Origin of the sequence: Klebsiella sp. 141240, assembly GCF_050600805.1 — a bacterium.
Lineage (GTDB): Bacteria > Pseudomonadota > Gammaproteobacteria > Enterobacterales > Enterobacteriaceae > Klebsiella > Klebsiella aerogenes.
On record NZ_JAQIRK010000012.1, the window covers coordinates 1 to 56,407 of the forward strand.

The 56,407-nt window shown below is 55.8% G+C and carries 58 protein-coding genes (1 of these 58 cut by a window edge); 40 read left to right on the forward strand and 18 right to left on the reverse strand.

Annotated elements, in window-relative coordinates:
• Positions 1–521, reverse strand: a 521-nt coding sequence (locus PGQ95_RS19020; protein WP_430919034.1) for a hypothetical protein, incomplete at its 3' end; no start/stop codon positions are given.
• A 71-nt stretch (positions 522–592) separates the two neighbouring features.
• Here PGQ95_RS19020 and PGQ95_RS19025 point away from each other — a divergent pair.
• On the forward strand, positions 593–1,891 hold the full coding sequence (locus tag PGQ95_RS19025; protein WP_113374507.1) for an MFS transporter: 1,299 nt from the start codon (positions 593–595) through the stop codon (positions 1,889–1,891).
• A gap of 2 nt (positions 1,892–1,893) precedes the next feature.
• Here PGQ95_RS19025 and PGQ95_RS19030 read toward each other — a convergent pair whose 3' ends face one another.
• From PGQ95_RS19030 to trxC, 5 genes are all read right to left on the reverse strand, one after another.
• Entirely contained in the window at positions 1,894–2,217 is a 324-nt protein-coding gene (locus tag PGQ95_RS19030) for a YfiM family lipoprotein (RefSeq protein ID WP_087858385.1), read from the reverse strand.
• 41 nt (positions 2,218–2,258) lie between these two features.
• Complete coding sequence (gene pssA, locus PGQ95_RS19035) at positions 2,259–3,614, reverse strand: CDP-diacylglycerol--serine O-phosphatidyltransferase (RefSeq protein ID WP_430919093.1); 1,356 nt, start codon at positions 3,612–3,614, stop codon at positions 2,259–2,261.
• A 96-nt stretch (positions 3,615–3,710) separates the two neighbouring features.
• Positions 3,711–6,386 (reverse strand): bifunctional acetate--CoA ligase family protein/GNAT family N-acetyltransferase, encoded by a 2,676-nt coding sequence (locus PGQ95_RS19040; RefSeq protein WP_087858387.1) that lies wholly within the window; start codon positions 6,384–6,386, stop codon positions 3,711–3,713.
• 35 nt (positions 6,387–6,421) lie between these two features.
• Positions 6,422–7,120, reverse strand: a complete 699-nt coding sequence (locus PGQ95_RS19045) for a tRNA-uridine aminocarboxypropyltransferase (protein ID WP_430919037.1) — start codon at positions 7,118–7,120, stop codon at positions 6,422–6,424.
• A 69-nt stretch (positions 7,121–7,189) separates the two neighbouring features.
• Positions 7,190–7,615 (reverse strand): thioredoxin TrxC, encoded by a 426-nt coding sequence (gene trxC / locus PGQ95_RS19050; RefSeq protein WP_015370277.1) that lies wholly within the window; start codon positions 7,613–7,615, stop codon positions 7,190–7,192.
• Positions 7,616–7,819: 204 nt separating this feature from the next.
• Here trxC and PGQ95_RS19055 point away from each other — a divergent pair, with 204 nt between their 5' ends.
• Entirely contained in the window at positions 7,820–8,890 is a 1,071-nt protein-coding gene (locus PGQ95_RS19055; protein WP_015703188.1) for a tRNA/rRNA methyltransferase, read from the forward strand.
• A gap of 55 nt (positions 8,891–8,945) precedes the next feature.
• Here the strand turns inward: PGQ95_RS19055 and ung are convergent, their stop codons facing one another.
• Complete coding sequence (ung, locus tag PGQ95_RS19060) at positions 8,946–9,635, reverse strand: uracil-DNA glycosylase (RefSeq protein ID WP_020078167.1); 690 nt, start codon at positions 9,633–9,635, stop codon at positions 8,946–8,948.
• A gap of 312 nt (positions 9,636–9,947) precedes the next feature.
• On the opposite strand from ung, the gene grcA reads away from it, so the two are divergent.
• Complete coding sequence (grcA, locus tag PGQ95_RS19065; RefSeq protein WP_002914084.1) at positions 9,948–10,331, forward strand: autonomous glycyl radical cofactor GrcA; 384 nt, start codon at positions 9,948–9,950, stop codon at positions 10,329–10,331.
• A 45-nt stretch (positions 10,332–10,376) separates the two neighbouring features.
• Here grcA and srmB read toward each other — a convergent pair whose 3' ends face one another.
• Positions 10,377–11,708 (reverse strand): ATP-dependent RNA helicase SrmB, encoded by a 1,332-nt coding sequence (srmB, locus tag PGQ95_RS19070; protein WP_087858389.1) that lies wholly within the window; start codon positions 11,706–11,708, stop codon positions 10,377–10,379.
• 130 nt (positions 11,709–11,838) lie between these two features.
• Between srmB and trmN the strand changes: the two genes are divergently transcribed.
• On the forward strand, positions 11,839–12,576 hold the full coding sequence (gene trmN, locus PGQ95_RS19075; RefSeq protein ID WP_087858390.1) for a tRNA(1)(Val) (adenine(37)-N(6))-methyltransferase TrmN: 738 nt from the start codon (positions 11,839–11,841) through the stop codon (positions 12,574–12,576).
• On the opposite strand, the gene nadB is transcribed toward trmN, so the two are convergent.
• On the reverse strand, positions 12,561–14,180 hold the full coding sequence (nadB, locus tag PGQ95_RS19080) for an L-aspartate oxidase (RefSeq protein ID WP_015703185.1): 1,620 nt from the start codon (positions 14,178–14,180) through the stop codon (positions 12,561–12,563). The genes trmN and nadB overlap by 16 nt on opposite strands.
• A 363-nt stretch (positions 14,181–14,543) precedes the next feature.
• Between nadB and rseD the strand changes: the two genes are divergently transcribed.
• The 12 genes from rseD (at position 14,544) to acpS (ending at position 23,974) form a co-directional block, all read left to right on the forward strand.
• Entirely contained in the window at positions 14,544–14,606 is a 63-nt protein-coding gene (gene rseD, locus PGQ95_RS19085; RefSeq protein WP_350425049.1) for a rpoE leader peptide RseD, read from the forward strand.
• On the forward strand, positions 14,603–15,178 hold the full coding sequence (rpoE, locus tag PGQ95_RS19090) for an RNA polymerase sigma factor RpoE (protein WP_002914074.1): 576 nt from the start codon (positions 14,603–14,605) through the stop codon (positions 15,176–15,178). Before rseD ends, rpoE begins: the two co-directional genes overlap by 4 nt.
• Before the next feature lie 32 nt (positions 15,179–15,210).
• The gene (rseA, locus tag PGQ95_RS19095; RefSeq protein WP_015370285.1) at positions 15,211–15,861 is read left to right on the forward strand and encodes an anti-sigma-E factor RseA; all 651 of its coding nucleotides are present in this window, start codon (positions 15,211–15,213) and stop codon (positions 15,859–15,861) included.
• Positions 15,861–16,817: a sigma-E factor regulatory protein RseB gene (gene rseB / locus PGQ95_RS19100; RefSeq protein ID WP_045392783.1), complete on the forward strand. Its 957-nt coding sequence runs from the start codon at positions 15,861–15,863 to the stop codon at positions 16,815–16,817. The genes rseA and rseB overlap by 1 nt, the downstream gene beginning before the upstream one ends.
• Positions 16,814–17,293 (forward strand): SoxR-reducing system protein RseC, encoded by a 480-nt coding sequence (rseC, locus tag PGQ95_RS19105; RefSeq protein WP_032712292.1) that lies wholly within the window; start codon positions 16,814–16,816, stop codon positions 17,291–17,293. The genes rseB and rseC overlap by 4 nt, the downstream gene beginning before the upstream one ends.
• 184 nt (positions 17,294–17,477) lie before the next feature.
• Positions 17,478–19,277 (forward strand): translation elongation factor 4, encoded by a 1,800-nt coding sequence (gene lepA / locus PGQ95_RS19110; protein ID WP_008803765.1) that lies wholly within the window; start codon positions 17,478–17,480, stop codon positions 19,275–19,277.
• A 14-nt stretch (positions 19,278–19,291) separates the two neighbouring features.
• Complete coding sequence (lepB, locus tag PGQ95_RS19115) at positions 19,292–20,266, forward strand: signal peptidase I (protein WP_045392778.1); 975 nt, start codon at positions 19,292–19,294, stop codon at positions 20,264–20,266.
• Between the two features lie 253 nt (positions 20,267–20,519).
• Positions 20,520–21,200, forward strand: a complete 681-nt coding sequence (gene rnc / locus PGQ95_RS19120; protein WP_020078171.1) for a ribonuclease III — start codon at positions 20,520–20,522, stop codon at positions 21,198–21,200.
• Positions 21,197–22,102, forward strand: a complete 906-nt coding sequence (era, locus tag PGQ95_RS19125; RefSeq protein WP_015370290.1) for a GTPase Era — start codon at positions 21,197–21,199, stop codon at positions 22,100–22,102. Before rnc ends, era begins: the two co-directional genes overlap by 4 nt.
• A gap of 11 nt (positions 22,103–22,113) precedes the next feature.
• Positions 22,114–22,851, forward strand: coding sequence for a DNA repair protein RecO (recO, locus tag PGQ95_RS19130; RefSeq protein WP_032712187.1), 738 nt, complete (start codon positions 22,114–22,116; stop codon positions 22,849–22,851).
• Between the two features lie 11 nt (positions 22,852–22,862).
• Positions 22,863–23,594 (forward strand): pyridoxine 5'-phosphate synthase, encoded by a 732-nt coding sequence (gene pdxJ, locus PGQ95_RS19135; RefSeq protein ID WP_042893102.1) that lies wholly within the window; start codon positions 22,863–22,865, stop codon positions 23,592–23,594.
• Positions 23,594–23,974 carry a holo-ACP synthase gene (acpS, locus tag PGQ95_RS19140; protein WP_271031818.1) on the forward strand — a complete coding sequence of 127 codons (381 nt, stop codon included), beginning with the start codon at positions 23,594–23,596 and terminating at the stop codon, positions 23,972–23,974. Before pdxJ ends, acpS begins: the two co-directional genes overlap by 1 nt.
• Positions 23,975–23,982: 8 nt before the next feature.
• On the opposite strand, the gene PGQ95_RS19145 is transcribed toward acpS, so the two are convergent.
• The gene (locus PGQ95_RS19145; protein ID WP_015370294.1) at positions 23,983–24,243 is read right to left on the reverse strand and encodes a YfhL family 4Fe-4S dicluster ferredoxin; all 261 of its coding nucleotides are present in this window, start codon (positions 24,241–24,243) and stop codon (positions 23,983–23,985) included.
• Between the two features lie 203 nt (positions 24,244–24,446).
• Here PGQ95_RS19145 and PGQ95_RS19150 point away from each other — a divergent pair, with 203 nt between their 5' ends.
• Positions 24,447–24,770 carry a type II toxin-antitoxin system RelE/ParE family toxin gene (locus PGQ95_RS19150; RefSeq protein WP_203034259.1) on the forward strand — a complete coding sequence of 108 codons (324 nt, stop codon included), beginning with the start codon at positions 24,447–24,449 and terminating at the stop codon, positions 24,768–24,770.
• Between the two features lie 61 nt (positions 24,771–24,831).
• On the forward strand, positions 24,832–25,128 hold the full coding sequence (gene nadS / locus PGQ95_RS19155; protein ID WP_045392770.1) for a NadS family protein: 297 nt from the start codon (positions 24,832–24,834) through the stop codon (positions 25,126–25,128).
• Positions 25,129–25,162: 34 nt separating this feature from the next.
• Here nadS and PGQ95_RS19160 read toward each other — a convergent pair whose 3' ends face one another.
• Entirely contained in the window at positions 25,163–26,011 is an 849-nt protein-coding gene (locus PGQ95_RS19160; protein WP_047043382.1) for a MurR/RpiR family transcriptional regulator, read from the reverse strand.
• A gap of 214 nt (positions 26,012–26,225) precedes the next feature.
• On the opposite strand from PGQ95_RS19160, the gene yfhb reads away from it, so the two are divergent.
• Both yfhb and tadA read left to right on the forward strand, forming a co-directional pair.
• Positions 26,226–26,861: a phosphatidylglycerophosphatase C gene (gene yfhb, locus PGQ95_RS19165; protein WP_045377600.1), complete on the forward strand. Its 636-nt coding sequence runs from the start codon at positions 26,226–26,228 to the stop codon at positions 26,859–26,861.
• 79 nt (positions 26,862–26,940) lie between these two features.
• A complete protein-coding gene (tadA, locus tag PGQ95_RS19170) occupies positions 26,941–27,444 on the forward strand; it encodes a tRNA adenosine(34) deaminase TadA (protein ID WP_430919040.1) in 504 nt (167 codons plus the stop codon).
• Here the strand turns inward: tadA and mltF are convergent.
• Positions 27,441–29,060, reverse strand: a complete 1,620-nt coding sequence (mltF, locus tag PGQ95_RS19175; RefSeq protein ID WP_430919042.1) for a membrane-bound lytic murein transglycosylase MltF — start codon at positions 29,058–29,060, stop codon at positions 27,441–27,443. The genes tadA and mltF overlap by 4 nt on opposite strands.
• Positions 29,061–29,233: 173 nt before the next feature.
• Between mltF and purL the strand changes: the two genes are divergently transcribed.
• The 5 genes from purL to glnB all read left to right on the forward strand — a co-directional run bounded on the left by purL (position 29,234) and on the right by glnB (position 37,566).
• Positions 29,234–33,121 (forward strand): phosphoribosylformylglycinamidine synthase, encoded by a 3,888-nt coding sequence (gene purL, locus PGQ95_RS19180; protein WP_430919044.1) that lies wholly within the window; start codon positions 29,234–29,236, stop codon positions 33,119–33,121.
• A gap of 570 nt (positions 33,122–33,691) precedes the next feature.
• The gene (locus PGQ95_RS19185) at positions 33,692–35,128 is read left to right on the forward strand and encodes a sensor histidine kinase (protein WP_087858444.1); all 1,437 of its coding nucleotides are present in this window, start codon (positions 33,692–33,694) and stop codon (positions 35,126–35,128) included.
• Positions 35,129–35,145: 17 nt separating this feature from the next.
• On the forward strand, positions 35,146–35,838 hold the full coding sequence (gene qseG / locus PGQ95_RS19190) for a two-component system QseEF-associated lipoprotein QseG (RefSeq protein ID WP_162750221.1): 693 nt from the start codon (positions 35,146–35,148) through the stop codon (positions 35,836–35,838).
• On the forward strand, positions 35,825–37,162 hold the full coding sequence (glrR, locus tag PGQ95_RS19195) for a two-component system response regulator GlrR (RefSeq protein WP_045377589.1): 1,338 nt from the start codon (positions 35,825–35,827) through the stop codon (positions 37,160–37,162). The genes qseG and glrR overlap by 14 nt, the downstream gene beginning before the upstream one ends.
• Before the next feature lie 65 nt (positions 37,163–37,227).
• Entirely contained in the window at positions 37,228–37,566 is a 339-nt protein-coding gene (gene glnB, locus PGQ95_RS19200; RefSeq protein ID WP_002914032.1) for a nitrogen regulatory protein P-II, read from the forward strand.
• 73 nt (positions 37,567–37,639) lie between these two features.
• Here glnB and hmpA read toward each other — a convergent pair whose 3' ends face one another.
• The gene (hmpA, locus tag PGQ95_RS19205) at positions 37,640–38,830 is read right to left on the reverse strand and encodes an NO-inducible flavohemoprotein (protein WP_015370304.1); all 1,191 of its coding nucleotides are present in this window, start codon (positions 38,828–38,830) and stop codon (positions 37,640–37,642) included.
• A 324-nt stretch (positions 38,831–39,154) separates the two neighbouring features.
• On the opposite strand from hmpA, the gene glyA reads away from it, so the two are divergent.
• Positions 39,155–40,408 (forward strand): serine hydroxymethyltransferase, encoded by a 1,254-nt coding sequence (gene glyA, locus PGQ95_RS19210; RefSeq protein ID WP_015370305.1) that lies wholly within the window; start codon positions 39,155–39,157, stop codon positions 40,406–40,408.
• A 56-nt stretch (positions 40,409–40,464) separates the two neighbouring features.
• Here the strand turns inward: glyA and PGQ95_RS19215 are convergent, their stop codons facing one another.
• Positions 40,465–40,887 carry a DoxX family protein gene (locus PGQ95_RS19215; protein WP_015370306.1) on the reverse strand — a complete coding sequence of 141 codons (423 nt, stop codon included), beginning with the start codon at positions 40,885–40,887 and terminating at the stop codon, positions 40,465–40,467.
• Between the two features lie 299 nt (positions 40,888–41,186).
• Here PGQ95_RS19215 and PGQ95_RS19220 point away from each other — a divergent pair, with 299 nt between their 5' ends.
• The gene (locus PGQ95_RS19220; protein WP_213317556.1) at positions 41,187–42,323 is read left to right on the forward strand and encodes a 3-phenylpropionate MFS transporter; all 1,137 of its coding nucleotides are present in this window, start codon (positions 41,187–41,189) and stop codon (positions 42,321–42,323) included.
• Here the strand turns inward: PGQ95_RS19220 and csiE are convergent.
• The gene (gene csiE / locus PGQ95_RS19225; protein ID WP_430919046.1) at positions 42,320–43,597 is read right to left on the reverse strand and encodes a stationary phase inducible protein CsiE; all 1,278 of its coding nucleotides are present in this window, start codon (positions 43,595–43,597) and stop codon (positions 42,320–42,322) included. The genes PGQ95_RS19220 and csiE overlap by 4 nt on opposite strands.
• 124 nt (positions 43,598–43,721) lie before the next feature.
• On the opposite strand from csiE, the gene PGQ95_RS19230 reads away from it, so the two are divergent.
• Together PGQ95_RS19230 and PGQ95_RS19235 are read left to right on the forward strand one after the other, a co-directional pair.
• Complete coding sequence (locus PGQ95_RS19230; protein ID WP_213794774.1) at positions 43,722–44,360, forward strand: DUF1007 family protein; 639 nt, start codon at positions 43,722–43,724, stop codon at positions 44,358–44,360.
• On the forward strand, positions 44,351–45,331 hold the full coding sequence (locus PGQ95_RS19235; protein ID WP_430919048.1) for a nickel/cobalt transporter: 981 nt from the start codon (positions 44,351–44,353) through the stop codon (positions 45,329–45,331). The genes PGQ95_RS19230 and PGQ95_RS19235 overlap by 10 nt, the downstream gene beginning before the upstream one ends.
• Before the next feature lie 48 nt (positions 45,332–45,379).
• Here the strand turns inward: PGQ95_RS19235 and suhB are convergent, their stop codons facing one another.
• Positions 45,380–46,183: an inositol-1-monophosphatase gene (suhB, locus tag PGQ95_RS19240; RefSeq protein WP_015370312.1), complete on the reverse strand. Its 804-nt coding sequence runs from the start codon at positions 46,181–46,183 to the stop codon at positions 45,380–45,382.
• 120 nt (positions 46,184–46,303) lie between these two features.
• Here suhB and trmJ point away from each other — a divergent pair, with 120 nt between their 5' ends.
• The 11 genes from trmJ (at position 46,304) to sseB (ending at position 55,121) form a co-directional block, all read left to right on the forward strand.
• Positions 46,304–47,038 carry a tRNA (cytosine(32)/uridine(32)-2'-O)-methyltransferase TrmJ gene (gene trmJ, locus PGQ95_RS19245; protein ID WP_045377574.1) on the forward strand — a complete coding sequence of 245 codons (735 nt, stop codon included), beginning with the start codon at positions 46,304–46,306 and terminating at the stop codon, positions 47,036–47,038.
• Between the two features lie 229 nt (positions 47,039–47,267).
• Positions 47,268–47,759 (forward strand): Fe-S cluster assembly transcriptional regulator IscR, encoded by a 492-nt coding sequence (iscR, locus tag PGQ95_RS19250; protein WP_015370314.1) that lies wholly within the window; start codon positions 47,268–47,270, stop codon positions 47,757–47,759.
• A gap of 177 nt (positions 47,760–47,936) precedes the next feature.
• Complete coding sequence (gene iscS, locus PGQ95_RS19255) at positions 47,937–49,151, forward strand: cysteine desulfurase (RefSeq protein WP_015703173.1); 1,215 nt, start codon at positions 47,937–47,939, stop codon at positions 49,149–49,151.
• Between the two features lie 26 nt (positions 49,152–49,177).
• Entirely contained in the window at positions 49,178–49,564 is a 387-nt protein-coding gene (gene iscU, locus PGQ95_RS19260; RefSeq protein ID WP_004866383.1) for a Fe-S cluster assembly scaffold IscU, read from the forward strand.
• Between the two features lie 19 nt (positions 49,565–49,583).
• Positions 49,584–49,907 (forward strand): iron-sulfur cluster assembly protein IscA, encoded by a 324-nt coding sequence (iscA, locus tag PGQ95_RS19265; RefSeq protein WP_012540868.1) that lies wholly within the window; start codon positions 49,584–49,586, stop codon positions 49,905–49,907.
• Between the two features lie 74 nt (positions 49,908–49,981).
• Positions 49,982–50,497: a co-chaperone HscB gene (gene hscB, locus PGQ95_RS19270; RefSeq protein ID WP_047053904.1), complete on the forward strand. Its 516-nt coding sequence runs from the start codon at positions 49,982–49,984 to the stop codon at positions 50,495–50,497.
• A gap of 15 nt (positions 50,498–50,512) precedes the next feature.
• The gene (gene hscA / locus PGQ95_RS19275; protein ID WP_012540870.1) at positions 50,513–52,363 is read left to right on the forward strand and encodes a Fe-S protein assembly chaperone HscA; all 1,851 of its coding nucleotides are present in this window, start codon (positions 50,513–50,515) and stop codon (positions 52,361–52,363) included.
• A gap of 1 nt (position 52,364) precedes the next feature.
• Positions 52,365–52,700, forward strand: a complete 336-nt coding sequence (gene fdx, locus PGQ95_RS19280; RefSeq protein WP_012540871.1) for an ISC system 2Fe-2S type ferredoxin — start codon at positions 52,365–52,367, stop codon at positions 52,698–52,700.
• A gap of 1 nt (position 52,701) precedes the next feature.
• Complete coding sequence (iscX, locus tag PGQ95_RS19285) at positions 52,702–52,902, forward strand: Fe-S cluster assembly protein IscX (protein WP_002913954.1); 201 nt, start codon at positions 52,702–52,704, stop codon at positions 52,900–52,902.
• Between the two features lie 71 nt (positions 52,903–52,973).
• Positions 52,974–54,260 carry an aminopeptidase PepB gene (pepB, locus tag PGQ95_RS19290; protein ID WP_015370317.1) on the forward strand — a complete coding sequence of 429 codons (1,287 nt, stop codon included), beginning with the start codon at positions 52,974–52,976 and terminating at the stop codon, positions 54,258–54,260.
• Positions 54,261–54,344: 84 nt separating this feature from the next.
• The gene (gene sseB / locus PGQ95_RS19295) at positions 54,345–55,121 is read left to right on the forward strand and encodes an enhanced serine sensitivity protein SseB (RefSeq protein ID WP_087858400.1); all 777 of its coding nucleotides are present in this window, start codon (positions 54,345–54,347) and stop codon (positions 55,119–55,121) included.
• Positions 55,122–55,210: 89 nt separating this feature from the next.
• Here the strand turns inward: sseB and PGQ95_RS19300 are convergent, their stop codons facing one another.
• Complete coding sequence (locus tag PGQ95_RS19300; protein WP_430919052.1) at positions 55,211–55,996, reverse strand: hypothetical protein; 786 nt, start codon at positions 55,994–55,996, stop codon at positions 55,211–55,213.
• A 96-nt stretch (positions 55,997–56,092) separates the two neighbouring features.
• Positions 56,093–56,407, reverse strand: partial view of a hypothetical protein gene (locus PGQ95_RS19305; protein ID WP_087858402.1) — the 3' portion only. 480 nt of this gene lie beyond the right edge of the window; 315 of the gene's 795 nt are visible here — the last part of the coding sequence; its start codon lies off the right edge, out of view; its stop codon occupies positions 56,093–56,095.

Genomic DNA, 56,407 nt, shown 5'->3' on the forward strand with positions numbered 1-56,407 from the left:
TCTCCCCATGTGAGAGTAGGGAACTGCCAGGCATCAAATAAAACAAAAGGCTCAGTCGGAAGACTGGGCCTTTTGTTTTTGTGTTTTGCGGCCAGGTACGCCGCCATCTCCCCGGTGGCGCTGCGCTTACCGGGGCTACAGACCGCGTAGCAACCCGTAGCCCGGGAAAGGCGCCTCGCGCCGCCCCCGGGGAAAGCGATCATATCAATATAAATGAAAGGCTCAGTCGGAAGACCGGGCCTTTTGTTTTTGTGTTTTGCGGCCAGACGCGCCGCCATCTCCCCGGTGGCGCTGCGCTTACCGGGGCTACCGATCCGCACCTCCTGCGGGGAAGATCGCGCCATATCCACACGCTCACCTTCATTCAAAGCCATATAAAACCCCGTTGTTATACCCACTTCGCCATAATTCACTTTTTCACTGCTCATGTACTGACGTAAATCGCGAAAACCAGTGTTACGAAAAAAAATGTGAATACAATCACATATAAATAAATAACAATTATATAACATTTGGTTCACTAATTAATTTGTCCAAGTGACGTGTCACGCCCGATGAGACAGATTACGGTCTTTGCTGGAGCAAAATTATAATGACAGAAAGTAGCATTAACGAGCAGGGGGCCCTGGAGCAGGGCGATACCCGGCGCCGTGTGTGGGCAATTGTGGGTGCATCTTCAGGGAACCTGGTGGAATGGTTTGATTTTTATGTCTACTCATTTTGCTCACTCTATTTTGCGCACATCTTCTTCCCTTCAGGAAATACCACCACTCAATTGTTACAAACAGCCGGAGTTTTTGCCGCTGGCTTCCTGATGCGCCCCATCGGCGGCTGGCTATTTGGCCGCATTGCTGACCGGCGCGGACGTAAAGCCTCAATGCTTATTTCGGTATGCATGATGTGCTTCGGCTCGCTGGTGATTGCTTGTCTACCGGGATACGCCACTATCGGTACCTGGGCACCGGCGCTGCTGTTGCTGGCACGTCTGTTCCAGGGCCTGTCCGTTGGCGGGGAATATGGCACCAGTGCGACCTACATGAGTGAAGTGGCAGTAGAAGGAAAGAAAGGATTCTACGCCTCTTTCCAGTACGTTACGTTAATTGGCGGTCAACTGCTGGCGGTACTGGTCGTTGTCGCGCTACAGCAAATCCTCAGTGATGAAGACTTGCATGCCTGGGGATGGCGTATTCCCTTTGCGCTGGGCGCCGTACTGGCCATCGTCGCGCTGTGGCTGCGCCGTCAGTTGGATGAAACCTCGAAGCAGGAAACTCGTGCGCTGAAAGAGGCCGGTTCCTTTAAAGGTTTGTGGCGTAATCGCCGCGCTTTTGTCATGGTGCTGGGCTTTACCGCCGCTGGCTCGCTGACTTTTTACACCTTCACCACCTACATGCAAAAATATCTGGTGAATACCGCAGGCATGTCGGCCAGCACCGCCAGCATGATTATGACGGCGGCGCTTTTCGTGTATATGCTGGTACAACCGCTGTTTGGCGCCTTCTCGGATAAGGTGGGGCGCCGCACTTCAATGCTATGCTTCGGCGTGCTGGCGACGCTGTTTACCGTGCCAATCTTGAGTGCGCTGCAGAATGTTAGCTCGCCGTATGCCGCATTTGCGCTGGTGATTTGCGCGTTGTTGATCGTCAGCTTCTACACTTCCATCAGCGGTATCCTGAAGGCGGAAATGTTTCCAGCACAGGTTCGCGCGCTGGGCGTGGGCCTGTCCTATGCGGTAGCAAACGCGCTGTTCGGCGGTTCGGCTGAATATGTCGCGCTGTCGCTTAAATCTGCGGGAATGGAAAATGCCTTCTACTGGTACGTGACGGTAATGGCGGCGATTGCCTTCCTGGTCTCCCTGATGCTACATGGCAAAGGGAAGGGCCTGCGTTTGTAACCTTATTGATGCGCCAGTTGCCACACCGCATAGCCGGTGGTGGCGCCGGCGACATCCCAGGCGAAATCCTTCCAGCTCCAGCCGCTCCCAGCCGGGCGGCTGTCCCATAACTCTTTTGATGCCCCCAGACTAACGGAAAACATCAGGCCGATGGCGGCGCTGCGATCGCGGCTGTATCCCTGATGCTGCGCATATTCATTGCCGGCCGCGGAGAGCATTGCCGACGCGAGAAAGTGTTGGGCCTTGTCCTGACCACGCCAGGAATCATTGGCCATATGGCTGCAACCACTGAGCAGAAGAGGGATAATAATCACGAAGTAGCGCATAGTGCTTCCTGAAAAAAGCCCCGTATTACGGGGCGTTGATCTTAGAGAATGCGGCTGATAAGACGGTCGATGCGGATGCGTCGCAGACGGCGGATGAGCTTTTTCACCTTCACCGGATAGTCGGCAATGCTTTGTAGATCGCGATAATGCTTCACTACCGTCGTATGCGTACGGATGAGCTGAAGCTCCTTTTCCCGCATTTCGCGCAGTTGATGCTTAGGATCGTGGATAAGCACGGCATTTTCCAAATCCAGCCGCCAGGCGCGCGGATTGAGGTTGTTGCCGGTCAACAGCATCCAGTCGTTATCAACCCACATACCTTTCAGGTGGTAGCTGTTATCGTCATCTTTCCATAAACGCACGATGAGCTGATCGGTATTCACATAATATTGCAGTCGGCTCAGGAAGCGACGCAGGTTAATTTCGTACAAATAAGGCAATGCGCCGATGATTTTAAACGGCTGATCTTCCGGGATATAGAAGTCGTTCGCGGTCTTATCGCCGACGATGATTTCCACTTTTTTGCCGCTGCGTAGCAGAGAAATAATGTTTCTGACCAGTACGGCGGGCAGGTTGAAATACGGGGTGCAGATGGTCAGCTTATGTTCCGCACACGGCATCAGGTGGAAGATAGTCTTGTTGAGCAGGCTCGATTTACCGAGCCCGACCAGCGGTGTGACTGACAGTTGATCTTCATCGGCATTGCCGGTGAAGTGATAGCCGCTTTCGCGCAGATCCTGGCGATACAGGCGGATATCATTTTTGATTTCCGGGCTTTTCGGCCGATCCGGGCGATCCAGTCGATTTACGCCGCGACCCTGTACCAGGTTGTGCTCGACCCAGTCGAACATTACGTCGGCCATCTTGCCGTTGCGGATACACTGATAGCGATCGTAGCGATATTTATCATGCTGATGCAGGTACACATCATTCAGGCTGGCGCCGCTATAGATGACGCTATCGTCGATGATGAAGCCTTTAAAATGGAGCACGCCGAGCGCTTCCCGGGTATTGACCGGGACGCCATAGACCGGGATTTCAATCCCAGGGTTTTCCTGGGCCATACGACAGTACCAGTCGGCATTGGTATTGGAGGCTGCTGCGCCGATGCGGCCGCGCTGGGCGCGATGCCAGTCAACTAGCACGCGTACATCCAGTTCCGGACGTTGACGTTTAGCGTCATACAGGGCTTGCAGTATTCCTTTTCCGCCATCATCTTGCTCGAGGTAGAGCGCAATAATGCAAATACGCTGGGTGGCGTGGGCTATCTTTGCCAGTAGCGCCTGGCGGAAATCAGCCGGCGCGTAAAAGAACTCGATATCATCAACTGACTGAGAGAGCTTAGGGAGTTGGGCAAGGTGTTGTTGATGTTTATTACGCTTAAATTTTGACAACATCACAGTGCGTTTCTTCTCTGTTTATTGAAGGGTCTTCTGTACCATGCAGACGACGTAAGCGGGCAATAATACCATCACTACCCGCGAATGTGGTCATTAATTGCTGTCGCTTGTCACCGAATGTAACGTATTTAGTGCAAGAGACAGGCTTACAATTCCGTCTTCTAACTGGATATCCACTGCAAAGCCAAGTTTCCTGGCGAGGCCAATCATGCCGCGGTTATTTGGCATGGTGATGCCATTTAAGCGCTGTAATCCGTGTCCTTGCGTGTAGGCGATCAGCTTTTCAAGGAGCTGTCGGCCAAGGCCTAAACCTTTCAGATCCGAGCGTACCAGTACGGCAAACTCGGCATCAATATTATCAGGGTCGGAAATCGCTCTGGTCACGCCGAGGATCTCGCTTCCTTGCTCCGTGGCGCGTACCGCAACAAAGGCCATTTCACGATCGTAGTCGATCTGCGTCATATTGGCTAAGTCGTCATGGGTGAATTCGTTGATCTCGCTGAAGTAGCGGTAATAGAGATCTTCTTTGGTGACCTGCTCAATAAAGGCTAATAACAGAGGTTCATCCTCAGGCAGGATCGGCCGGAACAGGCAGCGCTCGCCGTTTTTCATTACCACCCATTCCTCAAGTTGCTGCGGATAGGGTCTGACTGCCAGCCGGCTTTCGCTGTCGCCGCTAAATGGCGCCAGGCTGAGAGTAACGTCGAGGGCGGTAAATTCGTTGCCGGAAGCAAGCAAGGGGTGAATATCCAGCCGCTGGATCTCGGGGCAATCGACGATCAGGTTAGAGACCTGTACCAGCAACTGGCTGAGACCGGGAATATCAAGCGGGCGTAGCGCGCTGCGTCCGCGGATCTTTTTGCTCTTGATGGCCTGGATCACCAGATAACGCGCCAGGTTCATATTCAGCGGCGGCAGGGCGACCGCGGCTTGATTTTCCGCTCGCCATTCGACGCCGCCCTCGCCAAGCATAATCAGCGGGCCGAAAAGCGGGTCATGCTCGACGACGACCCGAAGTTCCTGTGCCCCGGCGCGGTTGGCCATGCTCTGTACCAACAGGCCATGAATGCGCGCCTGCGGCCAGGCCATTTTTACCCGGTCAATAATCGCGTCCGCCGCCTGCTGGACTTCAGCAGCAGTACGCAAATAGAGCATAACGCCCTGAACTTCAGATTTATGCGGAATATCCGGCGAACGTAACTTCAAGGCCACCGGGTAGCCAATCTGCTCGGCGATATGTACCGCTTCGGCGCTGTCGGCGGCAATCCAGGTGGGAAGAGTATGGATGCCGTAGGCGCGCAGCACCGGGCTGACCTCATGGGTGTCCAGTGAGGTCGCGCCTTCGCTCAGCGCGCGCTGCAACAGCGTGTGAGCCTCGGCGGTATTGGCGGTCAACGTATCGGACAATACCGGCGTTTCACGGAGCTGTTTCTGGTTGCGACGGTATTCCACCATATGCATAAAGGCGGTAATGGTACCCTCGGGTGTGCGATAGGTTGGAATACCTGCCTCGCTAAATAGCCGTCGCGCCTCCTGGGAGGAGAACTCCCCGCACCAGTTCGTCAGCACCGTGACATATTTTCCGCGCGGATGACGCTTAAGGGCATCAATCAACGCCAGCGCGCTTTCGGTACCCGGCGCCGCGGCGCTGGGGGAGTGAATCACCAGCAGCGCATCATAATCCTGGCTGTCCAGCAATACATTCAGCGCTTTGAGATAGTGCTCGCTACTGGCGTCATCGCGCAGATCCAGAGGATTAGCCACTTCGACGCCTGTCGGTAACGCCTGCCTGAGCTGGTCACAGGTGGCTTCACTGAGATTGGCGAGCTTGCCGTTACGCAGCCACAGTTCGTCCAACGCCAGCGCTGCCGGCGCGGCGCCATTACTGATGATCATCAGCTTTTCGCCGCGCAATGGGCGCATATGGCTCAGGGTTTCAACGGCGGAAAAGAGTTCATGGGTGTCCTGCACGCGCAGCAGCCCCGCCCGCTGAATAGCGGCGTCCCAGGCGGGATCCATCCCTGAGTTGACATGCAGTAATTTCTGCGCCGCCGGGCTGCGGCCGCTTTTAATGACCAGAATGGGTTTATTACGCGAGGCGCTACGGGCAGCGGAGACAAAACGCCGGGCATCGCTGAGATGCTCCAGATAGAGCAGGATAGCGCTGGTCTTGCTATCGCGGGCGAGAAAATCGAGCAGGTCGTCGACGTCGATATCAAGGCTATCGCCCAGCGCAATAAAGTACGAAAAACCCATTTCACGCTGCTGCGCCCAGTCCAGAATGGTGTTAGAGACGGCGGCGGATTGCGAGATAAACGCCAGCTTGCCGCGCTGGATAGGGACCGGCGAAAAGCTGGCGTTCAGCCCCTGCCACGGTGCCAGTAGCCCCAGGCTGTTGGGGCCGAGCAGACGCATTTGATAACGGGCGGCGCATTCGAGCAGCGCCGGGTACTGATCCGGCTGTGAAGAGAGGATAATGCAGGTTTTACACCCTTTCCGCCCTAAGGCCTCGAGCAACTCGAGGTTGCGCCGGGCGTTAGTACAGAGCACCGCCAGGTCCGGGGTAAACGGCAGGCTGTCGATAGTCGGCCACGCCAGTACGCCAAGCACCGCCTTCCAGGCGGGCGTCACCGGCAGGACCGGGCCATTAAAACCGCCGGCCAACAGATTGCGCATCATTAAATAGCCAGCGCGCTGCGGTTTCATCGATGCGCCAATGACGGCGATCGATTTTGGCCGCAGCAGTGCTTCCAGGCCTCGTTGGCTCATACCGGTCTCCTTTGATCCCCAGTGACCGAATGATTTTAAACGCTTTCAGCCTGTTGTGCTGTGATACTGCCCTTATGCTGCGTTTTTCCCGCCAGATAGCGGCTTCTGAACAGGCTAAAGTGATCGCCAAGCGCGGCAGCCGCCTGTGCGTCGCCGGCTAAGTCCAGCAGGGCGATGGCGACTTCCGCCGTACAGTACTGGCCGTCGGCATGGGCCTCGCGCAGGTGATAGGCGGAGATGCGCGACAGGTCGACAGAGATCACCGGCAGCGCATCGAGATACGGGCTTTTGCGAAACATTTTCCGCGCTTCCGTCCAGGTGCCGTCGAGCATAATAAACAGCGGCGGCTTACCCTCCGGCGGGACGCTCAGTACCTGACGATCCGCTCCGGCATAGGAGGCCGGAAAGACGACCATGGGCTGATAATCAGGGTTGGCGACCAGATCGAGCAGCGCCCGCGGCGGCTCGGTACGCGACCACTGAAACGCTTCGGTGTTGGGCAGAATATCGGCGATAAGGCGTCCGGTATTGCTGGGCTTCATTGGCTCGGTGTCGAACATCACCAGGCAAAAATGGCTGTCGGCAGGTGCCGGCGCCAGCGTTGCGCACAGACACTGTTTTAGGGGGAGCAGGCAGCGCTGACAGCGGCGGATGCGGTTGCCGCGAGCAAGAAAAGGCCGGGTTGCGCGCGCGAGGAGTTCGGCGCGTAGCCGAAGGACAGCGTTATCAATCATGGGAGTCGCTAATGAAAAACGCTATTGTCGCAGAGGAGAAAACGGGGCACAAGCGGTGCCCCGGTGGGTTTACTGCTGGTTGGCTTCGTTCAGCCAGCTATCGAACGGCGCTTTGGGGACGGCGCCATTCAGCATGTCGACCATTTCACCATTTTTGAACATCATAATGGTTGGGATGCTACGGATGCGGAAGCGAGCGCTCAGTTCGCGTTCGGCTTCGGTGTTCACTTTCACAAAACGCATTTCGCCGCTGCGCTCTTCAGCCACATCTTCAAAGATCGGCGCGAAGCTACGGCATGGGCCGCACCACGGGGCCCAGAAATCAATAACGACTGGCAGATCGTCTTTTAATAGTTTATCCAGCGTTGCCCCGGTCGCGTTGATGACATCGCCGTCAAAAAGATCGTGGCCGCAGCGTCCGCACTTGGCGCCATCAGCGCTACGGTCTTCGGGGATGCGGTTAAGAGCCTGACAACTGGCACAAACGGTATTCATAACTAACCTCTGGTTATGGGGTTGCAGCGCGGCACGTGGCCGATTTGTTTCTGTAATGTTACATATTATCGATGAGGCGCGAATAAAGGACAATGTCTTTTGTTCGATGGTTACAATAGACCAAGGCTTTTAAATGAAATAATGGCTAAGTGAAGATACATCGGGTAATCTTCGCGCTTCGCGCAGCGCAGGTGGAGAAAATAGATGAGCGACGAACTGAAAAATAAAAGCGGCAAGGTCAAAGTGATGTATGTCCGCAGTGATGATGATTCTGACAAACGTACCCATAACCCGCGTACCGGGAAAGGGGGAGGTCGTCCAGGAAAGTCACGTGTTGACGGCCGCAGCCGCCCTGCGCGCGATGAACGTAACAGCCGCGGCGACGATCGCAAACGCGACGATCGCAAGCGCAATGATTTTAACCGTGATGATGCATCCCCGTGGCGTACCGTTTCCCGCGCCCCTGGCGATGAGACGCCGGTAAAAGAAGATCACGGCGGCATCAGCGGTAAGAGCTTTATCGATCCGGAAGTACTGCGTCGTCAACGTGCCGAAGAGACTCGCGTCTACGGCGAGAACGCCTGTCAGGCGCTGTTCCAGAGCCGTCCGGAAGCCATCGTACGTGCCTGGTTTATCCAGAGCGTCACTCCGCGCTTTAAAGAGGCGCTGCGCTGGATGGCGGCCAACCGTAAGGCCTACCACGTTGTGGACGAAGCCGAGCTGGCGAAGGCGTCTGGTACCGAACACCACGGCGGCGTCTGCTTCCTGATCAAAAAACGTCATGGTACTTCCGTGGCCCAGTGGGTGGCGAAAGCAGAAGCCGAAGATTGCGTACTGGCGCTGGAAGATGTCGGCAACCCACACAACCTCGGCGCGATTATGCGTAGCTGCGCGCACTTTGGCGTGAAAGGCGTAGTAGTGCAGGATGCCGGCGTGCTGGAGTCTGGCGCGGCGATCCGTACTGCAGAAGGCGGCGCGGAACATGTTGAGCCGATCACCGGCGACAGCTTTATCGATACCCTGACGCAGTTCCGTCAGGCTGGCTACGCTATCGTCTCTACGTCCAGCCATAACGGTACGCCGCTGTTTAAGGCCGAGCTGCCGAAAAAAATGGTGCTGGTATTAGGCCAGGAGCGCGACGGTCTGTCCGATGCGGCGATCTCCAGCTCTGACCTCAACGTCGCCATCGACGGCACCGGTAACGTCGAAAGCCTTAACGTCTCCGTGGCGACCGGCGTGCTGCTGGCGGAATGGTGGCGTCAGAATAAGGCCTGATATCGGTCTCTGAATGCAAAAAGCCAGCTGATGCTGGCTTTTTTATTGTCGTCGCTCACTCGCTTTCAGCGGGCAGCACCGGCATCCAGTCAATGGGCGCCTCACCGCGTTCGGCCAGCCACTGGTTGGTTTGCACAAAGTGGTTGCAGCCGAAGAAACCGCGGTGCGCCGACAGCGGCGATGGGTGCGGCGCTTTCAGAACGCAATGGCGCTGGCGATCGATAATGGCGCCTTTTTTCTGCGCGTGTGCGCCCCACAATAAAAATACCACTCCTTCACAATGCTGGTTAATTAGCGCTATCACTTTATCGGTAAAGGTTTCCCAGCCGAGACTGGCGTGTGAATGCGCCTGGCCGGCGCGCACCGTTAACACGGTATTAAGCAGAAGCACGCCCTGGCGTGCCCAGCTTTCGAGATAACCATGCGCCGGGCGCTGAAAGCCGGGGATGGTGCCTTCCAGCTCTTTATACATGTTCAGCAGCGACGGCGGTATCTGCACTCCCGGTAAAACAGAAAAGGCCAGACCGTGCGCCTGTCCCGGGCCGTGATAGGGATCCTGACCTAAGATGACCACTTTGACCTCGCCCAGTTCGGTATAGCGAAAGGCGTTAAAGACATCTTTCTGCGGCGGATAGATAGTCATGCCGGACTGGCGCTCTTCGGCGACGGTCTTGAGGGTGTTGAGAAAATAGGGCTGCTGCTTCTCTTCCGCCAGCACGTCGTGCCAGGTTAATGGGGTGGTCATCTTGCTCTCCTGCAAAGTGTCATGCCCATAGCTTAACTGCTTCTTTCTGCATAACAAAATCGCGACGTTATTCCTGACTGATTGCGCATAAAAAAAATTGAAAATTTACAATATTTTTTATGGCATCTACTGGCGTAACTTGATGTAAAACAATACTATCCCTATATACCCACTTTGAGTGAGTGGTTTTTGTTGATTTAAATCAATGAATGCCGGGTGGGCGGCTGATATATATACACTCATACAACAATGGTTTTACCAATTGGCCGCTAAGAGGCCAAAATCGAATAAACACTGCCTGGGAGGCATCAAATGATTACTGGTATCCAAATTACTAAAGCGGCAAACGACGACCTGCTGAACTCTTTCTGGCTGCTGGATAGCGAAAAAGGCGAAGCGCGCTGCCTGTGTGCCAAGGGTGGTTTTGCGGAAGATGACGTGGTTGCGGTGAGCAAACTGGGTGAAATCGAATACCGTGAAATCCCGGTAGACGTGAAACCGGAAGTCCGCGTGGAAGGCGGTCAGCACCTGAACGTGAACGTGCTGCGTCGCGAAACCCTGCTGGATGCCGTTGAGCACCCGGAAAAATACCCGCAGCTGACTATTCGTGTTTCCGGCTACGCGGTACGTTTTAACTCTCTGACTCCGGAACAGCAGCGCGACGTTATCGCTCGTACCTTTACCGAAAGCCTGTAAGGCTGAAGCCAGATGTGAAAACGCCGGGATATCCCGGCGTTTTTTTTACTCTTCGTTAGACGTTGACGGCGTCCCGGCAGCGCTTGGCTTACGGCGCTTACCGATGTTTTTGGTATCGCGGTGGCGTTTCTTCACCCGCGGCTTCTCTTTTTCTTTCTCTTTTTTCTCGGCGCGTTTCGCCAGCACTTTCTTTGAAGGCTTACCGGTTAACTTCTCGCTCGGCGCGCGGGTTTTCGGTCGCAATTCATCAATCACGCGCGCTTTCAGCGGTTCTTCAACGTAGCGGCCGATTTTGCCCAGCAGCAGGTGATCGTGCGCTTCAACCAGCGAAATAGCGGTGCCTTTCTTACCAGCACGGCCGGTACGGCCAATACGGTGCAGATAGATATCGGCGGTGCGCGGCATATCGAAGTTAAACACGTGGCTGACATCCGGAATATCAATACCGCGCGCGGCGACGTCGGTGGCAATCAGCACGTTCACGCGACCATCGGTCAGGCGTTTAATCGCCTCATTACGTTTGATCTGCACCATTTCGCCTTCCAGCCAGCAGGTGGTAATGCCAGCTTCGTGCAACTTAGCGGCCAGTTCGTGAACGCGCTCGCGTTTACGCACGAAGACGATAGAGCGGGTTGCTTCCGGCTGCTTCAGCAGATTAACCAGCAGCGCGGTTTTATGATCGATATCATCGGCGCGATAGTACCACTGGTGAATTTTTTTACGTTCGCGGGTCGACGGATTTGCAGAAACTTCAACCGGCTCTTCCAGCAGGCGTTCGGCAAAGTCTTTAATCGCATCGCCTTCCAGCGTGGCGGAAAACAGCATGGTCTGCTTGCGCCAGCGGGTTTCACCGGCGATGGTTTCGATATCCTGGGCAAAGCCCATGTCCAGCATGCGGTCCGCTTCATCAAGGATCAGCGTTTCTACCGCGCGGCAGTCGAAGTTCTCTTCTTTAATATACTGCAGCAGGCGACCGGTGGTGGCGACCACGATATCCTGGTTTTCGCTGAACACTTCCGCGTGGTTCATGTACGCAACGCCGCCGGTAATGGTGGCAATATCCAGATGGGTATGCTTCGCCAGTTCGCGGGCGTGATCGGCAACCTGCATCGCCAGCTCGCGGGTCGGCGTCAGGATAAGGATCCGCGGCGGCCCCGATTTCTTACGCGGGAAATCAAGCAGATGCTGCAACGCTGGCAGCAAATATGCCGCAGTTTTACCGGTGCCTGTCGGCGCAGAACCGAGAATATCACGGCCATCAAGCGCAGGCGGAATAGCGGCGGCCTGAATGGCTGTCGGGCGTGTGAAACCTTTATCCTGGAGCGCTTCCAGCAGGTTTTCGTCGAGTTCAAGTTCGGAAAAAGTCGTTACAGTCATGTTCTACCTCTGAGTGGGCCGCCGATTATAGACGTTACTGACGTAATGTTCATCTGTTTGTAAGGCTATCTGTTCTCCGGTATTGTGCATAGCCTTAAGCACAGGAGTTTTCGTCAGCAAGGTTTTGAGGATGTCTCAGTCGAAGTTTGCGCTGCCGCGCAATGGTTTTACCTTTAAACAATTTTTTGTCGCCCACGATCGCTGCGCCATGAAAGTCGGTACCGACGGTATTCTGCTGGGCGCCTGGGCGCCGATTGCTCAGGTGAAGCACGTGCTGGATATCGGAACCGGTAGCGGTTTGTTGGCATTAATGTTAGCCCAGCGTACCGCGGATTCGGTCCAATTGGATGCGGTGGAGTTGGATGAAGAGGCCGCGGCGCAGGCGCGGGATAACGTGGCGGCCAGCAGCTGGTCTGGACGCGTCGCGGTATTTCAGGCGCCGATTCAGCAGTGGCAGCCGCAGCCGCCGCGGCGCTATGAGCTTATCGTCAGCAATCCGCCGTTTTTTGCCGAAGGCGTACCTTGCGCGACGTCGCAGCGCGAACAAGCGCGTTATACCACCTCGCTCGATCATACGACGCTGCTCGCCTGCGCCGCAGATCTGATTACCGAGGAGGGCTTTTTCTGCGTAGTGCTGCCGGTGGATATTGGTAATGCGTTTGTCGATAGGGCGAAAGCGATGGGATGGCATTTGCGCTTACGCACCGACGTGGCGGAAACAGAAATGCGTCCGCCGCATCGCGTCTTGCTGGCATTCTCTCCCAGCGCCGGCGAGTGTTTCAGCGATCGGCTGGTGGTTCGTGGGCCAGAGCAGCAGTACTCTGAAGGCTTTACCGCCCTGACCCGCGATTTCTATCTCTTTATGTGAGCAAGCGGCGAGAGCACCGACGGACCGCTGTTTTCCAGCGTGTCCGGATAGTCGAGCGTATAGTGCAGGCCGCGGCTCTCCTTACGCTGCATGGCGCAACGCACGATAAGCTCGGCCACCTGCACCAGATTGCGTAGCTCCAGTAAGTTATTGGAGACGCGAAAACGCGCGTAATACTCATCCAACTCTTGCTGCAGCATAGTAATACGCCGCAGCGCTCGTTCCAGCCGGCGGGTGGTACGCACAATTCCGACATAATCCCACATTAGCAGGCGCAGTTCGTGCCAGTTATGTTGAATCACCACCAGTTCATCCGGGATCTCAACCTGGCTTTCATCCCACGGCGGCAGCTGTTCCGCCGCTTGCGCCAGCGGCAGGCGTTTGGCAATGTCCTCGGCTGCCGACCAGCCGTACACCAGACACTCCAGCAATGAGTTCGAGGCCATGCGGTTGGCGCCGTGCAGCCCGGTGTAGCTCACCTCGCCGATAGCGTACAGGCCGTCGACGTCGGTACGTCCGTTATCATCCACCATCACGCCGCCGCAGGTATAGTGGGCGGCTGGCACGATAGGCACCGGCTCTTTGGTTAAATCAATGCCGAGGCCGAGTAGCTTTTCATAAATCATCGGGAAATGTTGGCGAATAAACGCTTCGGGCTTATGGCTAATATCCAGATACATGCAGTCGACGCCGAGGCGTTTCATCTCATGGTCGATGGCGCGGGCGACGATATCGCGCGGGGCCAGTTCGCCGCGCTCGTCGAAGTCCGGCATAAAGCGGCTACCGTCAGGCCGTTTCAATAGCGCGCCTTCGCCGCGCAGGGCTTCCGTCAGGAGGAAGTTTCGCGCCTGTGGATGAAACAGCGCGGTAGGGTGGAACTGGTTAAATTCGAGATTGGCCACACGGCATCCCGCGCGCCAGGCCATGGCGATGCCGTCGCCGGAGGAGACATCAGGGTTGGTGGTGTATTGATAGACTTTAGCTGCGCCGCCGGTCGCGAGCACCACGGCTCTTGCGCTGCAGGTTTCTACCTTTTCCTTATTACGGTTCCAGATCCATGCGCCCACCACCCGCCGGGTACCCGGCAGGCCAATCTTATCGGAGATAATCAGGTCAACCGCGTTGCTACGTTCCAGAATGGTGATATTCGGATGCGCCAGCGCTTTGCCAACCAACGTCGTCTCAACCTCTTTACCGGTGGCATCGGCGGCATGCAGGATCCGCCGATGGCTATGGCCGCCTTCGCGGGTCAGATGGTAGCTCTCTTCGCCATTGGCCTGGACCTGGGTATCAAACAGTACCCCCTGATCGATAAGCCACTGTACGCAGGGTTTGGCGTTGCTTGCGACAAAGGAGACGGCATGACGGTCGCAAAGGCCGGCCCCGGCGATGAGCGTATCTTCGACGTGGGATTCGATGCTGTCGGTTTCGTCGAAAACGGCGGCAATCCCTCCTTGGGCATAGAAAGTTGAACCTTCGCTAACCGGGCCTTTGCTCAGGACGGTAACCGAGTGGCGTTCCGCCAGGCGCAGCGCCAGAGACAATCCGGCAGCGCCGCTGCCGATAATCAATACATCGCAGGAAAAGTCGGGAGTCGTCTTCATAGCTTCTGTTTAATTTACTAAACACAATGGCCTCACCATAGCACCTGGTGGGGCTAAATCGTACAATTATTTTCGTGAATAGTTGTGCGGGCTAAACAAGGCAGGCGGAAAAGTAAATATGTAAACGAAAGAAAATATTTGCGAAGCAGACCGTTACCTTCAGATTTTATAGTGAAAAATAAGTTGGGTTACGTTACCCTTCAGGCGGGCCTTGCGCTTTTTCTTCATTAGCTTACCTGGCGTTGAACAACGGGACTTATAATGAGAGATAACAATCAGTCCACCGTTGTCAGACAAAAATCAAAAGCGTAACGGAACTTTATTGTGTTCAGACACTCCAAACGTCTGCTTGCTCATAATGCAGTGCTTGGGTGGTGTTCTGAATACGCATGGGAATTGGGTTTGGGGAGACATTACCTCGGATGAGCGAGCAGTTAACGGATCAGGTCCTCGTTGAACGGGTCCAGAAAGGAGATCAGAAAGCCTTTAACCTACTGGTAGTGCGCTATCAGCACAAGGTGGCAAGCCTGGTCTCCCGCTATGTACCGCCGGGCGATATCGCTGACGTTGTTCAGGAATCGTTCGTGAAGGCGTGGCGTGCGCTGGATTCTTTCCGGGGGGATAGCGCTTTTTATACCTGGTTGTATCGTATCGCCGTGAACACGGCAAAGAATTATCTGGTTGCTCAGGGACGCCGTCCGCCATCAAGCGATGTTGACGCCAACGAGGCGGAAAACTTCGAAAGCGGCGGGGCATTGAAAGAAATTTCGAACCCTGAGAACTTAATGTTGTCAGAAGAGCTGAGACAAATAGTTTTTCGTACCATTGAATCGCTCCCGGAAGATTTACGCATGGCAATTACGTTGCGGGAGCTGGATGGCCTGAGCTATGAAGAAATAGCCGCCATCATGGATTGTCCGGTTGGCACGGTACGTTCGCGTATCTTCCGGGCACGTGAAGCTATTGATAATAAAGTTCAACCGCTAATCAGGCGTTGACGATAGCGGAATACTGGAAAAGGGTATCAGGCATGCAGAAAGAAAAACTTTCGGCCTTAATGGATGGTGAAACGCTGGATAACGAGCTGCTCAATGAGCTGAGTCGTTCTTCTGAAATGCAAAAAACCTGGGAGAGCTACCATCTCATCCGCGACACGCTGCGAGGCGATACCGCTGAGATGCTCCAATTTGATATCTCAGCTCGCGTGATGGCCGCCATCGAGAACGAACCTGCTCGTCAGGTTGCGCCGCTTATTCCTGAATCTCAACCCGCTCCACACCAGTGGCGTCAAATGCCTTTCTGGCAGAAAGTGCGCCCGTGGGCCAGCTCGCTTACCCAAATGGGCGTGGCAGCGTGCGTTTCTCTGGCAGTTATCGTCGGTGTCCAACAGTATAACGGACACTCCGATGCCTCCCAGCAGCCGGAAGCGCCAGTCTTCAACACCATGCCGATGATGGGCAAAGCTAGCCCGGTTAGCCTGGGCGTTCCGGCCGATGCCTCCGCCGGCAGCGGTCAGCAGGCGCAGGTTCAGGAGCAACGTCGTCGTATTAATGCTATGCTGCAGGACTATGAATTGCAGCGTCGCCTGCACGCTGAGCAGCTTCAGTTTGGCCAGGCCCAGACTCAGCAAGCCGCTGTTCAGGTGCCGGGTTATCAAACTTTAGGAACGCAATCGCAGTAATGAAGCAACTTTGGTGTGCCATGTCGCTCATGGCAGGCAGCCTGTTCTTCTCCACCAACGCCTCGGCTGATACATCGTCCGGGGCGTTGTTGCAGCAGATGAACCTGGCTAGCCAGTCCCTCAACTACGAGCTGTCTTTTGTCAGTATCAACAAACAGGGCGTTGAGTCGCTGCGCTATCGTCACGTGCGGTTGAACAACCAGCCCCTTGCTCAGTTGCTGCAGCTCGACGGTCCTCGTCGGGAAGTGGTGCTGCGCGGTACTGAAATCAGCTATTTTGAACCCGGTCTCGATCCCTTCACCCTGAACGGCGACTATATCGTCGATTCCTTGCCGTCTCTGGTGTATACCGATTTCAAAAAGCTGGCCTCGTATTATGATTTCATCTCCGTTGGCCGGACGCGTATCGCCGATCGCCTATGCGATGTAGTGCGCGTGGTGGCCCGCGACGGTACGCGCTATAGCTACATTGCGTGGTTGGATGCCGAGACCAAGCTGCCGCTACGCGTCGACTTGCTCGACCGCGACGGTGAAACCCTGGAGCAGTTCCGGGTGGTCTCATTCAATATCGGTGATAACGTAAGCTCGAGTATGGAAGCGCTGTCAAAAGCCAGCCTGCCGCCGCAACTGTCGGTTCCGGAAAGCGGCAATAAAGCCAACTTTAACTGGGCGCCAACCTGGCTGCCGCAGGGCGTGACGGAAGTTTCCAGCAGCCAGCGTCGTTTACCGACCTTCGACGGTCCGGTCGAGTCTCGTCTCTATTCCGACGGTCTGTTTAGCTTCTCCGTTAACGTTAACCGCGCGACGGCTAACAGCAGCGATCAGCTGCTGCGCACCGGTCGCCGTACCGTCAGCACTTCGGTGCGCGATAACGCCGAAATCTCGGTGGTTGGCGAATTACCGCCGCAGACGGCAAAACGTATCTCAGACAGCATTAAGTTCAGGGCCGCGCAATGATCAAAGAGTGGGCGACTGTCGTCTCCTGGCATAACGGCGTGGCGCAGGTTCACTGCGATGTTAAAGCCTCTTGCAGCAGCTGCGCCTCGCGCGCCGGTTGCGGTAGCCGGGTGCTCAATAAACTGGGGCCGCAAACCAGCCATACCATTAGCGTTCCCTGCGACCAGCCGCTGACGGCCGGGCAAAAAGTGGAGCTGGGCATTGCTGAAAGCAGCTTGCTGGGTTCGGCGATGCTGGTCTACATGGCGCCGCTGTTCGGGCTGTTTGTGATGGCATCTATTTTTCAGGTGTTGTTTGCCAGCGATATTGCTTCGCTGTGCGGCGCGTTGCTTGGCGGCGTCGGCGGATTCCTGGTGGCGCGCGGGCTGTCGCCGAAGCTGGCTGCTCGCCAGTCGTGGCAGCCGGTGATTTTAAGCGTCGGTTTACCGCCGGATTTGCTGCGTGTTGATACGCCTTCCTCTGAAATGGGGCAGTGATTTCACTGTCCCTCATCTTTATTTACGCTTCCTGATACAACGCCACAATTCTGCCGTTATGCTGGATCTAACAGCATTTCCTGGTTTCGCGGATGTAGTGTAGAATGCGGCGTTTTCGGATTAAAAAACGTCAGGCACAGAACAGCGGCCTCATGAGACTCGTAAGGCATAATTAACTCTAAATATGAAGAATATACGTAACTTTTCGATCATCGCTCACATCGACCACGGTAAGTCGACGCTGTCTGACCGTATCATCCAGATTTGCGGTGGCCTTTCTGATCGCGAAATGGCGGCCCAGGTTCTGGACTCCATGGACCTTGAACGTGAGCGCGGCATTACCATCAAGGCGCAGAGCGTCACCCTCGACTATAAAGCCAGCGATGGTGAAACCTATCAGCTTAACTTTATCGACACCCCGGGCCACGTTGACTTCTCTTATGAAGTCTCGCGCTCCCTGGCAGCGTGCGAAGGCGCGCTGCTGGTGGTTGACGCCGGGCAGGGCGTAGAAGCCCAGACCCTGGCGAACTGCTATACCGCGATGGAAATGGACCTCGAAGTCGTTCCGGTTCTTAACAAGATCGACCTGCCTGCGGCCGACCCTGAGCGCGTAGCGGACGAGATTGAAGATATCGTCGGTATCGACGCTCACGACGCGGTTCGCTGCTCGGCGAAAACCGGTGTTGGCGTGCCGGATGTGCTGGAACGTCTGGTACGCGACATTCCGCCGCCGGAAGGCGATCCGGACGCGCCGCTGCAGGCGCTGATTATCGACTCCTGGTTCGATAACTATTTAGGCGTCGTGTCGCTGGTGCGTATTAAAAACGGCACCATGCGCAAAGGCGACAAAATTAAGGTGATGAGCACCGGTCAGGTCTATAACGCCGACCGTCTGGGCATCTTCACCCCGAAACAGGTTGACCGTACCGAACTCAAATGCGGCGAGGTGGGTTGGCTGGTGTGCGCCATTAAAGACATCCTTGGCGCGCCGGTGGGCGATACCCTGACCGCGGCGCGTAATCCAGCGGATAAGGCGCTGCCGGGCTTCAAAAAAGTGAAGCCACAGGTCTATGCCGGTCTGTTCCCGGTGAGCTCTGATGACTATGAGAACTTCCGCGATGCGCTGGGTAAACTGAGTCTGAACGATGCATCCTTGTTCTATGAGCCGGAAAGCTCAACGGCGCTGGGCTTCGGCTTCCGCTGCGGCTTCCTCGGCCTGCTGCACATGGAAATCATTCAGGAGCGTCTGGAGCGTGAATACGATCTTGACCTGATTACCACCGCGCCGACGGTAGTCTATGAAGTAGAAACCACCTCTAAAGAGGTTATTTACGTCGATAGTCCGTCGAAGCTGCCGCCGCTGAATAATATTCAGGAACTGCGTGAACCGATCGCCGAATGTCACATGCTGCTGCCGCAGGAGTTCCTCGGCAACGTGATCACCTTGTGTATCGAGAAACGCGGCGTGCAAACCAACATGGTTTACCACGGCAAACAGGTTGCGCTGACCTATGAAATCCCGATGGCGGAAGTGGTCCTCGACTTCTTCGACCGTCTGAAGTCCACCTCCCGCGGCTATGCGTCGCTGGATTATAACTTCAAGCGTTTCCAGGCCTCTAACATGGTGCGCGTTGACGTGCTGATCAACGGTGAGCGCGTCGATGCGCTGGCGTTAATTACGCACAACGACAACGCGCCGTATCGTGGCCGCGAGCTGGTCGAGAAGATGAAAGAGCTCATCCCGCGTCAGCAGTTCGATATCGCGATTCAGGCGGCTATTGGCAACCACATCATCGCGCGCTCTACCGTGAAACAGCTGCGTAAAAACGTCCTGGCGAAATGCTACGGCGGTGACGTCAGCCGTAAGAAAAAGCTGCTGCAGAAGCAGAAAGAAGGTAAGAAGCGTATGAAACAGGTTGGTAACGTTGAACTGCCGCAGGAAGCGTTCCTCGCCATTCTGCACGTTGGTAAAGACGGCAAATAATCTAAGGAGTTGGCATGGCGAACATGTTTGCCCTGATTCTGGTCATTGCGACCCTCGTCACAGGGCTGTTGTGGTGTCTGGATAAGTTCATATTCGCACCGAAACGTCGTGAACGTCAGGCCGCTGCTCAGGCAGCGACCGGCGATCAGCTGGACAAGAAAACGCTGAAGAAGGTCGGCCCAAAACCGGGCTGGCTGGAAACCGGCGCCTCGATCTTCCCGGTGCTGGCGATTGTGCTGATTGTGCGTTCGTTTATCTATGAACCGTTCCAGATCCCGTCAGGTTCGATGATGCCGACTCTGCTGATTGGCGATTTTATCCTGGTGGAGAAATTCGCCTATGGTATTAAAGATCCGATCTACCAGAAAACGCTGATCGAAACCGGTCATCCGAAGCGCGGCGACATCGTGGTATTTAAATATCCGGAAGATCCGCGCCTTGACTACATCAAGCGTGCGGTTGGTCTGCCGGGTGATAAAGTCACTTACGATCCGGTCGCTAAACAGGTCACGATCGAGCCTGGCTGCGCGTCGGGTCAGGCATGCGGTAGCGCCTTGCCGATCACCTACTCCAACGTCGAACCAAGCGATTTCGTTCAGACCTTCTCCCGTCGCAACGGCGGTGAAGCAACTAGCGGTTTCTGGCAACTGCCAAAAGGCGAAACCAAAGCCGACGGTATTCGTCTGACCGAGCGCAAAGAAACGCTGGGCGAAGTGACCCACCGTATTCTGACGGTACCTATCGCTCAGGATCAGGTGGGGATGTACTATCGTCAGTCTGGCCAACCACTGGCAACGTGGGTCGTTCCGCCGGGTGAATACTTCATGATGGGCGATAACCGCGACAACAGCGCCGACAGCCGTTACTGGGGTTTCGTGCCGGAAGCGAACCTGGTGGGTAAAGCCACCGCCATCTGGATGAGCTTCGAAAAACAGGAAGGTGAGTGGCCAACCGGCGTACGTTTATCGCGCATCGGCGGCATCCACTAATTCCCCATCTTAATTCACGCTGCTGGTGCAATAACGGCAGCGTGAATTATTTAGTATTTAAATCCATCCAAACTAACGACATCCCTTGTCGTTGCGTATAGAATATCCCCCCGAAGTTTTTGGTTGTCTCTCGAAAGAGTGACACTGCACACGAAACCGCGTTGGTTAGTTTCTGCCCTTATATATCAAGGGTATGTATGCTCAGGTCGGTTTCGTGTGCTGCATCTTTGACGCATTCATTTATTGGTAACGCATGAACCCCATCGTAATTAATCGGCTTCAACGAAAGCTGGGCTACACTTTTGTTCATCAGGAGCTGTTGCAACAGGCATTAACTCACCGCAGTGCCAGCAGCAAACACAACGAGCGTCTCGAGTTTTTAGGCGACTCTATTTTAAGCTTCGTGATCGCCAATGCGCTCTATCATCGTTTCCCTCGGGTAGACGAAGGAGATATGAGCCGTATGCGCGCGACGCTGGTGCGAGGCAATACGCTGGCGGAAATCGCCCGCGAATTTGAACTGGGCGAGTGCCTGCGCCTTGGGCCTGGCGAGCTGAAGAGCGGCGGTTTTCGTCGCGAATCGATTCTGGCTGACACCGTAGAAGCCTTAATCGGCGGGGTTTTCCTCGACAGCGATATTCAAAATGTTGAACGCTTAATCCTCTCCTGGTACCAGACTCGTCTGGATGAAATCAGCCCGGGCGATAAGCAAAAGGATCCGAAGACTCGTCTGCAGGAATATCTGCAGGGGCGTCATCTGCCGCTGCCGTCCTACCTGGTCGTCCAGGTACGCGGCGAAGCGCACGATCAGGAATTTACTATCCACTGCCAGGTCAGTGGCCTGAGTGAACCGGTGGTTGGCACAGGTTCCAGCCGTCGCAAGGCGGAGCAGGCTGCCGCCGAACAGGCGCTGAAAAAACTGGAGCTGGAATGAGCGAAGAAAAAAGTTATTGCGGATTTGTCGCCATCGTTGGTCGTCCAAACGTTGGCAAATCCACGCTGTTGAACAAGCTGCTGGGGCAGAAGATTTCGATCACTTCCCGTAAAGCGCAGACTACCCGTCACCGCATCGTCGGTATCCATACCGAAGGGCCGTATCAGGCGATTTATGTTGATACCCCGGGCCTGCATATGGAAGAGAAGCGCGCGATTAACCGCTTAATGAACAAAGCGGCCAGCAGCTCTATTGGCGACGTGGAACTGGTTATCTTTGTCGTTGAAGGCACCCGCTGGACGCAAGATGACGAGATGGTGCTGAACAAGCTGCGCGATGCGCGCGCGCCGGTGATTCTGGCCGTCAACAAAGTTGATAACGTGCAGGAAAAAGCGGATCTGCTGCCGCACCTGCAGTTCCTTGCCAGCCAGATGAACTTCCTCGACATCGTGCCGATCTCTGCGGAAACCGGCACCAACGTTGATACTATCGCGTCGATCGTACGTAAACATCTGCCGGAAGCGATTCATCACTTCCCGGAAGATTACATTACCGACCGTTCCCAGCGTTTCATGGCTTCCGAGATCATCCGTGAAAAGCTGATGCGTTTCCTCGGCGCTGAACTACCGTACTCCGTGACCGTCGAAATTGAACGTTTCGTGAGTAACGAACGCGGCGGTTACGACATCAACGGTCTGATCCTCGTCGAGCGTGAAGGGCAGAAGAAGATGGTAATTGGCAACAAAGGCGCCAAAATCAAAACCATCGGCATCGAAGCGCGTAAAGACATGCAAGAGATGTTTGAAGCGCCGGTGCACCTCGAACTGTGGGTCAAAGTGAAATCCGGCTGGGCCGATGACGAGCGCGCGCTGCGCAGTCTCGGTTACGTTGACGACCTCTGAGTTAACGCAACGTGGATGGATGGCAGCGCGCCTTTGTCCTGCATAGCCGACCGTGGAGCGAAACCAGCCTGATGCTGGACGTCTTCACGGAAGAGTCCGGCCGCGTGCGCCTGGTTGCCAAAGGCGCACGCTCCAAACGTTCTAATCTCAAAGGCGCTTTACAGCCCTTCACCCCCTTACTGGTTCGCTTCGGCGGCCGCGGCGAAGTCAAAACCCTTCGCAGCGCGGAAGCCGTCTCGCTGGCGCTGCCGCTCAGCGGCATCACGCTCTACAGCGGTCTTTACGTTAACGAACTCATCTCCCGTGTGCTCGAGCACGAAACGCGCTTCTCCGAACTCTTTTTCGACTACCTGCACTGCATTCAGGCCCTTGCCGGGACCAGCGGTTCGCCGGAGCCCGCGCTGCGGCGCTTTGAACTGGCGCTGCTCGGGCACCTGGGCTATGGCGTTGATTTCCTCCACTGCGCCGGCAGCGGCGACCCGGTGGATGACACCATGACCTACCGCTATCGTGAAGAAAAAGGCTTTATCGCCAGCCTGGTGATTGATAACAGCACGTTTACCGGGCACCATTTGAAAGCGTTGGCTAGCCGAGAGTTTCCGGATGTAGATACGCTGCGCGCCGCGAAGCGCTTTACCCGCATCGCCCTGAAGCCGTATCTTGGAGGGAAACCGCTCAAGAGCCGGGAACTGTTTCGCCAGTTTATGCCCGCGCGAAAGGCGCGAGCCGATAATACGAATAATGATTAACGAGGATTGTCATGGCTGAATTACTGTTAGGGGTCAATATTGACCACATTGCGACATTGCGTAACGCGCGCGGTACCGCTTATCCGGATCCGGTGCAGGCGGCTTTTATTGCAGAACAGGCCGGCGCCGATGGTATTACCGTGCACCTGCGCGAAGACCGCCGCCATATCACCGATCGTGACGTGCGCATCCTGCGCCAGACTCTGCACACCCGAATGAACCTTGAAATGGCGGTCACTGAAGAGATGCTGGCGATTGCCTGCGAAACTAAACCGCACTTTTGCTGCCTGGTGCCGGAGAAGCGTCAGGAAGTGACCACCGAGGGTGGGCTGGACGTGGCCGGACAGCGCGATAAGATGCGCGATGCCTGTCAGCGCCTGGCGGATGCCGGTATTCTGGTCTCCCTGTTTATTGACGCGGATGATGAGCAGATCAAAGCGGCTGCCGACGTGGGCGCGCCGTATATCGAAATCCATACCGGCTGCTATGCCGATGCCAAAACCGATGCCGAACAGGCAAAAGAGCTTGAGCGTATCGCCAAAGCGGCGACTTATGCCGCCAGCCTTGGTCTGAAGGTGAATGCCGGTCACGGTTTGACCTATCACAACGTGAAAGCCATTGCCGCCTTGCCGGAAATGCATGAGCTGAATATCGGTCATGCCATTATTGGTCGCGCGGTGATGAGCGGCCTGAAAGAAGCTGTCGCGGAAATGAAACGCCTGATGCTGGAAGCGCGCGGCTAATGGCGATTCTCGGGCTGGGTACCGACATCGTCGAAATCGCCCGCATCGAAGCGGTGATCGCCCGTAGCGGCGATCGCCTGGCGCGCCGGGTGCTGAGCGATCACGAATGGAGCATTTGGGAGCATCATCAGCAGCCGGTGCGTTTTCTGGCAAAACGCTTTGCGGTCAAAGAAGCGGCGGCGAAAGCGCTCGGAACCGGTATTCGCAACGGCCTGGCGTTTAATCAGTTCGAAGTTTTCAACGATGAATTAGGCAAGCCGAAACTGCGGCTATGGGGCGAAGCAAAGCTATTGGCTGAACGGATGGGGGTAAGCGCTATTCACGTCACTCTCGCCGATGAACGCCACTATGCCTGCGCCACGGTGATCGTCGAAAGCTAAACCCGCGGTTAAAGCTTATCCGCGTGGTGCATGAGCACGAATTTATCCCACAACTGTTCTTCATTCTCGACGTGCGCCGGATCTTTGAGAATAGTATTCGGGATCGGGCACACTTTCTGGCAGGTTGGCGTGTCGTAGTGGCCCACGCACTCGGTGCAGCGATCGCTGTTAATCTCATAAATGCTCTCGCCCATCGAAATGGCCTCATTAGGGCACTCCGGCTCGCACATGTCGCAATTGATGCATTTTTTGGTGATTAACAGCGCCATCAGGAAAATCTCAGAAACAACACAAACAGGGCGGGCATTATACGCCCATTTTCTACTCAGACCAGCTTTTTCACCAGCGCTTCGCTAGCGTGTATATTTATAATCCCGTTGACCCTGAATATGTACCTGGTACATTTATCAACTTGCTTGTTGTACCCTGTACACTTATGATGATTTTATAATCATGATACGCAGGATGCGGTATGTACACTTTTATTGAGCTGCAGGGTTTCAGTAAACGGCGTCAGGCGCTTCTACCGGATGACGAGTTTCGCGTTTTTCAGGAGATGTTGATTGAGGATCCTGAGGCTGGCGATACCATTGCAGGGACTGGGGGATTTCGAAAAATTCGCTGGAGCCGACCGGGGATGGGCAAGCGTGGCGGGGTGAGAATTATTTATTACAATGTGACGCGTAAAGGGCGAATTTATCTGGCATTGGTCTATCCCAAAAATGAGCTGGATGATTTAACGGAAGAACAAAAGAAGATGCTGAAGCAGTTATCCGCTATGCTGGTATCCCGCTGAGGTTCTGTCACTCCCACGAGGCAACGGTGCCAGTGGTGTCCACGAGGGCGATGAGGTACAGATGAAAGACGAGTTATTTGCCGATCTGCTGGCCAGTGCAGAAGAAATGGTGAGAATTGAAAAAGGTGAACAAACCCCTGAGCCGCAGCATGTTCACACCTTTAGCCCGATCGATGTGAAAGCGATTCGCGAAGCGACGGGCTTAAAACAACAGGATTTTGCCCTGGCGGTAGGGGTGAGCTACGACCTGGTAAAAAGCTGGGAAACAAAACGACGCCAGCCAACCGGGGCGCCGCGAAAATTGCTGCTTTTATTACAGCTAAATCCTTTTATTATCAATCAGCTAAAAACAATCTAATGTTTGTGGGCATTGCCAGATGCCCATTTTCTACTCAGACCAGCTTTTTCACCAGCGCTTCGCTATGGCGTATGCGTTCCGGCGCGTGTTCGAGATCTTGCTGCACCAGCGCCATAAACAGGAGATCGGTGAGCATCATTTGCGCGCTGGTGGAGGAGATCGCCGCGCTGCGCGTCGCCTGCTCTTCAGCAATAGTGTAGAGACACTGCGAAGCCTGCTGCTGCAAGGCGTTGGGAGTAAACCCGGTGATCGCGAGGATTTTGCTGCCAACGCGTAGCGCTTCAGCAGCCGCCATATTGATCTCGCGGCGTTCGCCGGAATAGGAGATAGCCAGCAGCAGATCGTCCGCCGACATCGCCTGCACCGTTGCCAGCAGCGCATGCATATCCTGCTCGGCGACGGCGTTGATGCCAATTTTCATTAACTTCCAGCTAAAATTGCGCGCCACCAGCCCGGAGGCGCCGATGCCGGTAATGATCACCCGGCGAGCATCGCGCAGTAGGGTCACAGCCTCCAGAAGTTTCTCTTCGCTGTTGACGTCAAGCGAGGCGTGCATCGCCGCGATGTTATCCTTGATCAACTTCTCGCCCACCAGACGCAGCGGATCGTCGCCGCGAATTTGGTTATGTACCGGTACAGAGTGCGGATCCGGGCTGCTAGCCAGCGCTTCGCTGAGCGCCAGTTTTAATGCCGGAAAGCCTTTGAACCCCATTTTTTGCGCGAACTTCACCACGCTGGACTGGCTTACACCCGCTTCGCCCGCCAGCTGCTGCGAGCTGAGATGGCGGGTTTGGTCCGGCTGAGCCAGAATAAAGTCGGCAAGTTTTTTGTCGCTCGCCGCCAGCGACGGGTAACGTTGGCGGATGCGGATTAAACAGTTCATGGCTTCTCCGAAGGAGGGCGTTAGCGGCGAAAAGAATTTTGTATTCGATTATAAGTGGAATAATACGAATTAAAAATTCTGCTGTGAAGAATTATGCGAACGGGTCAGATTCTGAATCTTACCTCAACCACGGCAGACAATTTCGCGCTCGTCGCGGCAAGCCTGTTAAGCTATCGACATCGCCAGGAAAATCCGTACCAGAAAGGAGTTCGGTTTGAACAGTAACGCGCGACGAGTCGTGTTTTTCGATCTTGATGGCACCTTGCACCAGCAGGATATGTTCGGCAGCTTTATTCGTTACCTCTTACGTCGTCAACCGCTCAACGTACTGGCAGTGGCGGCCTTGTCGCCAATAGTACTGCTGGGGCTGTTGGTTAACGGACGCGCGGCGCGCTGGCCGATGAGCCTGCTGCTGTGGGCCGCCACCTGTGGCCGGCGTGAAAGCCATCTTAAGCGTCTGGAGGCGGAGTTCGTTAGCTGGTTTCGCCAGCACGTGACCGCCTTTCCGGTGGTACAGGGCCGGCTAAACGACTATTTAACCAGTACCGATGCCGACGTCTGGCTGATTACCGGCTCACCGCAGTCGCTGGTGGAACAGGTCTATGCCGATACGCTTTGGCTGCCGCGCGTAAAGCTTATCGCCAGTCGCATGAGCCGCCGTCGCGGCGGCTGGGTGCTGACGCTGCGTTGCCTGGGCCATGAGAAAGTAGCGCAGCTGGAACAGCGGATCGGCGCGCCGCTACGCTTATATAGCGGCTATAGCGATAGCGAGCAGGATAACCCGCTACTCTGTTTTTGCCAGCACCGCTGGCGGGTGACGCCGCAGGGCGATCTCCAGCAGCTCGAATAATTCTGCTGCAGGCGAATTATTTGGGCGATATATAGCGCCCATGTATAATGCGCCCCGCTTTTTCTGCAGGAGTGCCGCTGTGTCTGACCACGAATTTAATGATGAATACTGGATGCGCCATGCGCTGACGCTGGCGAAACGCGCCTGGGAAGAGGGCGAGGTGCCGGTGGGCGCCGTGCTGGTGCATAACAATCAGGTCATCGGTGAGGGCTGGAACCGGCCGATTGGTCGTCACGATCCCACCGCCCATGCCGAAATTATGGCGCTGCGTCAGGGAGGGCTGGTCCTGCAGAACTATCGTATAATTGATGCCACGCTGTACGTCACGCTGGAGCCTTGTGTGATGTGCGCCGGGGCGATGGTGCATAGCCGTATCTCGCGGCTGGTGTTCGGCGCCCGCGATGCTAAAACCGGCGCGGCCGGGTCGTTAATCGATGTGCTGCATCATCCGGGGATGAACCACCGCGTTGAAATTACCGAGGGAATTCTGGCTGAATCTTGCTCCGCAATGCTGAGCGATTTCTTCCGCTGGCGGCGGGAGGAGAAAAAGGCATTGAAGAAAGCGCGTCAGGAAGAGGGCTAACGTCCCAATGTCGGCAACTTCAGTTTAACGTTGTCGACAAGCTTTTCGCCGCGAAACTTAAAGAAGGGCATCGCATACTCTTTATGCTCGCTATCGAGTTCTTCCGGCGCGACGGCTGGATAATCTTCGGCAATCGCCATCTCCTGCGCCGCTTTCCTTTCCTGTTCAGACAAATACCCAACCAGACTGATATGGTACTTACGAATATTTTCCACGTAGGCGTAGGCCTCATGGCCTCGGGCGTAGCCATATTTTAAGCGGCTGTAGTAGGGCTTCTGGCTCAATAATGGTAGACGTTGCTTAACGTCGGACCAGCTGTTCGGATTGCCTTTTTGTTTTTTTGTCAGCGCCATCGCGTCAAGCATATGCGCGTAGCCCATGTTATAAGCCGCCAGCGCAAACCAGATCCGCTCCTCTTTCGGGATTGAATCCGGCACTTTGGCCATCATATCCTGCAGATAGCGCATACCGCCATCGAGGCTCTGTTCGGCATCGGTACGGTCGGTCAGGCCTAAACTCTGGGCGGTGTTACGGGTTAGCATCATCATGCCGCGCACGCCGGTTGGCGAGGTGGCCTGCGGATCCCAGTGCGACTCCTGCCAGGCAATCGCCGCCAGCAGTCGCCAGTCGATCTGCCGGGCGTATTTCTCAAAAAGCGGCTTCAGATCCGGCAGCGTATTCTGCACCGCGCGCAGGAAGGTGCGGGTATCAACATAGTCGAAATCGTTGCCGTGGCCGAGATACTTCTCTTCCAGGCGGGCGAGGGTGCCGTCTTCATTCATACTATTAAAGAAATCGAGCATAGCTGCCGATAGTGAATTGTCTTCGCTTTTTTCGCTAAACCAGGTCACCGGCTGTTCATCGCTGATATCGAGCGCCACAGCCAGCTCCGGATGCACGCGCTGGAACAGGCTGACGGCGACGGAATCGGCGACGGTATATTCCAGCGTGCCGTCGATGACCGCCTGCATCAGGGCGGTGGTGCCGCGTTTTTCATCGACGCGCCAGTTGAGGTCCGGGTATTTGCTCTCCTTCAGCGCCTGCAGGTCGTTAAGGGCGACGTGGCCTGGGGCGATGGCGAGCTGTTCGGCGTTAATACCGGCCAGCGTGCGCGGGCGATTACCGCCAACGCGATAGACCAGCTGCTGCGAAACGGAATAATAGGTGGGGCCCGCCTGATAGTTCTTCACCCGCTCGGTGTTATAGACCAGCCCGGCGGCCAGCATATCGGTTTTAACGGCATCGAGATCGTCGAACAGCTGGCTGATATTCTGCCGCACGGTGACTTTCAGCTTCACCCCAAGGTAATCGGCGAAGCGTTTCGCCAGCTCGTAATCGAGACCGTAGTCTTTGTTGTTGATAGCGGCGTAGGTCAGCGGCGAGTTAATGGTACTCACGCGCAGTTCGCCGCGGGCAATGATCCCGGCCACGCGGTTCTCCGGTTTTCCCATCCACGGCAAAGACGGCCACAGCGCCGCCGCCAACAAAAGGGTGACGACGCCGATCAGCAGATAATTAATCTTTAATTTTTTCAAATAGTTAATTTTCTGCAGCGTGGAGTTCCTCAGCTGGGTATATCCGGAAAAAGTAAAAGGTTGCCGTAAGTTGAGCGGCATTTTGCTTAAGAATGCGCCAGTTGGCAACTTATTCGCGATTCATGTCACATTTATTGATAAAACTGATGAATCATTTTATTTCTACGCAAACGGTTTCGTCGGGGCTCAGGATTCTCTATAATGGCGCCCGTTTCCCCCTGGCTCACCTTGAAAGCTTCGAAGACGAGAGACTTATGATGGATATTTTGCGTGGTTCACCTGCACTGTCGGCATTCCGTATCAACAAACTGCTGGCACGTTTTCAGGCGGCCAACCTGCCGGTTAGCACCTTATACGCGGAGTATGTTCACTTTGCCGACCTGAGCGCCCCGCTAAGCGATGAGGAGCGCGAAAGACTGGTCAGACTGCTTAAATATGGCCCAAGCCTCAGCAGCCATACGCCAACCGGTAAATTACTGCTCGTCACCCCTCGCCCCGGCACTATCTCTCCCTGGTCCTCCAAAGCTACCGACATCGCCCATAACTGCGGTTTATCGCAGGTCGTGCGGCTGGAACGCGGCGTGGCGTACTACGTTGAAGCACAGGGTCTGAGCGACGCGCAGTGGGACGCCGTTGCGGCAGAACTGCACGATCGCATGATGGAGAGCGTTTTCACTGAGCTGGAAGAGGGGGAGAAGCTGTTTGCTCACCATCAGCCGACGCCGGTGACCAGCGTGGACCTACTGGGTCAGGGACGTCAGGCGCTGATTGACGCTAACCTCCGTCTGGGGCTGGCGCTGGCCGATGACGAAATCGACTACCTACAGGACGCATTCGTTAAGCTTGGCCGCAATCCGAATGACATCGAACTGTATATGTTCGCGCAGGCCAACTCGGAACATTGCCGCCACAAAATTTTTAACGCCGACTGGATTATCGACGGCCAAAAACAGCCGAAGTCGCTGTTTAAAATGATCAAAAACACCTTTGAGAAAAACCCGGAATATGTGCTGTCTGCCTATAAAGACAACGCCGCGGTAATGGAAGGTTCCGAAGTCGGTCGTTATTTCGCCGACTATCAGACCGGGCGCTATGACTTCCATCAGGAGCCGGCGCACATTCTGATGAAAGTTGAAACCCACAACCACCCGACGGCAATTTCGCCGTGGCCAGGGGCCGCGACCGGTTCCGGCGGCGAGATCCGCGACGAAGGCGCAACGGGACGCGGCGCGAAGCCGAAAGCGGGCCTGGTCGGCTTCTCGGTTTCGAACCTGCGTATTCCGGGCTTTGAGCAGCCGTGGGAAGAGGATTTCGGTAAACCAGAGCGTATCGTGACCGCGCTGGATATCATGACCGAAGGCCCGCTGGGCGGCGCGGCGTTTAACAACGAATTTGGTCGTCCGGCGCTGAATGGCTACTTCCGTACCTATGAAGAGAAAGTGACCAGCCACAATGGCGAAGAGCTGCGCGGCTATCACAAACCGATCATGCTGGCGGGCGGTATTGGCAACATCCGCGGCGAGCACGTCCAGAAGGGCGAAATCACCGTTGGCGCCAAGCTTATTGTGCTGGGCGGCCCGGCGATGAACATTGGTCTCGGCGGCGGCGCGGCGTCATCCATGGCTTCCGGCCAGTCTGATGCCGATCTGGATTTCGCCTCCGTACAGCGCGACAACCCGGAAATGGAACGCCGCTGTCAGGAAGTGATCGACCGCTGCTGGCAGCTGGGCGATGCGAACCCGATTCTGTTTATCCACGACGTTGGCGCGGGCGGTCTCTCTAACGCCATGCCGGAGTTGGTGAGCGATGGCGGCCGCGGCGGAAAATTCCAGCTGCGCGATATCCTCAGCGATGAGCCGGGCATGAGTCCGCTGGAGATCTGGTGTAACGAATCCCAGGAACGTTACGTTCTGGCGGTCGCGCCGGAACAGCTGCCGCTGTTTGAAGAGCTGTGCCGCCGCGAGCGCGCGCCTTATGCGGTGATCGGTGAAGCCACGGCGGAGCAACACCTCAGCCTGAGCGACAGCCACTTTAACGATCGGCCGATCGACCTGCCGCTGGACGTCCTGCTTGGCAAAACGCCGAAAATGACGCGTGACGTGCAAACGCTGAAAGCGCAGGGCAGCGAGCTGGATCGTCAACCAATGACGATTGCCGATGCGGTTAACCGCGTGCTGCATCTGCCGACGGTGGCTGAGAAAACCTTCCTCGTGACCATCGGCGACCGTACCGTCACCGGTATGGTGGCGCGTGACCAGATGGTGGGGCCGTGGCAGATCCCGGTCGCCAACTGCGCGGTGACCACCGCCAGCCTCGATAGCTACTACGGCGAAGCGATGGCGATGGGCGAACGCGCGCCGGTTGCGCTGCTCGACTTTGCCGCCTCAGCCCGCCTGGCGGTCGGCGAAGCGTTGACAAATATCGCCGCTACGCAGATTGGCGAACTCAACCGCGTCAAACTGTCGGCAAACTGGATGGCGGCAGCCGGTCACCCGGGGGAAGATGCCGGTCTGTATGAGGCGGTAAAAGCGGTCGGTGAAGAACTGTGCCCGGCGCTGGGCCTGACTATCCCGGTGGGCAAAGACTCAATGTCGATGAAAACCCGCTGGCAGGAAGGTAGCGAGCAGCGCGAAATGACCTCGCCGCTGTCGTTGGTTATCTCCGCGTTTGCCCGCGTTGAAGACGTGCGCGGCACCGTGACCCCGCAGCTCTCTACGGAAGACAACGCCCTGCTGCTGATCGATCTCGGCAAAGGGCGTAACGCGTTGGGCGCTACCGCGCTGGCGCAGGTCTATCGTCAGCTTGGCGACCAGCCGGCCGACGTGCGTGATGTCGCGCAGCTGAAAGGCTTCTGGGACGCGATGCAGGCGCTGGTGGCGCAGCGTAAGCTGTTGGCCTACCACGACCGCTCCGATGGAGGCTTGTTAGTGACGCTGGCGGAAATGGCTTTTGCCGGTCACTGCGGCGTAACAGCCGATATCGCCGCGTTGGGTGACGACCGTCTGGCGGCGCTGTTCAACGAAGAATTGGGCGCGGTGATTCAGGTTCGCGCCGCGGATCGCGAAGCGGTAGAAGCGCTGCTGGCGATGAATGGTCTGGCAGATTGCGTGCACTACTTAGGCCAGGCGACGGCGGGCGATCGTTTTGTTATTACCGCCGACGGTCAGCCGCTGTTCAGCGAAAGCCGCACCACGCTGCGTATGTGGTGGGCGGAAACCACCTGGCAGATGCAGCGTCTGCGCGACAACCCGGAGTGCGCCGATCAGGAACACCAGGCGAAGTCTAACGATAGCGACCCGGGTCTTAACGTTAAGCTGTCGTTTGATATCAATGAAGATGTTGCCGCACCGTATATTGCGACCGGCGCGCGCCCGAAAGTGGCCGTGCTGCGGGAGCAGGGGGTTAACTCTCACGTTGAAATGGCGGCCGCTTTCCATCGCGCCGGCTTCGATGCCATCGACGTGCATATGAGCGATCTGCTGGCGGGTCGTACCGGTCTTGGCGACTTCCATGCGCTGGTGGCCTGCGGCGGTTTCTCCTACGGTGACGTACTGGGGGCAGGGGAAGGTTGGGCGAAATCGATTCTGTTCAACGAACGCGTACGCGATGAGTTCGCCACTTTCTTCCATCGCCCGCAGACGCTGGCGCTGGGCGTGTGTAACGGTTGTCAGATGATGTCCAACCTGCGTGAGCTGATCCCTGGAAGCGACTTGTGGCCGCGCTTCGTACGCAACCATTCTGACCGCTTTGAAGCGCGTTTCAGCCTGGTTGAAGTCACCCAGAGCCCATCGCTGCTGCTGCAGGGCATGGCCGGTTCGATGATGCCGATTGCCGTTTCTCACGGCGAAGGGCAGGTGGAGGTGCGGGACAGCGCGCACCTGGCCGCGCTTGAAAGCAAAGGCCTGGTGGCGCTACGCTTCGTCGATAACTTCGGCAAAGTGACGCAAACCTATCCGGCGAACCCGAACGGATCGGTGAACGGCATTACCGCGGTGACCAGCGAAAACGGTCGCGCGACGATCATGATGCCGCACCCGGAACGTGTCTTCCGTACCGTCAGCAACTCCTGGCACCCGGAAAACTGGGGTGAAGACAGCCCATGGATGCGTATCTTCCGCAACGCGCGTAAGCAACTGGGTTAATACCGCTAGCGTATTGTGTTGATGAAAACGAGCCCCCTGTTAATCCAGGGGGCTTTTTTATTTGTGATCGAGGCCGTATCAGAGTGTCGGGAATTACCGACAGACGTGGTTTTGCGGTGTCTCTGAATGACGACACTTAAGTTATTGATTTTAAATGTGTGTAATTGAAGGTCGATTTGCTGTTGCTAATTGGCGACACTATGGTCAAAGAACAGGCAAATTATTTTGGGTGGTTTTTTGCATGTAATTCTTTATATATCATGGTGTTAATAATTTGTTTTGAAAGGTGGCATAGTTCGTGCATAATAATCAGCAGTGGCTCATTCACCTTCTTATGTCAGCCCCTTCGGGAAGCGCTACATAAACTTCGAATGACGCACAAACAGGTGCCTGCCGTCCAACTCCTGATAACAGCTCTGCTTTATCAGCCATCGGGCGAAACGTCGAGTAAGGCACCGCCTCATTCCTTAATAAAGGCAGGCTTTAGAGCCTGCCTTTATTGTTTCTGCCGTGGATGTTTCCGCCATCCTCAGTTAGCATCTTCAGGAGCTAATGGTTGAGGCTATATCTTTGAAGCGATTCTCTCTTTTCCCCCGTTCCTTGCGCCAACTGGTGACGCTTTCCTTTGTGCTGATCATGCTGCCGCTGCTGGTGCTGGCATGGCAGGCCTGGCAAAGCCTGAACGCGCTCAGCGCCCAAGCCGCGCATATTAACCGCACCACCTTGACGGATGCGCGGCGTAGCGAAGCGATGGTCAACGCCTCGCTGGAAATGGAGCGTAGCTATCTCCAGTATTGCGTGCTGGACGATCCTACCCTTGAGCGGGTCTATCAAAATCAACGTAAGCGTTATAGCGAAATGCTTGAGGCGCTCTCCGGCGTGTTGCCGGATGCTGACATCTGGCAGACCCTGCGGCAGAACCTTGCCGACCTGGCCCAACTACGTTGCCATAATAGCGCGCCGGATGCCAAAGCCGCGGCGAGCCTCGAAGCCTTTGCCGATGCTAACAGTGAAATGGTGCAAGCGACCCGCACGGTGATTTTCTCCCGCGGCCAGCAGCTACAGCAGGAGATTGCCGAGCGCGGGCAGTTCTTCGGCTGGCAGGCGCTGGTTCTGTTTCTGCTGAGCCTGACGCTGGTCTTGCTGTTTACCCGCATGATCATCGGCCCGGTGAAGGGCATTGAGAAGATGATCAATCGCCTGGGGGAGGGGAAATCGCTGGATGATGCGGCGCTATTCACCGGCCCGCGCGAACTGCGGTCGGTTGGTAAACGGATTATCTGGTTGAGTGAACGTCTGGCGTGGCTGGAGTCCCAACGCCACCAATTTCTTCGTCATTTGTCACATGAACTGAAAACGCCGCTCGCCAGCATGCGTGAAGGAACGGAACTGCTGGCGGACCGGGTCGCGGGGCCGCTGACGACGGAACAGCAAGAAATCGTTGAGATCCTCGATAACAGCAGCCGCAATCTGCAAAAGCTGATCGAACAGCTGCTCGACTATAATCGCAAACTGGCCGATGGCCCGGTCGAGCGGCAGAAAGTGGATATTGCCGAACTGGCGCAGACCGTCGTTTCCGCGCATAGTTTACCGGCAAGAGCCAAGATGATGTCTACCGAGCTTGCGCTGGGTGAACGCTTCTGCCTGGCGGAGCCGACGTTGCTGACCAGCGTGCTTGATAATCTGTACTCCAATGCGGTGCACTATGGCGCTGAATCCGGTAACATTCGGATTCATAGTTACCGCCACGGCGAGCAGGTTCGTATCGATGTCGCCAATAGCGGCGAGCCGATCCCCGCCGCCGAAAGAAATATGATTTTCGAGCCTTTTTATCAGGGAAGCCACCTGCGTAAAGGGGCAGTAAAAGGCAGCGGTCTGGGGTTAAGTATCGCCCGCGACTGCGTACGGCAAATGCAGGGAGAGCTGAGCCTGGTCGATGATAATCCCGGGTTCATCTGTTTTCGCATCTCGCTCCCCGCCGCTGAGCCGGGAAAAACCAACACATGAATCAACATTGGGTGAATATGTCCCACTTTTTCGCATTGCGCCGTCCATTACGGGGATGGCTGCTGTCGGGCCTATGCTGCCTGACGCTGGCGGGTTGTTCCGCCGCTATGTCGCCGCGCGCCGCTGACGGCAATGCGCCGCCCGAGCTGCCGGAACATCAGGTGGCGGATTTTCTCTCCGTAGATTGCGCCAATATCTGGTCGCTGGAAAACGATGCCAGTGATAAAAACCCGCTGTACTGGCTGCGCGGCATTGACTGCGCGGATCGCCTGGCGCCGGTACAGGCCCGCGCCGAAGCCAAATTGCATAACGATGATAACTGGCAGGATGCGTTGAAACGCGGCATTCTGCTGGCCGACGCCAAAATCACCCCCGACGAGCGTCGCGAAATGGTTGCCCGCATCGACAGCTTTAGCCCGCAAATCGCCGCCCAGGTTCGCCCGCTGTACCGGCTGTGGCGCGACGGCCAAGCCCGCCAATTGCAGTTATTTGAGGAGCGATCCCGCTACGGCAAACTCCAGCAATCAAGCGATGCTGAACTGGAAACCTTGCGTCAGCAGGAGCAACAGTTGCGTAGCCAACTGGAGCTGACCACCCGCAAGCTGGAAAACCTTACCGATATTGAGCGCCAGCTCTCCAGCCGTAAGCCCGGCGGCAATTTTAATAGCGGTAGCGATAAGGTACCGGAGGTGATCCATGACGATCCGTAAACCCGCCCACCTGCTGCTGGTGGACGACGATCCGGGGCTGTTAAAGCTGCTGGGGATGCGTCTGGTCAGCGAAGGTTACAGCGTGGTCACGGCGGAAAGCGGGCCCGAGGCGCTACGCGTGCTGACGCGCGAGCGGGTGGACCTGGTGGTGAGCGATTTACGCATGGATGAAATGGATGGCCTGCAGCTGTTTGCTGAAATCCAAAAGGCGCAGCCCGGCATGCCGGTCATCATCCTGACTGCCCACGGCTCCATTCCTGACGCCGTTGCCGCTACCCAACAAGGGGTGTTTAGTTTTCTGACTAAACCGGTCGATAAAGACGCGCTGTATAAAGCGATTGATGATGCTCTCGAGCAGAGCTCGCCGGCCACCGACGAGCGCTGGCGACAGGCGATTGTCACCCGCAGCCCACAGATGCTGCGGCTGCTGGAGCAGGCCGGTATGGTGGCGCAGTCGGACGTTAGCGTGCTGATTATCGGCCAGAGCGGTACCGGGAAAGAGATTGTCGCCCAGGCGATCCACAACGCCAGTCCGCGCCACGAAAAACCGTTTATCGCGATTAACTGCGGCGCGTTGCCGGAACAATTGCTGGAATCCGAACTGTTCGGCCACGCGCGCGGCGCCTTTACCGGCGCGGTCAGCAACCGTGAAGGGCTTTTTCAGGCCGCCGAGGGCGGTACGCTTTTCCTTGATGAAATCGGCGATATGCCCGTCGCGCTGCAGGTGAAGCTACTGCGCGTACTGCAGGAGCGTAAGGTGCGCCCGCTGGGCAGCAACCGCGATATCGATATCGACGTGCGCATTATCTCGGCGACCCACCGCGATCTGCCGAAGGCGATGGCGCGCGGTGAGTTCCGTGAAGATCTGTTCTATCGGCTCAATGTGGTTAACCTGAAGATCCCGCCGCTTTCCGAGCGCGCGGAGGATATCCCGTTACTGGCCAATCATCTATTGCGCCAGTCCGCCGACCGTCACAAACCCTTCGTGCGCGCCTTCTCCACCGATGCGATGAAGCGGCTAATGGCCGCCAAATGGCCGGGCAATGTGCGCCAGCTGGTTAACGTGATTGAACAGTGTGTGGCGCTGACCTCATCGCCGGTGATCAGCGATGCGCTGGTGGAGCAGGCGCTGGAGGGTGAGAATACCGCGCTACCGACCTTCGTCGAGGCGCGTAATCAGTTTGAGCTCAACTACCTGCGTAAGCTTTTGCAGATAACCAAAGGCAATGTGACGCATGCCGCGCGGATGGCCGGGCGCAACCGCACCGAGTTTTACAAACTGCTGTCGCGCCACGAGCTCGACGCCAACGACTTTAAAGAGTAGCCCCGCGGCATAGCGCAAGCTATGATACGGTAAGCAACCGGTTACGCGACAAAGACAGGAAAACCATGAAAAAGATTGATGCGATTATTAAACCGTTCAAATTGGATGACGTGCGTGAAGCGCTGGCGGAAGTCGGTATCACCGGCATGACGGTGACGGAAGTCAAAGGGTTTGGTCGTCAGAAAGGGCATACCGAGCTGTACCGCGGCGCGGAATATATGGTGGATTTTCTGCCGAAGGTGAAAATTGAAATCGTGGTGACTGACGATATCGTCGATACCTGCGTCGATACCATCATTCGTACCGCTCAGACCGGTAAAATCGGCGACGGTAAAATCTTTGTCTTCGACGTGGCGCGGGTGATTCGTATCCGTACCGGTGAAGAAGACGACGCGGCGATTTAATCCTCCCCGCTCGCAGCAGTATTGCCGGGTGGCGCTGCGCTTACCCGGCCTACAAATCCCCGCGTCGTTGGGCTTACAGAACCTTATGCGGGCCGAAACATTCGTAATGAATGTTGTCTTTATTGACCCCTAATTCTACCAGCTGCTTCGCTGCAAACTGCATAAAGGCCACCGGGCCGCAGAGATAGAATTGCATCTGCGGGTCGCGAATATTTTCCGCCAGCGGCGCTAAATCCATCAAACCTTCGCTATCAAAACGTCCTGCCTGACGGTCGGCTTCGCTCGGGCTGCGGTACCAGACGTGTGAGGTAAATTTCGGTAGCGCCGCGCCAAGCGCCTTCACTTCGTCCGCAAAAGCGTGAACGTCACCGTTTTCCGCCGCGTGGAACCAGTTCACCTGGCCCTGATGATGGCTTTTCGCCAGCGTATCCAGCATCGCCAGCATTGGCGTTTGGCCGACGCCGCCGGAGAGCAGGGTCACCGGCGTCTGCGCTTCCACGTTAAGGAAGAAGTCGCCTGCCGGCGCGGCTAAATAGACCACGTCGCCTTCGCTGGCGTGGTTATGCAGCCAGTTAGACACCTGGCCGCCATTCTCGCGTTTCACCGCGATGCGATAGCCTTTACCGTCCGCTCTGCGGGTCAGAGAGTATTGACGAATTTCCTGATATTCGAAGGCTTCCGGCTTCAACCAGATAGCCAGATACTGTCCCGGCTGGTAATCGGCGACCGGCTGGCCGTCGACAGGCTCCAGTTCAAAGCTGGTAATAAGCTGGCTGCGCGGGGTCTTCTTAACAATGCGGAACGCGCGGGTACCTTCCCAGCCGCCATTTTTACTGGCGTTATCCTGATAGATCTCCGCTTCGCGGTTGATGAAGACGTTCGCCAGCACCCCGTAGGCTTTGCCCCAGGCGTCGAGTACTTCCTGGCCTGGGCTAAACATTTCGTCGAGGGTCGCCAGCAGATGGCTGCCGACAATATTGTACTGCTCCGGTTTAATCTGGAAGCTGGTATGTTTCTGGGCGATTTTTTCGACCGCCGGCAGCAGGGCCGGCAGGTTGTCGATATTACTGGCGTAGGCGGCGATAGCGTTGAACAGCGCTTCGCGCTGATCGCCGTTGCGCTGGTTACTCATATTGAAGATCTCCTTGAGCTCCGGATTATGAGTAAACATACGGTCATAAAAATGCGCGGTTAGCTTTGGGCCGGTCTCTACAAGCAGGGGAATAGTGGCTTTGACCGTGGCGATGGTTTGAGCGTCGAGCATAGCAGCTTCCTTAAATGTTATCCTATTGATGCATTTCAAATGCATCTTATATAAATAACCCTGCTATGTAAATGGTTCTTTATCACTTTGCCGCAAAGCAGTTACAACATGAAGAATTTGCATCACAAACCTGAAAAGAAATCCGTTGATAATGTTTGATGCGTTATTGCTCAAAGCCTTGTGTGCTGTGGAGCCAATCGTTTGCGTAAAATCCTTTGTCAAGACCTGTTATCACAGAATGATTCGGTTATACTGTGGGCCGTTGTCCATCAGGACCGCCTTTTTAGGCCAAAATTTTATCGTTAGCTGAGTCAGGAGATGCGGATGTTAAAGCGTGAAATGAACATTGCCGATTATGATGCCGAACTGTGGCAGGCTATGGAGCAGGAAAAAGTACGTCAGGAAGAGCACATCGAACTGATCGCCTCCGAGAACTACACCAGTCCGCGCGTGATGCAGGCTCAGGGTTCCCAGCTGACTAACAAATATGCCGAAGGTTATCCGGGCAAGCGCTACTACGGTGGCTGCGAGTACGTGGATATCGTTGAGCAACTGGCTATCGACCGCGCGAAAGAACTGTTCGGCGCCGACTACGCTAACGTGCAGCCGCACTCCGGCTCGCAGGCTAACTTTGCCGTCTACACCGCACTGCTGCAGCCAGGCGATACCGTGCTGGGTATGAACCTGGCGCAAGGCGGCCACCTGACCCACGGCTCCCCGGTTAACTTCTCCGGTAAACTGTACAACATCATTCCTTATGGTATCGATGAGTCCGGTAAAATTGACTACGAAGACATGGCGAAGCAGGCCCAGGAGCACAAACCGAAGATGATCATCGGTGGCTTCTCCGCTTACTCCGGTATCGTTGACTGGGCGAAAATGCGTGAAATCGCTGACAGCATCGGCGCTTACCTGTTCGTCGATATGGCGCACGTAGCGGGCCTGATTGCCGCCGGCGTTTATCCGAACCCGGTTCCGCACGCCCACGTTGTTACTACTACCACCCACAAAACCCTGGCGGGTCCGCGCGGCGGCCTGATCCTGGCGAAAGGCGGTAGCGAAGAGCTGTACAAGAAACTGAACTCCGCCGTGTTCCCAAGCGCGCAGGGCGGCCCGCTGATGCACGTAATTGCCGCGAAAGCGGTGGCGCTGAAAGAAGCGATGGAGCCAGAGTTCAAAGTTTATCAGCAGCAGGTTGCCAAAAACGCCAAAGCGATGGTGGAAGTGTTCCTGAACCGCGGTTACAAAGTGGTTTCCGGCGGTACTGAAAACCACCTGTTCCTGCTGGATCTGGTAGATAAAAACCTGACCGGTAAAGAAGCTGACGCCGCCCTGGGCCGCGCCAACATCACCGTTAACAAAAACAGCGTACCGAACGATCCGAAGAGCCCGTTCGTGACTTCCGGTATCCGTATCGGTTCTCCGGCTGTGACTCGCCGCGGCTTTAAAGAAGCGGAAGTGAAAGAGCTGGCTGGCTGGATGTGCGACGTTCTCGACAATATCAACGACGAAGCTGTTATTGAGCGCGTCAAAGGTAAAGTGCTGGATATCTGCGCCCGTTTCCCGGTTTACGCGTAATCTTGCCGCGTTAAGATAAAAAAGGCCGCGATTGCGGCCTTTTTTGTGTCTGCTGGTTATCGACGATCCAGCGAAATCGAACCCGGTCCGGTAATCGCCAGCAGCAGGAAGGCCCCGGCGATACTGACGTTCTTATAGAAGTTAATCATATTCGGCAATACCGCATCGCCGGTCATATCCCAGTAATGATGGCCGATAACCGCGGTACCCAGGGTGTAAAAAATAAAGATCACCGCCAGCGGGCGGGTGAAGAAACCTAAAATAATCAGTATAGCGGCGGGTACCTCCATGATGACCGCGATGATCGCCGCCAGCGTCGGCATCGGCGCGCCGGAAGAAGCCATATATTGTACCGTTCCGCTAAACCCCATCAGTTTCGGATAGCCAAAAATAATGAACAGCAGCACGATCGCAATACGTGCGATTAACAGCAGGACAGGGCGGGAAGAGCCAAAGTCAAAATAGCGTAGCGTGTTCATAATCAGTCCTTTATCACAGGCGTGTGATCTAAACGTAATACACATTTTTACTCCCCGCCACGCTGGGAAAATAATATTGTTGCACCTCGTTGAGCGGCGATTAAGTCGATACGCGGGAAACGCTCTGATGCCCGGTTATCGGATTTTTTTTCATACTGCCCACCATATTGCACACTCATCACGTGACAATGCTCACGATTTTAAGAGAAATGTACTTAACGACCATGAAGATAGTGAGACATGGGTTTGCTCAGTATGCGCTTTATCGCCAGACTAGAGCTTCCATTCGGGAGGGAATCATGGTCTTGCACTCCACGCGCTGGCTGGCGCTAAGTTACTTCACCTACTTTTTTAGCTACGGTATTTTTCTACCATTCTGGAGCGTCTGGCTGGCAGGCGTAGGCCTGACGCCGGAAACCATTGGCGTGTTGCTCGGCGCCGGGCTGGTGGCGCGTTTTCTGGGCAGTCTGTTGATTGCGCCGCGGGTCAGCGATCCTTCTCGTTTGATTAGCGCCTTGCGAATCCTCGCGTTGCTGACGCTGCTATTTGCTCTCGCCTTCTGGGTCGGCGGCCAGGTAGCCTGGCTGATGGTGGTCATCGTCGGATTCAACCTCTTTTTCTCGCCGCTGGTGCCGCTAACCGATGCGTTAGCCAACACCTGGCAAAAACAAATCACCATGGATTACGGCCGGGTGCGGTTGTGGGGATCGATTGCTTTCGTCATTGGTTCTGCGCTGACCGGTAAACTGGTGAGTTTGTTTGATTATCGGGCGATCCTGCTGTTGTTAAGCCTGGGCACGGCCTCGATGCTGTTGGGCATGTTGCTGAAACCTTCAGTGATGCCGCAAGGGGAGAGCCGACATCAGGAGGCGGCCGGACTATCGGCGTGGCTTAGCCTGGTGCGGCAAAGCTGGCGTTTTCTTGCCTGTGTCTGTCTGTTGCAGGGGGCGCACGCCGCCTACTACGGCTTCAGCGCGCTATACTGGCAGCAGGCCGGTTATTCAGCTTCCGCCGTCGGCTATTTATGGTCGCTCGGCGTCGTCGCCGAAGTGGTGATTTTCGCCTTGAGTAAAAAAGTCTTCCGTCGCTTTAGCGCCCGCGACCTGCTGCTGCTCTCGGCGGTGTGTGGGGTGGCGCGCTGGACGATTATGGGCTGGACGACCGCGCTGCCATGGCTACTGGTCGCGCAGATCCTTCACTGTGGAACGTTTACCGTCTGCCATCTGGCGGCCATGCGCTATATCGCCGCGCGGCAGGGAAGTGAGGTTATCCGCCTGCAGGCCGTTTACTCGGCGGTGGCGATGGGCGGCAGCATCGCGGTGATGACGGTGTTTGCTGGTTTCCTCTACCAGCACCTGCATCAGGGCGTCTTCTGGGTGATGGCGCTGGTGGCGCTACCGGCGCTGGTCGTGCGACCGAAGGCGGTGAGCGCCTAATCCTCAAGCATTTTGCAAATCTGCTGCCGCTGGTGATCGCTAAAATTTTCTTCAGCATGAAACAGCGGCGGCGAAAACAGCGGTAGCGCGGTGGTGTAGGGCGTGACCACTAAGGTCACATCCTTCGGCGCGCCTTGTTGCTGAAACTGGGTCACGCTTAAGTACTTAATATTCAGCGGCAGCAGCGTTAATTCCCGCAATTGCATTTCCAGCGCCTGTTCCAGTTCGCTATTTTCCCGCGTCAGCAGCACTACCTGCTTTTCATGCAGGTCGGCTTTTTGCATCAACCACGCGCCGAAAATCACCGCGATTAAGCTGACCTCTTCCTGATTAAATTGAATATGATAGGCCGTTTCGAAATCGCGTAATGCCTCCTGGGTGGTACGCATCAGGCGCGGATACAGGCGTCCGATCTCCTCCGGTAAAGCGTTATCAATACCGATGGCGAATACGCTGCGGTTCAACGCTTGCGAAAGATGAATATAGAGTTGGTCGCTCAACCCTTGTTCATCGCTGAATGGCCGTCCTGCCAGATCCTGGAAACGATGGATCAAGCGGGAGATCGCCAGATGCAGGCGTCTGTCCTGTTGATGACCGTCGTGAATGGGATCCGGTGTTTTCAGTAACATAAACAGCAGGGTCAGAAAATGTTGTTCGCCGGCGTGTGGCGTGGCGCTGACCCGGCGCTGCCAGTGGCGAACGATTTCGGCGGCGAGGTTAAATTCCGCCGCGGCCTGCGCCCAGTTGCGCTGCTCACGGGTGAAATCCGGCGACTGGCCCAGATGATGTTGTAGCAGGCAGTACTGAAGATACAGGCGCAGGAACTGACCGTCCCGGCAGTCGAACTGCCGATTAAGCGTGCGCGCGCAGCGATTCACCAGCGCCTGAAGATTGGTATCATCATATAAGGTTCGCGCGATACCCTGCTGTTTAAGCTGCGTTTTTAACGCCGGGGTAAAATGGTGGTGAACGAAGTGCGGGCACAGGCGCAGCCCACGCCGGAGAGCGTGCAGCAGGCACAGGCGTTGATCGAGCGCGGCGCCTTCAATCCGATAGCTGCCGTCCATCTGCGACGCGAGAGTCAGTCGATGATAACGCTGAATTTCGCGCCCCGTCTCCGCGATATCCTGTTGGGCCGTCGCCTCATCCACCTGGTTGAGCCTGACCAGCTGTTGCGGCGTGACGGATTGTCCCGGAAGATAGAACATCAGGAGCACCTGGCTACGGCGCTGTGGACTGGAAAGCGCAGATGGTGGTTCAATCACTGTCATCATCTGGTAAGTTCCAGTTAGGGTTTCAGCTAAGAATAGCCAAAGGATGCAGGGTGAGCAGGGCGGACCGCGGCCTTTAGATCAGGATTGCTGGCGAAGTTCACAGAATTTTTCACGCGAGGAACAGATGAAGAGAGTGAAACACTGCGTCGGTGCGGCATTTTTCATGGTTTTATCATTGTCAGCCGTTGCGCATCCGCACAGCTTCATTAATTTGCAGAGTGAAGCCGTGGTGAAAGACGGTCTGTTGACCGGCTTTAACATGCGCTGGACGATGGACGAAATAACCTCAGCGGATCTGCTCTATGATGCCGGCAATGCAAAGCCGGGCAGCGAAGTATGGAAAAAACTCGCGGCGGAGGTCATGGCCAACGTACTCGGTCAGCACTACTTCAGCGAACTGTGGCATAACGGCCAGCGGGTTAAGTTTGCTAACCGTCCGGATGGCTACGGCCTTGCTCGTAGCGGGCTGCAGGCGGTACTCACCTTCACCTTGCCGCTGGCGACGCCGGAACCTGTTGCCGGACAGACCTTTACTTTATCCACCTTCGATCCGACCTACTACGTCGATATGTTTTATGAGCAGGATAGCGATTTTTCACTGCCTGCCGCGCTGCGGGCCTCCTGCAAGGCCACGGTAATGACGCCGAAACCCAACGACAAAATGTTGTCTTATGCGCAGTCGCTCGATAAAGAGGACGCGCCGCCGGAAGACATGGAACTGGGTAACTACTTCGCCCAGAAGGTGACCTTGAAATGTCAGTAGTTTTTACGCCGCGAGCGCGGGCGCCGCGCTGGAAATCACTCTGGCCGCTGGCGCTGTTTCTGACGCTGAGCGTCGTGGGCGGTATCTGGTTGTGGCTCGCCTGGCCGCAGGTACTGTTGCAAAGCGCGGTCTGGCAGCGTTCACTGAATCTTGAGCTCAGCCAACTGCTGCAGGCGGTGGCGGATAATCCGTCAGCGGCGGGGCTGTCGCTGCTCGGGTTTAGCTTTGTCTACGGCGTACTGCACGCGCTTGGCCCCGGCCACGGAAAAATCGTGATTACCACCTGGCTTGCCACCCATCCCTCAAAGCTGAAATCGAGTATTGCGCTGACGCTGGCGGCATCGCTGTTGCAGGGAATGGTGGCGATAGCGCTGGTGGTGGTGGTATTGACGCTGCTGCAGCTTCCGGCGCGTCAACTGCATCTCAGCAGCTTCTGGCTGGAGAAGGGGAGCTATCTGCTGGTCGGCGCATTGGGGCTTTTACTGTGCGGGCGGGCATTGAAAAAACTGCGAGTCTTGCTGCGGCGGCCAACGTTTACCGCTTTTACCCCGCATCACGTCCATGATGAACATTGCGGCTGCGGCCATCAGCACCTTCCGGCGCCGGATCAACTACAGAGTGGCGACGACTGGCGCGCCAGGCTGGCGATTGTACTGTCGATGGGCATGCGTCCCTGCTCGGGAGCGATTATGGTGCTGCTGTTCAGCAAGGTAATCGGCGTCTTTGGCTGGGGCATGGCGGCCGCGCTGGTGATGGCGGCGGGAACGTCGCTGACCATAAGCGGGCTGGCGCTGTTGGTGCATGGATTCCGCCAGTTGGCTATCCGCCTGAGTCGCCATCAGGCGCCGGCGATGTGGAAACAGGTTGGCTGGGCGACGCTGGCGCTGGCCGGCGGCGTGGCACTATTGACGGCGGCTGTCGTGATGTGGAGTAGCGCGATCCCGCCGGGCGGCGGCTTGCGGCCGTTTTAGGGTATAAAAAAAGGAAGCCGCGGCTTCCTTTTTACATTCAGTGAGAAATTAACGCTTCAGCGCTTCGCTCAGCTGCTCGCGCATGTTCGCCAGCATCGCTTTCACGACGCGCGGGTTACCGGCTACGATGTTGCCGGTCAGCATATAGTTATGACCACCGGTGAAGTCGCAAACGATGGCGCCTGCTTCACGAGCGATCAGTTCACCAGCGGCGAAATCCCACGGTTTGAGGGCGATTTCAAAGTAACCGTCAACGCGGCCAGCGGCAACGTAGGCCAGATCCAGCGCGGCGGAACCGGTGCGACGGAAGTCAGCGCACTCGGTGAACATGTTGCCGAGGATGTTCATGTAAGCGGTAGCGTGCTGCTTCGCTTTGAACGGGAAACCGGTGGCGATGATAGTACCGTCGAGATCGCGAGCGTTGCTGCCGCGCAGACGGTAGCCGTTCAGCTGCGCGCCCTGGCCGCGGGTGGCGGTGAACAGTTCATTACGCATTGGATCGTAAACCACCGCGACTTCAGTACGGCCTTTAATGCGTACGGCGATGGAAACAGAGAAGTGTGGCAGACGTTTAACGAAGTTGGTGGTGCCATCCAGTGGATCGATAACCCATTGAATATCCTGATCTTCACCAGCGTGCTCGCCGCTTTCTTCGGTGATGATGGTGTGCTGTGGGTAAGACTTGCGAATGGTTTCGATAATAATCGCTTCTGCGGCTTTATCGACGTTAGTCACAAAGTCATTGCTGCCTTTCTGGCTGGTTTCTACGGAATCTGGCGTTTCGTAGTGCTTGGCAATTAAATTACCCGCCTTGCGCGCTGCGCGCACGGCAATGTTCAGCATCGGATGCATCGGTATCTCTCACTGGATGTTAAAGAACGGGAAAAAACGGCGCATATAGTAACAGCGAATTCTGCTTATGTCTCCGTTTTATGTTAGCATGCACGAATAATCTTTAGCCGAAGAACCATAATGCTGCAAAATATTCGAATCGTACTGGTAGAAACCTCACACACCGGCAATATGGGCTCCGTTGCCCGCGCGATGAAAACCATGGGCTTAACTAACCTGTGGCTGGTCAACCCGCTGGTGAAACCTGATTCCCAGGCCATCGCGCTGGCTGCTGGCGCCAGCGATGTGATTGGCAACGCGCAGATCGTCGATACCCTTGATGAAGCGCTGGCGGGCTGTAGCCTGGTGGTTGGCACCAGCGCACGTTCCCGCACGCTGCCGTGGCCGATGCTGGATCCGCGCGAATGCGGTCTGAAAAGCGTCGCCGAAGGCCAACATGCGCCGGTCGCGCTGGTCTTTGGTCGCGAGCGCGTTGGCCTGACTAACGACGAACTGCAGAAGTGCCACTATCACGTGGCGATCGCTGCCAACCCCGAGTACAGCTCGCTGAACCTGGCGATGGCGGTGCAGGTTATCGCCTATGAAGTGCGGATGGCCTGGCTGGCGACTCAGGAGCAGGCGCAGCCGGCGATTGAACATGAAGAAACGCCGTATCCGCTGGTCGATGATTTAGAACGTTTTTACGGCCACCTTGAGCAGACTCTGCTGGCGACCGGTTTTATCCGCCCGAATCATCCGGGGCAGGTGATGAACAAGCTGCGTCGTCTGTTCACACGCGCGCGTCCGGAAAGCCAGGAGCTGAACATCCTGCGCGGGATGCTGGCGTCTATTGAGCAGCAGAATAAAGGTAAGTAAGCGCGTTAACGCCGGATGGCGCTTCGCTTATCCGGCCTACGAATCCACATCGCTGTTGTAGCCCGGGAGCGGCTCGAAATCAATAACGGCACGGAAAGCCAAATACCTGACTAAAACAGTCAAGTAAATAGTTGACCAATTTACTCGGGAATGTCAGACTTGGCCCTGCTATGCAATACCCATATTAATAAAAAGCCCGGGCAGGGGCGAGTTTGAGGTTAAGTAAGACATGAGACTGACATCTAAAGGGCGTTATGCCGTGACCGCAATGCTTGACGTTGCGCTCAACTCTGAAACGGGCCCGGTTCCGTTGGCAGATATTTCAGAGCGTCAGGGAATTTCGCTTTCCTATCTGGAACAGCTGTTCTCTCGCCTGCGTAAAAATGGTCTGGTATCCAGCGTTCGTGGGCCAGGCGGCGGTTACCTGTTAGGTAAAGAAGCTGGCAGCATCGCCGTAGGCGAAGTGATCAGCGCCGTAGACGAATCCGTTGACGCCACCCGTTGTCAGGGTAAAGGCGGCTGCCAGGGTGGCGATAAGTGTCTGACCCACGCGCTGTGGCGCGATCTGAGCGAACGTTTGACCGGTTTCCTCAACAACATCACCCTGGGCGAACTGGTGAATAACCAGGAAATCCTCGATGTTTCTGGTCGTCAGCACAATCATGAATCTCAGCGTACTACGCGTTCTCAGGACGCCATTGACGTAAAACTGCGCGCCTAGCACGAGGCTTAGTTTCAGCTTGCGGCTTACGGGCTGCAAGGTGAAACGGCAGGGTAGATAGCAATAATAAAGATTTTCAGAATCAGGCCGGGATGTTGAGGCATCTCGTGTACTCGGTCGTACATCAAGCCGGTTGCCTGGTTCCTTGCATTGAGTGATGTACGGAGTTTAAGAGCAATGAAATTACCGATTTACCTCGATTACTCCGCAACAACGCCGGTGGACCCGCGTGTTGCCGAGAAAATGATGCAGTTCCTGACCCTGGACGGGACCTTTGGTAACCCGGCCTCACGTTCTCACCGTTTCGGTTGGCAGGCTGAAGAGGCGGTAGATATCGCCCGTAATCAGATTGCCGAACTGGTCGGTGCCGATCCGCGCGAAATCGTCTTTACCTCCGGCGCAACGGAATCCGATAACCTGGCGATTAAAGGTGCAGCCAACTTTTATCAGAAAAAAGGCAAGCACATCATCACCAGCAAAACCGAGCATAAAGCGGTACTGGATACCTGCCGTCAGCTTGAGCGCGAAGGTTTTGAAGTGACCTACCTTGCTCCGCAGAGCAACGGTATTATCGATCTGAAAGAACTGGAAGCGGCGATGCGTGACGACACCATCCTGGTTTCCATTATGCACGTGAACAACGAAATCGGCGTGGTGCAGGATATCGCTACCATCGGCGAGATGTGCCGCGCCCGCGGTATCATTTACCACGTTGACGCCACCCAGAGCGTGGGCAAGCTGCCTATCGATCTGAGCCAGCTGAAAGTTGACCTGATGTCCTTCTCCGGTCACAAAATTTACGGCCCGAAAGGTATCGGCGCGCTGTACGTACGCCGTAAGCCGCGTATCCGCATCGAAGCGCAGATGCACGGTGGCGGCCACGAGCGCGGCATGCGTTCAGGCACCCTGCCTGTCCACCAGATCGTCGGTATGGGCGAAGCTTACCGTATCGCCAAAGAAGAGATGGAAAGCGAAATGGCGCGCCTGCGCGGCCTGCGTGACCGTCTGTGGAACGGCGTGAAAGATATGGAAGAAGTCTATCTGAATGGCGACCTCGAGCAGGGCGCGCCGAACATTCTCAACGTCAGCTTCAACTATGTTGAAGGCGAGTCGCTGATTATGGCGCTGAAAGACCTGGCGGTTTCCTCCGGTTCAGCCTGTACTTCCGCGAGCCTTGAGCCATCCTACGTGCTGCGCGCGTTAGGCATGACTGATGAACTGGCGCACAGTTCTATTCGTTTCTCTTTAGGTCGTTTCACTACCGAAGAAGAGATTGACTACACCATCAAACTGGTTCGTAACTCCATCGGCCGTCTGCGCGATCTTTCTCCGCTGTGGGAAATGTTCAAGCAGGGCGTGGATCTGAACAGCATTGAATGGTCACATCACTAATTCGGCACCGATAAGGAGAATTCATCATGGCATACAGCGAAAAAGTCATCGATCATTACGAAAACCCGCGCAACGTCGGCTCTTTCGACAACAGCGACGACAGCGTCGGTAGCGGTATGGTTGGCGCACCTGCGTGCGGCGACGTCATGAAGTTGCAGATTAAAGTCAACAATGAAGGTATCATTGAAGACGCGCGCTTCAAGACCTATGGCTGCGGTTCCGCTATCGCTTCCAGCTCCCTGGTCACCGAGTGGGTGAAAGGTAAATCGCTGGACGAAGCGCAGGCTATCAAGAACACCGATATCGCCGATGAACTGGAACTGCCGCCGGTGAAAATTCACTGCTCTATCCTGGCGGAAGACGCGATTAAAGCCGCGATTGCGGATTACAAAAGCAAACGTGAAGCAAAATAATTAAGAGTTGAGGTTTGTTATGTCGATTACCTTAAGCGACAGTGCAGCAGCGCGAGTCAATTCCTTCCTGGCGAACCGCGGTAAAGGCTTTGGCCTGCGTCTGGGGGTAAGAACCTCCGGTTGTTCAGGTATGGCTTATGTACTGGAATTTGTTGACGAGCCGGCGGCAGAAGACACCGTGTTTGAAGACAAAGGCGTGAAAGTCGTGATCGACGGTAAGAGCCTGCAATTCCTCGACGGCACTCAACTGGACTTCGTCAAAGAAGGCCTTAACGAAGGGTTTAAATTTACCAACCCGAACGTGAAAGATGAGTGCGGTTGCGGCGAAAGCTTTAACGTATAATCGGTAATCCCCAACCCCACCGCGGTCACGCCGCGCGTGGGGTTTTAGTTTAGATGCATGACCCTGAGGTTACTATGGACTATTTCACCCTCTTCGGGTTACCAGCCAGCTATACCCTCTCGCTTGAACAACTGGCTGTCCGGTATCAGGATCTGCAGCGCCAGTACCATCCGGATAAATTTGCCAGCGCGCCCGCTGCGGAACAGCTGGCTGCGGTTCAGCACTCCGCCACCATTAACCAGGCCTGGCAGACTCTGCGTCATCCGCTGACCCGTGCGGAATATCTCCTTTCGCTGCACGGTTTTGACCTCGCCAGCGAGCAGCACACTGTCCGCGACACCGCGTTCCTGATGGAACAGCTGGAACTGCGCGAAGAGCTCGATGAAATCGGCCAGGCGAAAGACGAAGCGCGGCTGGAAACCTTTATCAAACGGGTAAAAGCGCTGTTTGATACCCGCCATCAACTGATGGTTGAACAATTGCAAAACGAGACCTGGGATGCGGCGGCTGATACTGTACGCAAGCTCCGTTTTCTCGATAAACTGCGCAGCAGTGCTGAAGAACTCGAAGAAAAACTGCTCGACTTTTAATTTTCGGAAGCAATTATGGCCCTATTACAAATTAGTGAGCCTGGTCTGAGCGCCGCGCCGCATCAGCGTCGATTGGCGGCAGGTATCGACCTTGGCACCACCAATTCTCTGGTTGCTACCGTGCGTAGCGGCCAGGCCGAAACTCTGCCCGACCATCAAGGCCGCTACCTGCTGCCGTCGGTCGTGAACTACCACGCCTCTGGACTGACCGTCGGCTATGAAGCCCGGCTCAATGCCGCTCAGGATCCGGTGAACACCATCAGCTCGGTGAAGCGAATGATGGGGCGTTCCCTCGCCGATATTCAAACCCGCTATCCGCACTTGCCATACCAGCTGCAGGCCAGTGAAAATGGACTGCCGATGATCCAGACCGCCGGCGGCCTGTTGAACCCGGTGCGGGTCTCCGCCGACATCCTGAAAGCGCTGGCCGCCCGCGCCACTGAAGCGCTGGCGGGCGATCTCGACGGCGTGGTCATTACCGTTCCGGCCTATTTCGATGACGCTCAGCGTCAGGGAACCAAAGACGCGGCGCGTCTGGCGGGCCTGCACGTGCTGCGTTTGCTCAATGAGCCGACCGCGGCGGCTATCGCCTACGGCCTCGATTCCGGCCAGGAAGGGGTGATTGCGGTTTACGATCTCGGCGGCGGTACCTTTGATATCTCCATTCTGCGCTTAAGCCGTGGGGTGTTTGAAGTGCTGGCGACCGGCGGTGATTCCGCTCTCGGCGGCGATGATTTCGACCATCTGCTGGCCGACTATCTGCGCGAGCAGGCGGGCCTCAGCGACCGTAGCGATAACCGCCTGCAGCGTGAGCTGCTGGATGCCGCCATTGCGGCGAAAATCGCCTTAAGCGACGCCGACGTGGCGCACGTCGAAGTCGGCGGCTGGCAGGGCGATATCACCCGTAGCCAGTTTAACGATCTGATTGCCCCACTGGTAAAACGTACCCTGATGGCCTGCCGTCGCGCGCTGAAAGACGCCGGCGTTGAAGCGCAAGAGGTGCTGGAAGTGGTGATGGTCGGCGGTTCCACCCGCGTGCCGTTGGTGCGTGAGCGCGTTGGCGAATTCTTTGGCCGTACCCCGCTGACCTCTATCGACCCGGACAAAGTCGTCGCCATCGGCGCGGCGATTCAGGCGGATATTCTGGTCGGCAACAAACCAGACAGCGAACTGCTGCTGCTTGATGTTATCCCGCTGTCGCTTGGGCTGGAAACCATGGGCGGCCTGGTAGAGAAAGTGATCCCGCGTAATACCACCATTCCGGTGGCCCGCGCGCAGGAGTTTACCACTTTCAAAGATGGCCAAACGGCGATGTCCATTCACGTGATGCAGGGCGAGCGTGAGCTGGTGCAGGATTGCCGCTCGCTGGCGCGTTTTGCGCTGCGCGGTATCCCGGCGCTGCCGGCGGGCGGGGCGCATATTCGCGTGACCTTCCAGGTTGATGCCGACGGTCTGCTGAGCGTCACGGCGATGGAGAAATCGACCGGCGTGGAAGCCTCAATCCAGGTGAAACCGTCTTACGGCCTGACCGATGGCGAAATCGCCAACATGATTAAAGATTCGATGAGCTACGCCGAACAGGATATCCAGGCGCGTATGCTGGCTGAACAGAAAGTCGAAGCCGCTCGCGTACTGGAGAGCCTGGAAAGCGCGCTGGCCGCCGACGCCGCGCTGTTAAGCGCCGCAGAGCGTCAGGTTATCGATGCCGCCGCGGAGCAAGTTCGCGCCGCCGCGGCAGGCGAAGATGCCGACGCGATTAAAGAAGCCATTAAAAATATCGACACACAAACCCAGGAATTCGCCGCACGCCGCATGGACCAGTCGGTCCGCGCTGCGCTGAAAGGCCAATCCGTGGACGAGGTTTAAAATGCCAAAAATTGTTTTTCTGCCCCACCAGGACCTGTGTCCGGATGGCGTAGTTGTGGAAGCTGAGAGCGGTGAAACCATTCTGGATGCGGCGCTGCGTAGCGGTATCGAGATTGAACACGCCTGTGAAAAATCCTGTGCCTGCACCACCTGCCACTGCATCGTGCGTGAAGGTTTTGACTCGCTGGCGGAAAGTAGCGAAGATGAAGACGACATGCTGGATAAAGCCTGGGGGCTAGAACCTGACAGCCGTCTGAGCTGCCAGGCGCGCGTTACCGACGAAGATCTGGTCGTTGAGATCCCGCGTTACACCATCAACCACGCACGCGAGCACTAATATGGCACTGAAATGGACCGACAGTCGCGAAATCGGCGAAGCCTTGTATGACGCTTACCCGGATCTCGACCCGAAAACCGTTCGCTTCACCGATATGCATCAGTGGATTTGCGACCTGGAAGAGTTCGATGACGACCCAAACGCATCCAATGAAAAAATTCTGGAGGCGATTCTGCTAGTCTGGTTAGACGAAGCCGAATAATTTTCGCCTCAAGCGGAAAAATTTTAACGGGCTGCCATAGGGTGGCCCGTTTGCTAATAAGGATAAAGATAATGACCGAAGCCATGAAGATTACGCTTTCTACTCTGCCTGCCGATGCGCGCTGGGGAGAAAAAGCGACCTGGAGTATCAATAACGACGGTATCGCCTTACATCTCAACGGTAAAGACGACCTGGGGTTAATCCAGCGCGCGGCGCGCAAAATTGACGGCATGGGTATCAAGCACGTCGCCCTGAGCGGCGAAGGCTGGAATACCGATCGCGCTTGGGCCTTTTGGGCCGGCTATAAAGGGCCGAAAGGTCAGCGCCAGGTCGAATGGCCAACCCTGGACGACGCGCAGCGCAGCGAGCTGGATAACCGCCTGACGATTATCGATTGGGTTCGCGACACCATCAACGCACCGGCAGAAGAGCTGGGGCCAGAACAGCTGGCCCAGCGCGCCGTCGATCTGCTGTGCGGCGTGGCGGGCGAAAAGGTCAGCTATCGCATCACCAAAGGCGAAGATCTGCGCGAGCAAAACTATCTTGGCCTGCATACCGTTGGCCGCGGCTCCGAGCGCCCGCCGGTCCTGCTGGCGCTGGACTATAACCCGACTGGCGATAAAGACGCGCCGGTATACGCCTGTCTGGTCGGCAAAGGCATCACTTTCGACTCCGGCGGCTACAGCATCAAGCAAAGCGCCTTTATGGATTCGATGAAATCCGACATGGGCGGCGCGGCCACCGTGACCGGCGCGCTGGCTTTCGCCATTACCCGAGGTCTGAACAAACGTGTGAAGCTGTTCCTGTGCTGCGCGGATAACCTGATTAGCGGCAACGCTTTCAAGCTTGGCGATATCATTCATTACCGCAACGGTAAAACCGTTGAAATCATGAATACCGACGCCGAAGGTCGCTTGGTGCTGGCGGATGGCCTGATCGACGCCTCGGCGCAGAAGCCGCAGCTGATCATCGATGCCGCCACCCTGACCGGTGCGGCGAAAACGGCGTTGGGTAACGACTACCACGCGCTGTTTAGCTTTGACGACGCGCTGGCGAATCGTCTGCTGGCGAGCGCGCAGGCGGAAAATGAAGCCTTCTGGCGTCTGCCGCTGGCCGAATTCCACCGCAACCAGCTGCCGTCTAACTTCGCTGAGCTGAACAACACCGGCAGCGCGGCGTATCCGGCCGGCGCCAGCACCGCAGCGGGCTTCCTGTCCCACTTCGTGGAAAACTACCACCAGGGCTGGCTGCATATCGACTGCTCTGCGACTTACCGTAAAGCTGCGGTTGAACAGTGGTCGGCGGGTGCGACTGGCCTTGGCGTGCGCACTATCGCTAATCTGCTGACGGCTGAGTAATGGCCTTGCCGGGTGGCGCTACGCTTACCCGGCCTGGAAAACCGTAGGCCCGCGCGGACGGGCGATTTTTGAAGTAGCGAATCTATGTCTGATACTAAAAATGAATTAGAAACCCTGCTGGAGAAGGCAGCGACCGAGCCTGCCCATCGTCCGGCATTTTTCACCGCGCTGCTTGAGGCCACCGTCTGGGTGCCGGGTAGCGCGGCGGACGGCGAGCAGATTGTCGAAGATAGCGCCCTCGATCTAAAGCATTGGGAAAAAGATGACGGCACGTCGGTCATTCCGTTCTTCACCTCGCTGGAGGCGCTACAGCAGGCGGTAGAAGAGGAACAGGCCTTCGTGATGATGCCGGCGCGCACGCTGATGGCGATGACGCTGGGCGAATCGCTGTTTCTCAACCCGAAGCTGCCGAGCGGCAAAGAATTTACCCCGCGGGAAATCAGCCATCTGCTGGGTGAAGAGGGCAGCCCGCTCAGTACCCAGACGGTACTGGAAGGCGGCGAAGCGCTGCTGCTGTCTGAAGTCGCCGAACCGCCGGCGCAGATGGTGGATTCGCTGACCACGCTGTTCAAAACGCTGAAGACCGTCAAGCGGGCGTTTCTGTGCTCGATTAAAGAGAGCGCCGACGCGCCGGCAAACTTGTTGATCGGGATTGAAGCGGAAGGGGATATTGAATCCATTATCCAGACCACCGGCAGCGTGGCCACCGATACCTTGCCGGGCGATGAACCTATCGATATTTGCCAGGTGGTAGAAGGCGAGAAGGGCATCAGCCACTTTATGATTGCCCATATCACGCCGTTCTATGAAAAGCGCTGGGGCAGCTTCCTGCGCGATTTCAAGCAGAACCGGATTATCTGAATCGTACGGGGGGCAACCCCCGTCCTTATATTCAAAAATAATGGTTAATACAGCTTCGGCATGGCTGGACGCCCGGTGTATATTTTTTATTACATAAACCGTGATACCAAATGAAAAAAATATTTTCCCGCCACACAGAAGATGATTATTCCGTTGAATAATGCAAACTGCCCACGCCAGGCCCGGAGGTTTTTCTCGCCTATTACAAGGCGCGTTAACCAGGCCAGACCAGCCGTGGTTAAGTAAGCCAGCAGAACGCCAATCATTATTGCAACTGGGAACATCAAGCGTAATCCGATGTTGTCATATAAATCGGCAAATATTAGTGTTGCTTTAATCGGCCAGATAGACTGAAGAGCAATAATAGCAATAACGGCGGGGCGCAACTGATTTAAGGGGCAGGAAAGCGCCTGGGACTGGCGCCAGGCATCGGTTACAAGCATTCTAACTATGGTCAGTAAGGCCAGTATATATAGTATTGATTTTAGTAAGGTACTTTGTGGGAGTGATATAAGGATACCCTGTATAATAAGACTGAGCATCCAGGCGAGCAATATATAAATGATGATGTTTTTAGCTGAGGGTTTATTATGTAATACCCAAGATACAATCGGTGCTTGTGGATAGCCAGGTTGAAAAAGAACAAGTAGGAAAGTCGAGAAAAGAAGATCGACATATACCGTAATAGGCAGTAAGCTATTTCTTTCAAGGTCATTTTGATAGGCATAAGTTGCCATTTTCTCAAATGTGATTCCCGGAAGCCATGATGCCCACTCCTTCCAGAAATAGAGTATTAAAGCTCCTACTATCAGACCAGCGATACCGCCTAACCACGGGAGTTTTTGCAGGTTATTGCCATTGCCATCATCTACCATTATCATTCCTTGTTATGACGTTTACATGAAGTATTTAATATGAGATAAGTAGTTTTGAGACTTATCAGGTAAAAAACTATTCAGCGGGCGACTAAATTAATGAGATATCATATTAAACAGATAACTTCCCGCTACGCATAAAATAATTATTCCATTGAATAACGCAAACTGCGGGCGCCAGGCACGTAGGTTTTTCTTACCCAGCAACAAACGTACTAAGCAGGTCAGACCTGCCGTGGTTAAAAATGCCAGCAGAGCGCCTAACATTAACGCGGCTGCGATACTCAAGCCCATGGCCATATTGTCATATGTTTGGGCGGAAAAAATTAATAAATTTACAGGCCAGATAGCTTGAAGCGCTATTGTTATTAATACTGCGAGACGCAATTGGTTTAACGTAGTGTCATTAAG

Bases quoted from the DNA above. Each gene is read 5' to 3' on its own strand.
- hmpA (WP_015370304.1), bottom strand. From the start codon at position 38,830: ATGCTCGACGCTCAAACCATCGCCACGGTCAAAGCCACTATTCCCCTG.
- PGQ95_RS19030 (WP_087858385.1), bottom strand. From the start codon at position 2,217: ATGCGCTACTTCGTGATTATTATCCCTCTTCTGCTCAGTGGTTGCAGC.
- pepB (WP_015370317.1), top strand. From the start codon at position 52,974: ATGACCGAAGCCATGAAGATTACGCTTTCTACTCTGCCTGCCGATGCG.
- acpS (WP_271031818.1), top strand. From the start codon at position 23,594: ATGGCGATTCTCGGGCTGGGTACCGACATCGTCGAAATCGCCCGCATC.
- PGQ95_RS19160 (WP_047043382.1), bottom strand. From the start codon at position 26,011: ATGAACTGTTTAATCCGCATCCGCCAACGTTACCCGTCGCTGGCGGCG.
- PGQ95_RS19145 (WP_015370294.1), bottom strand. From the start codon at position 24,243: ATGGCGCTGTTAATCACCAAAAAATGCATCAATTGCGACATGTGCGAG.
- purL (WP_430919044.1), top strand. From the start codon at position 29,234: ATGATGGATATTTTGCGTGGTTCACCTGCACTGTCGGCATTCCGTATC.
- suhB (WP_015370312.1), bottom strand. From the start codon at position 46,183: ATGCATCCGATGCTGAACATTGCCGTGCGCGCAGCGCGCAAGGCGGGT.
- PGQ95_RS19300 (WP_430919052.1), bottom strand. From the start codon at position 55,996: ATGGTAGATGATGGCAATGGCAATAACCTGCAAAAACTCCCGTGGTTA.
- iscS (WP_015703173.1), top strand. From the start codon at position 47,937: ATGAAATTACCGATTTACCTCGATTACTCCGCAACAACGCCGGTGGAC.
- hscA (WP_012540870.1), top strand. From the start codon at position 50,513: ATGGCCCTATTACAAATTAGTGAGCCTGGTCTGAGCGCCGCGCCGCAT.
- PGQ95_RS19055 (WP_015703188.1), top strand. From the start codon at position 7,820: ATGAGCGACGAACTGAAAAATAAAAGCGGCAAGGTCAAAGTGATGTAT.
- glyA (WP_015370305.1), top strand. From the start codon at position 39,155: ATGTTAAAGCGTGAAATGAACATTGCCGATTATGATGCCGAACTGTGG.
- trmN (WP_087858390.1), top strand. From the start codon at position 11,839: ATGTCTCAGTCGAAGTTTGCGCTGCCGCGCAATGGTTTTACCTTTAAA.
- trmJ (WP_045377574.1), top strand. From the start codon at position 46,304: ATGCTGCAAAATATTCGAATCGTACTGGTAGAAACCTCACACACCGGC.
- mltF (WP_430919042.1), bottom strand. From the start codon at position 29,060: ATGCCGCTCAACTTACGGCAACCTTTTACTTTTTCCGGATATACCCAG.
- rpoE (WP_002914074.1), top strand. From the start codon at position 14,603: ATGAGCGAGCAGTTAACGGATCAGGTCCTCGTTGAACGGGTCCAGAAA.
- rseB (WP_045392783.1), top strand. From the start codon at position 15,861: ATGAAGCAACTTTGGTGTGCCATGTCGCTCATGGCAGGCAGCCTGTTC.
- iscX (WP_002913954.1), top strand. From the start codon at position 52,702: ATGGCACTGAAATGGACCGACAGTCGCGAAATCGGCGAAGCCTTGTAT.
- pdxJ (WP_042893102.1), top strand. From the start codon at position 22,863: ATGGCTGAATTACTGTTAGGGGTCAATATTGACCACATTGCGACATTG.
- era (WP_015370290.1), top strand. From the start codon at position 21,197: ATGAGCGAAGAAAAAAGTTATTGCGGATTTGTCGCCATCGTTGGTCGT.
- PGQ95_RS19040 (WP_087858387.1), bottom strand. From the start codon at position 6,386: ATGAGCCAACGAGGCCTGGAAGCACTGCTGCGGCCAAAATCGATCGCC.
- hscB (WP_047053904.1), top strand. From the start codon at position 49,982: ATGGACTATTTCACCCTCTTCGGGTTACCAGCCAGCTATACCCTCTCG.
- lepA (WP_008803765.1), top strand. From the start codon at position 17,478: ATGAAGAATATACGTAACTTTTCGATCATCGCTCACATCGACCACGGT.
- pssA (WP_430919093.1), bottom strand. From the start codon at position 3,614: ATGTTGTCAAAATTTAAGCGTAATAAACATCAACAACACCTTGCCCAA.
- rnc (WP_020078171.1), top strand. From the start codon at position 20,520: ATGAACCCCATCGTAATTAATCGGCTTCAACGAAAGCTGGGCTACACT.
- lepB (WP_045392778.1), top strand. From the start codon at position 19,292: ATGGCGAACATGTTTGCCCTGATTCTGGTCATTGCGACCCTCGTCACA.
- nadB (WP_015703185.1), bottom strand. From the start codon at position 14,180: ATGAAGACGACTCCCGACTTTTCCTGCGATGTATTGATTATCGGCAGC.
- PGQ95_RS19215 (WP_015370306.1), bottom strand. From the start codon at position 40,887: ATGAACACGCTACGCTATTTTGACTTTGGCTCTTCCCGCCCTGTCCTG.
- sseB (WP_087858400.1), top strand. From the start codon at position 54,345: ATGTCTGATACTAAAAATGAATTAGAAACCCTGCTGGAGAAGGCAGCG.
- PGQ95_RS19235 (WP_430919048.1), top strand. From the start codon at position 44,351: ATGTCAGTAGTTTTTACGCCGCGAGCGCGGGCGCCGCGCTGGAAATCA.
- iscR (WP_015370314.1), top strand. From the start codon at position 47,268: ATGAGACTGACATCTAAAGGGCGTTATGCCGTGACCGCAATGCTTGAC.
- PGQ95_RS19025 (WP_113374507.1), top strand. From the start codon at position 593: ATGACAGAAAGTAGCATTAACGAGCAGGGGGCCCTGGAGCAGGGCGAT.
- iscU (WP_004866383.1), top strand. From the start codon at position 49,178: ATGGCATACAGCGAAAAAGTCATCGATCATTACGAAAACCCGCGCAAC.
- srmB (WP_087858389.1), bottom strand. From the start codon at position 11,708: ATGACTGTAACGACTTTTTCCGAACTTGAACTCGACGAAAACCTGCTG.
- csiE (WP_430919046.1), bottom strand. From the start codon at position 43,597: ATGATGACAGTGATTGAACCACCATCTGCGCTTTCCAGTCCACAGCGC.
- PGQ95_RS19230 (WP_213794774.1), top strand. From the start codon at position 43,722: ATGAAGAGAGTGAAACACTGCGTCGGTGCGGCATTTTTCATGGTTTTA.
- rseC (WP_032712292.1), top strand. From the start codon at position 16,814: ATGATCAAAGAGTGGGCGACTGTCGTCTCCTGGCATAACGGCGTGGCG.
- qseG (WP_162750221.1), top strand. From the start codon at position 35,146: ATGTCCCACTTTTTCGCATTGCGCCGTCCATTACGGGGATGGCTGCTG.
- ung (WP_020078167.1), bottom strand. From the start codon at position 9,635: ATGACCACCCCATTAACCTGGCACGACGTGCTGGCGGAAGAGAAGCAG.
- rseA (WP_015370285.1), top strand. From the start codon at position 15,211: ATGCAGAAAGAAAAACTTTCGGCCTTAATGGATGGTGAAACGCTGGAT.
- grcA (WP_002914084.1), top strand. From the start codon at position 9,948: ATGATTACTGGTATCCAAATTACTAAAGCGGCAAACGACGACCTGCTG.
- PGQ95_RS19150 (WP_203034259.1), top strand. From the start codon at position 24,447: ATGTACACTTTTATTGAGCTGCAGGGTTTCAGTAAACGGCGTCAGGCG.
- iscA (WP_012540868.1), top strand. From the start codon at position 49,584: ATGTCGATTACCTTAAGCGACAGTGCAGCAGCGCGAGTCAATTCCTTC.
- glnB (WP_002914032.1), top strand. From the start codon at position 37,228: ATGAAAAAGATTGATGCGATTATTAAACCGTTCAAATTGGATGACGTG.
- fdx (WP_012540871.1), top strand. From the start codon at position 52,365: ATGCCAAAAATTGTTTTTCTGCCCCACCAGGACCTGTGTCCGGATGGC.
- PGQ95_RS19220 (WP_213317556.1), top strand. From the start codon at position 41,187: ATGGTCTTGCACTCCACGCGCTGGCTGGCGCTAAGTTACTTCACCTAC.
- nadS (WP_045392770.1), top strand. From the start codon at position 24,832: ATGAAAGACGAGTTATTTGCCGATCTGCTGGCCAGTGCAGAAGAAATG.
- glrR (WP_045377589.1), top strand. From the start codon at position 35,825: ATGACGATCCGTAAACCCGCCCACCTGCTGCTGGTGGACGACGATCCG.
- PGQ95_RS19045 (WP_430919037.1), bottom strand. From the start codon at position 7,120: ATGATTGATAACGCTGTCCTTCGGCTACGCGCCGAACTCCTCGCGCGC.
- trxC (WP_015370277.1), bottom strand. From the start codon at position 7,615: ATGAATACCGTTTGTGCCAGTTGTCAGGCTCTTAACCGCATCCCCGAA.